Source organism: Streptococcus parasanguinis, assembly GCF_023109675.1.
In the GTDB taxonomy this organism is placed as follows: domain Bacteria; phylum Bacillota; class Bacilli; order Lactobacillales; family Streptococcaceae; genus Streptococcus; species Streptococcus parasanguinis_I.
The window spans coordinates 10,804-68,474 of sequence record NZ_JALDUR010000008.1 but is presented as its reverse complement, the minus strand read 5'-3'; the positions used below and the strand labels follow the sequence as shown (position 1 = coordinate 68,474).

Here is a 57,671-nt window from a genome sequence, read left to right as displayed (position 1 = left end):
GGGCTTGATTAAAAACCAATATACCCAACGGACCTTTATCCAACCAACACAAGAACTACGGGAGCAAGGGGTTCGGATGAAGCTCTCTGCCGTATCCGGTGTCGTGAAAGGCAAACGGGTTGTCATGATTGATGATTCTATCGTACGTGGGACAACATCACGTCGAATTGTGAAGTTATTGAAAGAAGCAGGAGCTACAGAGGTCCACGTAGCAATCGGTAGCCCAGCCCTTGCCTACCCATGTTTCTACGGGATCGATATTCAAACACGTAAGGAATTGATTGCTGCCAATCATACAGTAGAGGAAACACGCGATATCATTGGTGCAGATAGCTTGACGTATTTGTCAATCGATGGCTTGATTGATTCTATTGGAATCGATACAGATGCCCCAAATGGCGGTCTTTGTGTGGCTTACTTTGATGGAAAATATCCAACACCTTTGTATGACTACGAAGAACGCTATGTGGAAAGTTTGAAAGAACATACTTCTTTCTATTAAGATTAGTGCAGAAGAAAAAAGAGGAAAAAATTATGTCTAAAAATGCTTATGCCCAATCGGGTGTGGACGTTGAAGCAGGTTATGAAGTTGTTGAACGGATCAAAAAACACGTGGCTCGTACGGAACGTGCAGGTGTTATGGGAGCTCTCGGTGGCTTCGGTGGTATGTTCGATCTTTCAAAAACAGGTGTCAAAGAGCCTGTTTTGATCTCAGGTACAGATGGTGTCGGTACTAAACTCATGCTTGCTATTAAGTACGACAAACACGATACCATCGGTCAAGATTGTGTCGCTATGTGTGTTAACGATATCATCGCCGCAGGTGCGGAGCCCCTTTACTTCCTTGACTATATTGCAACTGGTAAAAATGAACCTGCTAAATTGGAACAGGTCGTTGCTGGTGTTGCTGAAGGTTGTGTGCAGGCTGGTGCAGCTCTCATTGGTGGTGAAACTGCTGAAATGCCTGGTATGTATGGTGAAGACGACTATGATTTGGCAGGTTTTGCTGTCGGTGTTGCAGAAAAATCTCAAATCATCGACGGTTCAAAAGTAGCTGAAGGGGATGTGATTCTTGGACTTGCTTCAAGCGGTATCCACTCAAATGGTTACTCACTTGTTCGTCGTGTCTTTGCGGATTACACAGGTGAAGAAGTTCTCCCAGAATTGGAAGGGAAGAAACTTAAAGACGTTCTTTTGGAACCAACTCGTATCTACGTCAAAGCAGCATTGCCACTCATCAAAGAAGAATTGGTCAACGGAATTGCCCACATCACAGGTGGTGGTTTCATCGAAAATGTACCACGTATGTTCTCAGATGACTTGGCTGCTGAAATTGACGAAAGCAAAGTGCCAGTTCTTCCAATTTTCAAAGCCCTTGAAAAATATGGCCAAATCAAACATGAAGAGATGTTTGAAATCTTCAACATGGGGATTGGTCTCATGCTTGCGGTGAAGCCAGAAAATGTTGAACGTGTCAAAGAACTTCTTAACGAACCTGTTTATGAAATCGGTCGGATTGTGAAGAAAGATGGCGCAAGTGTGGTGATTAAATAATGGTGCTATCACCATTTTATACGGAGAAATTGTAGAAAGGAATGTTTAGTTAGCAAGCCTAACTGAACACGGGACTCATTTTCTAGGAAAAAAGAGAAATCATTCTGTGGGTAAGCACCCAGCAATGATTTCCTATTTTTCTACGAAACTGTTCGGCTAGCCGAAACGTCCCTTTGTATCGAATATGAAAATCGCTGTTTTTGCTTCCGGGAATGGTTCAAACTTTCAGGTGATTGCGGAACAATTTCCAGTAGAATTTGTCTTTTCAGATCACCGTGATGCCTATGTCATAGAACGTGCCAAAAACCTAGGCGTGGTGAGCCATGCCTTTGAACTCAAGGAATTTGATAATAAAGCAGCTTATGAAGAAGCTGTCGTCAAACTCTTGGATGAACACCAGATTGATTTGGTTTGTTTGGCCGGTTATATGAAAATCGTTGGCCCAACCTTGCTAGCAGCTTATGAAGGCCGTATCATCAATATTCACCCGGCTTATCTCCCTGAATTTCCAGGTGCTCATGGTATTGAAGATGCTTGGAATGCAGGTGTTGCTGAGAGCGGTGTGACCATTCACTGGGTGGATTCTGGTGTTGATACCGGTAAGGTTATCAAACAAGTCCGTGTGCCACGTCTTGAAGGGGATACCCTTGATACTTTCGAGACGCGCATCCACGAAACAGAGTACAAGCTCTATCCAGAAGTCTTGGAACGTTTGGGAGTAGAGAGAAGGTAAGAAGGAAATCAAGTTTTGATTGTGTAATCTTGGTAGGAGAAAAATGATTAATCTGAAATTAGTAGATGAGAGCAGTTTTCAGGCAGTGCTGGATTTGAAAATATCTGAAGCTGATGAACGAGCACGTTTTGTAGCTCCCAATGTGCGTTCTTTAGCTGACGCATGGCTCTACCGAGAGAATGGGGATGTGTTTCCAATGGCAATCTATTGGAATGAGCTAGTAGTTGGTTTTCTACTGTTGGAAATAGATAAGGATGAGGCAGAATACTTTATCTGGCGGATAATGATTGGCCAGCAGTACCAAGGAAAAGGTTATGGACGAAAAGCCTTGGAAGCTCTGATCAAAGAGGCTCAGATGGATAGAGCTTGCAATCATATTATCGCAGATTATGTAGTTGGAAATGAAAAAATGAAGTACCTGCTGACTAGTTTGGGTTTTCAGGAAACAGGATTTATAGAAGAAAATAACGAAGTCGCTATGCGGTTGGATCTAAAGAAAGAGGAATAGAATGACTAAACGCGCACTAATTAGTGTTTCAGACAAAGCGGGCATTGTTGAATTTGCCCAAGAACTCAAAAAACTCGGTTGGGACATCATCTCGACAGGTGGGACTAAAGTTGCCCTTGATAATGCTGGAGTAGACACCATTGCTATCGATGATGTGACTGGTTTTCCAGAAATGATGGACGGTCGTGTGAAGACTCTCCACCCAAATATCCACGGTGGTCTCCTCGCTCGTCGTGATCTCGATAGCCACCTGGAGGCTGCTAAGGATAACAAGATTGAGTTGATCGACCTTGTTGTGGTCAACCTTTACCCGTTCAAGGAAACGATTCTCAAACCAGACGTAACTTACGCTGACGCAGTTGAAAATATCGATATCGGTGGTCCATCAATGCTTCGATCAGCAGCTAAAAACCATGCTAGCGTAACAGTTGTGGTAGACCCTTCTGACTATGCTGTTGTTCTTGACGAGTTGGCAGCCAACGGCGAAACCTCTTACGAAACTCGCCAACGTCTGGCAGCAAAAGTCTTCCGCCACACAGCAGCCTATGATGCTTTAATCGCAGAATACTTCACAGCTCAAGTGGGTGAAAGTAAACCTGAAAAACTTACTTTGACTTATGATCTCAAGCAAGCCATGCGTTACGGGGAAAACCCTCAACAAGACGCAGACTTCTACCAAAAGGCCTTGCCAACGGATTACTCCATTGCATCCGCTAAACAGCTGAACGGGAAAGAATTATCCTTCAACAATATCCGTGACGCTGATGCCGCTATCCGGATCATCCGTGATTTCAAAGACCGTCCAACCGTTGTGGCTCTGAAACACATGAATCCATGTGGGATCGGTCAAGCAGATGACATCGAGACTGCTTGGGACTATGCGTATGAGTCTGATCCAGTATCCATCTTTGGTGGAATCGTGGTTCTCAACCGTGAAGTAGACGCTGCGACAGCTCAAAAAATGCACGGTGTCTTCCTTGAAATCATCATTGCACCAAGCTATACAGATGAAGCGCTTGAAATCTTGACTACTAAGAAGAAAAACTTGCGAATTCTTGAGCTACCGTTTGATGCTCAAGATGCCAGTGAAGCAGAAGCAGAATACACAGGTGTTGTCGGTGGACTCCTCGTTCAAAACCAAGACGTCGTCAAAGAAAGTCCCGCTGACTGGCAAGTGGTTACCAAACGCCAACCAACTGAGACAGAAGCGACAGCTCTTGAGTTTGCTTGGAAAGCGATCAAGTATGTGAAATCAAATGGTATTATCGTGACCAACGACCACATGACACTTGGTGTTGGCCCAGGTCAAACTAACCGTGTGGCTTCCGTCCGCATCGCTATTGACCAAGCTAAAGACCGTCTTGACGGCGCTGTTCTTGCTTCAGATGCCTTCTTCCCATTTGCGGATAATGTGGAAGAAATCGCCAAAGCAGGGATTAAAGCGATCATCCAACCGGGTGGATCCGTCCGTGATCAAGAGTCAATCGAAGCGGCTGATAAACATGGTTTGACAATGATCTTTACAGGCGTGAGACATTTTAGACATTAATCAAAAAAGGCACTCATTCAACGATGAGTGTCTTTTATGCTGATTAAGAAGACCTTAATCTGGGTAGATATAGGTGACGGTTCCCCAGATGGGGTTGGTTGGATCGAACCAACCGCGGAAGTTGTCGATATAGCGATGGCCGTTGTAGTTCGCCTCTTGGATCTGAATTTTTTGGTCATGTTCGACGTCTGTAACCAAGGCAACATGGCCATATCCCCCATTGTCCCAACAGGCGATGGCACCGACCTCTGGAGTGTCTCCTGTCCGGAATCCCGCAGCGCGTGCGCTAGCTGCCCACATGCCGCCATTTCCCCACCAGTTGTGGGCCCAAGGGGCTAATTCTTTGGCTCCCCAGGTGCACTCACCAATGGGGTAGGTGTTTCCCGGATGTGTCGCGAGTGGAGTGAGCTTTGGCTTTGCCTTTTCTACTTGAAATGTAGTGGGGAATAGCCCTTTTAGTTGTCCCTGGCTTTTCTGATAGACATGTAGGTGAAATAGCCCGCTTCCCTTGTGTTTTTGAGCTCGAAAGCGCAGTTGGAAATGTCCAGGTGCGACCTTCTTTGCTGGATACCAGACCAGATCATCTTGCCCATTTTCTTCAGACCAGATGGGGAAGACAATCTCGTCAACGTCTTCGAACAACTTTAGGTCTACCTCAAATTCTTGTGAGGAGATGGGTGTGATCGTAATCTTGGGTTGGGAGGAAGCCAGGTCTTTTTGCTGGACGCCGGTCGTGAGAGGGTAAAGGCCGGTTAGCTGTTCATTTGCCTCCACCCCATAGACATGGACATGATAAAGTCCGGCTTGATCAGAATGATTGGTCAATGGCACTTGTAGGTCAAATCCCTTGTCACTGCGTTCTACAGGATACCAAATCAGGTCATCTTGGCCATTTTGGTCAGACCAGACGGGAACTTGGATCTTTTGATACTTATCCGGGACGTTTCCAAGATGAATCATCAGCTGCCCTTTTTCGGCATAGATAGCATTGGTCGCTTGATCTGCATGGGCAATAGAGGCTTGCATCCCCCATGTCGCACAAGTCAGCACGACAAATTTTTTGATTGTTTGCATAATACTCCTTTTCGTCAATTAGTAGGTCTCACCTATACTATTCGGAAAAAAATGAGAAATAGGAGAAAATAGCAAAAAATGTTTGGGTTCTACTGGAAATAGGAGACTTTTGCTGAAATCATTAGAATAAAACGAACGATTATGATATAATTTAATAAAATAATTCGCAAAAGAGGTTCGAGATGAAACTTTTGGTTGTTGGATCTGGCGGTCGTGAGCATGCGATTGCTAAGAAATTGTTGGAGTCTAAAGACGTTGAGCAGGTTTTTGTGGCTCCTGGTAATGACGGGATGCGATTAGACGGTCTGGATTTGATCAATATCGGAATTTCCGAACATTCTAAGCTGATTGACTTCGCAAAAGCGAACGATATTGCTTGGACCTTTATCGGTCCAGATGATGCCCTTGCAGCTGGTATCGTGGATGATTTCAATGCGGCTGGACTCAAAGCCTTTGGTCCGACCAAGGCTGCGGCTGAGCTTGAGTGGTCTAAGGATTTTGCAAAGGAAATCATGGTCAAATACGACGTTCCGACAGCAGCCTATGGCACATTTTCAGACTTCGAGGAAGCCAAGGCCTACATTGAAGAAAAAGGTGCTCCAATCGTCGTTAAGGCAGACGGCTTGGCCCTTGGAAAAGGTGTCGTCGTTGCGGAGACGGTTGAGCAAGCCGTCGAAGCCGCTCACGAGATGCTGTTGGACAATAAATTCGGTGATTCAGGTGCGCGTGTGGTCATCGAGAAATTCCTTGACGGAGAAGAGTTCTCTCTCTTTGCCTTTGTCAATGGGGACAAGTTCTACATCATGCCAACGGCTCAGGATCACAAACGTGCTTACGACGGCGACAAGGGCCCTAACACTGGTGGGATGGGTGCCTATGCGCCAGTTCCTCACTTGCCACAGATCGTGGTTGACACAGCTGTTGACACCATTGTCAAGCCAGTCCTTGAAGGGATGATCAAAGAAGGTCGTCCGTATCTTGGTGTCCTTTACGCGGGTCTTATCTTGACAGTTGATGGACCTAAGGTTATCGAGTTCAATGCTCGTTTTGGAGATCCCGAAACTCAGATTATCTTGCCTCGTTTGACATCTGATTTTGCGCAAAATATCACAGATATTTTGGAAGGTAAAGAACCAGCCATTACGTGGACGGCCAAGGGTGTGACTCTTGGTGTGGTTGTCGCATCCAAGGGCTACCCGTTAGACTATGAAAAAGGTGTCAAGTTGCCAGCCAAGACCGAGGGCGACATCATCACTTACTATGCTGGGGCTAAGTTTGCGGAAAATAGCAGAGCACTGCTGTCAAATGGCGGTCGAGTATACATGCTGGTCACCACAGCAGATACTGTCTCAGCTGCGCAGGAAAAAATCTACGACCAACTAAAAAAACAAGACACAACAGGTCTTTTTTATAGGCATGATATTGGTGGTAAGGCTTTGTAAATCAAATCTATGAAACTTTTAGCCGTGAGACTTAAAAATAGACTTCAGGTGTTTGAAAAATGAAAAATAGATTGCTATTTTTAGAAGGTTCAAGCTTGACCTCACGAGAAACTTTGACAGTTTTGTTGAAAGAAAGCTATAAAATTGATGTGTTATCTCCTAGAAGATTTTCCATTGCATACTTCAGTCGTCTAACCCATAGAGTTCCGATAGTTGATGTGAATCGTTTTCCTGTAGATTATCTGAGACAGGTTAGTCAGTTGCTTCATAAAACCAATTACAAGGCCATTTTGCCAACACATGAAGAAGGCTGGTTATTGGCAAATGGGAAACAATTTTTGCCTCAATCGCTACCAATCGCCCTTGCTGATAAAGAGCAGTTTAAAATGTTGGCTGGAAAGATTGCTTTTGCTGAAACTGCGGATTTATTAGGACTTCCCACACCTAAGTGGGAGTACGTGAAAGATGCAGACTCTATACTGTTAGACTATCCTTATTGGCTGAAAGCAGATTATGGTACTGCCGGTCGCTCGGTTTATAAGATTTCAAGTAAGAAAGATTTGGCTGAAGTGACGAGCAAATTAACAGCGAGTGATGAGGAATGGATGGTTCAGCAAGACATAGTTGGAGACTATGGTCAGGTTCAAGCAGTGTTTGATCATGGAGAATTACTCGCAGTACATTCTAGCGTAAAAGTAGGTTCTGGCGCGGGTGGTTCGGCTGCGGCAAGATTAAGCATAGAATCTAAAAGAACGAGAGAGCATGTTGAAAAATTAGGACAATATATACAATGGCATGGTTGCCTAACCCTAGATTTTATACGTAGGGGAGATCAATTTTACTATATAGAGTGTAACCCTAGAATGGTAGAGCCTGCTAACGCTTATAAAGCAGGAGTTAATTTTCCAAAAATCATGATAGAACTAGCCAGTCATAGCTACGCTAAATCTGAGGTCATTCTTGGTCAAGCAGGCGTTGAGACGCATAGTCTGATGGCTTTGATTATTGGAACAGCTGAGAAGACGAAAAGTAGAAGAAAAATATTGCAGACAATAAAGTACTGGCTTTTAAGATGTGATAGTGAAGAAGTGTTGACACCTGTATGGAAGGATTTGCCGAGCATTATACCTCTTGTGACAATTATACTTCGTTTATTGATAAAACCTAAGAGCGTTGAAAATCTGGTTAATCAGACTGTTCAACATTATAGTGTTGAATCAGCTACTGTAAAAAATATTGAGCAAAAGAATTAGTTTATTCAGAGGAGAAAATATGAAACCAATTATTTCCATCATCATGGGCTCAAAATCCGACTGGGCAACCATGCAAAAAACTGCCGAAGTCCTAGACCGTTTCGGTGTAGCCTACGAAAAGAAGGTTGTCTCTGCCCACCGTACACCAGACCTCATGTTCAGACATGCCGAAGAAGCTCGTAGCCGTGGCATCAAGGTCATTATCGCAGGTGCTGGTGGCGCAGCCCATTTACCAGGCATGGTAGCTGCCAAAACGACCCTTCCAGTCATTGGTGTACCAGTCAAATCACGTGCTCTTAGTGGCGTGGACTCGCTCTACTCTATCGTACAGATGCCGGGTGGCGTGCCTGTTGCGACAATGGCTATTGGTGAAGCAGGTGCGACCAATGCGGCCCTCTTTGCCCTCCGTCTCCTGTCAGTAGAGGATCAGGCCATCGCGACAGCATTGGCAGATTTCGCAGAAGAGCAAGGAAAAATCGCAGAGGAGTCTACAAATGAGCTCATCTAAAACAATCGGAATTATCGGTGGCGGTCAGCTTGGTCAGATGATGGCCATTTCTGCTATCTACATGGGGGACAAGGTCATCGCGCTGGATCCTGCGGCGGATTGCCCAGCCTCTCGTGTGGCGGAAATCATCGTGGCACCTTATAACGATGTGGACGCTCTCCGTCAGTTGGCTGAGCGATGTGATGTCCTCACTTATGAATTTGAAAATGTCGATGCTGACGGTCTGGATGCTGTCATTAAGGATGGACAACTCCCTCAAGGAACAGATCTGCTCCGCATTTCTCAAAATCGTATTTTTGAAAAGGACTTCCTCTCAAACAAGGCTCAAGTTACCGTAGCGCCTTATAAGGTTGTAACTTCTAGCCAAGATTTGGCGGATATCGACCTGTCGAAAAACTATGTTCTTAAGACTGCGACTGGTGGCTACGATGGGCATGGACAAAAAGTCATTCGCTCAGAAGCAGACTTGGAAGAAGCCCGTGCACTAGCCGACTCAGCAGACTGCGTTTTGGAAGAATTCGTCAACTTTGACCTTGAAATTTCTGTCATTGTATCAGGGAATGGCAAGGATGTGACGGTTTTCCCCGTTCAGGAAAATATCCATCGCAATAACATCCTGTCCAAGACCATTGTGCCAGCTCGCGTTTCAGAAAGTCTAGCAGAAAAAGCAAAAGCAATGGCAGTGCGAATCGCTGAACAACTGAACTTATCTGGAACTCTTTGCGTGGAAATGTTTGCGACCGCTGATGACATCATTGTCAATGAAATTGCTCCGCGCCCACACAACTCTGGGCACTATTCTATCGAAGCCTGCGACTTCTCGCAGTTTGATACCCATATTCTCGGCGTTCTGGGAGCACCATTGCCAGCTATCCACCTGCATGCGCCAGCCGTCATGCTCAACGTGCTCGGCCAGCATGTCGGGGCTGCTGAAAAATATGTCACAGAAAATCCAAGCGCCCACCTCCATATGTATGGTAAAATAGAAGCGAAGCACAACCGCAAAATGGGACACGTGACTTTGTTTAGTGAAGTGCCGGATGAGGTTGAGGAATTTGGGAAAGGGATTGATTTTTAGGTGAGAATAGCAATTTTAGGTCTTGGGGTTATCGGGACCATTTATGCCTATGCTTTTCAAAAAGCAGGTCATCAGGTAGATCACGTGCTGAGAGAAAGTAAGAAAAGTACAGCACCAAACGTTTTGACAGTTGATTTGCTAGATGGCCGTCATGTTTCCAAAGGTGAAAATAAACAGGATACCTATGCGGTTCATGTGGCGGAAGCTCATGCGGAATATGATTTTATTTTTATCAGTGTGCGTCATGGTTTTGTAAAAGAAGCCGTGGAAACCTTGCGAGAAAATCAGATTAAAGGAACTCTCGTTTTCTTCTGTAATTTCTGGAATACGCGAGAGGAAGTAGAGAAATGGGCAGGGGAGTATGACTATATTCTCGCATTTCCGACAGCTGGTGGTCATATGAATAAGGACCATTTGGATGGCGTCTTGTTCGACCATTTAATGTTAGAAGGGGAGAAAAAAGCACACATCCCCAATTATGCTGATTTGACGGATTTGCTGATTTCAGCAGATTTGAAGTGGGAGGTTCCCCATGATATGGTCGAGTGGATTTGGATTCACATGGCGATTAATGCGGGTGTCACCTCGACAGCTGCACGCTCGGGAAATCTAGAAAATCCAGAAAAATTGGCTTTGAACTTGATGAACAGTTCTTCGGAATTATCATTAGCCATCAAGGCCATTCGAGAGGCTTTGAAAGTCGTAGAAGCGCGTGGTGTGAATTTGAAACTTTACAAAGCAGAACTCTTGCCTTATAAAATTCCCGCTTGGATTGCAGGGAAGGCCATGAAAGCTATGTTTGCGAAAAATGAGCTAACCCGAAAAATCATGACCTTGCATAATGATAAACAGGACATCTTTTATTGTTGTCAAAGTGTCTATCTGACAGGTCTGGAGTTGGGTGTTGAGATGCCTATTCTGGAAGCCAATATGAAGGGGGCTTCTGTCTAGAGTATTCTGGTTGTGCAATGGTTTTATTGAACAAGATAAGACTGTGGAGCAGTCGTCTAGGTCTTGTATACTAGTGGCAATCACGAAAAGGTGAAAGACAAGTATGAAGAGCTAGTAGCTCAGCACCCAGAAAACTATTTAGCTATCTATGATTTGCCACTGGATACTAATCTCTATATTTTATCATGTTGCTTATTGTGTCTATTGGAAGAGAGGAGCTTAATTAGCTATGAAAACTATCGGTCTGATTGGCGGTATGAGTTGGGAAAGTACTACATCTTACTACCAAATCATCAACGAAACCATCAAAAAAGAGCTGGGTGGTTTGCATTCGGCTAAGATTCTGCTTTACAGTGTTGATTTTGCAGAGGTTGAGCATTATCAGGCAGTAGGAGACTGGGAGAAAAGCGGTCAACTTTTGGCAGATGTTGCTAAGCGCTTGGAGCAAGCAGGTGCAGATTTCATCGTTATTTGCACAAATACCATGCATAAAGTTGCCCCACAAATACAAGAAAAAATTACAATTCCAGTCTTGCATATTGCAGTTGCAACTGCTCAGGCCTTGTTGGCTGATGGTATTCAAAAAGTCGGTCTGCTAGGAACTAAGTACACCATGACCCAAGATTTTTACAAAGAGAAATTGATAGAGTCTGGATTAGAAGTGCTGATTCCAGACCAAGCTGGAATTACAGAGGTCAATCGAATCATTTATGACGAGCTCTGTCTAGGTGATATCAAAGAAAGTTCAAAGCAGACTTATCTTGCCGTTATAGATGATTTGAAAAAAGCAGGCGCTGAAGCTGTTATCTTGGGTTGCACCGAGATTGGTCTCCTGGTCAAACAATTCGACACTGACCTGTCCCTCTATGACACAACGGTGATTCACGCAGAGAAAGCGGCGGAGTTGAGTATAGAGTAAGATGTTGAAATGAACAGTGTTATTAAATTTAGATTCACTTTAAAGGGGGAATATAATGATACCTGAGTTATTAAAGAGCGTTGAGAGTAAATATACGATTGAAACTGATGGATTAACAATAAAAAATAATGCAATTATCACTAGAAATAATAGTATTCAAATATCAAATTTATCCATGTTAAGTAAAAGTGAATTTAAATCACCAGTCACGCTACGAGATATATTTATTCTGATAATTCTATTTATGATTGGATTGATCCCACCATTTTTAGGATTAATATTATTTGGTTTATATGCATGGTACGTTTATAATAAACACCAAAATCATTTGAAGTCAAAATATTATATAGTATTTAATTTGGGATCAAGTCAAAATTATTTATTGTATTTCGAAGACGCTAAATTTAGAGATACTGTTTTTAATATTATTACGGAATCTTTTAGTAATAAAGCGGAAAATATATACATTGATATAAAAAATCAAAATATAGAGAATTATGATAGTAAAAATATCTATGAAAAGGAAGTATCTCAAACAACTGTATCAGGTAATGATAATGTAGTTGGAAATGATTTTGGTTCAGGTAATAATGTCACACTTAATGGGGACAACAATGTTAACTCAAATATTGTTACAGATTCTATTTTAGAAAAATCTAATATGAATGTTGAGTTTCCGTGGTCGGAACTTTCTAAACAACTTCAACAGATTGTTAACAATGCTTCTGTTCTATCTGAGCAATCTATCGAAATTTTAAAGGATTTACTTGCTGCAACTGACAAAAATAGCGAGTCTGAATTTACTGTAATTGTTAAAGAGAATGCTTCATTTTTCAATCAACAATTTATTAAAGATATAATATCAGGAACTTTAGGCGGAGTTATTTCATCATTACTATCAGGCAAATAAAATTATAGGAGAAACATCATGATCAACCGTTACTCTCGCCCTGAGATGGCGAACATTTGGAGTGAAGAAAATAAATACCGTGCTTGGCTTGAGGTGGAAATCTTGGCTGATGAGGCATGGGCTGAGTTGGGGGAAATCCCTAAGGAAGATGTGGTTTTGATTCGCGAGAAGGCGGACTTTGACATCGACCGTATTTTGGAGATTGAGCAGCAAACTCGTCACGATGTGGTTGCCTTCACACGTGCGGTTTCTGAAACTCTTGGTGAAGAGCGCAAGTGGGTCCACTATGGGTTGACTTCTACTGACGTGGTGGATACGGCCTACGGTTACCTTTACAAGCAGGCCAACGACATCATCCGTCGAGACCTTGAAAACTTCACTAACATCATCGCTGATAAGGCTAAAGAGCACAAGTTCACTATCATGATGGGGCGTACCCACGGTGTGCACGCTGAGCCGACAACTTTTGGTCTTAAATTGGCAACTTGGTACAGCGAAATGAAACGTAACATCGAGCGTTTCGAGCATGCAGCAGCTGGCGTAGAAGCTGGTAAGATTTCGGGTGCGGTTGGTAACTTTGCCAACATCCCACCATTCGTTGAAAAATACGTCTGCGACAAACTTGGTATCCGTGCTCAAGAAATCTCTACACAGGTCCTTCCTCGTGACCTTCACGCTGAGTACTTTGCAGTTCTTGCGAGCATCGCAACTTCTATCGAGCGTATGGCAACTGAGATCCGTGGTCTTCAAAAATCTGAACAACGTGAAGTGGAAGAGTTCTTTGCTAAAGGTCAAAAAGGCTCTTCAGCCATGCCTCACAAGCGCAACCCGATCGGTTCTGAAAACATGACAGGTCTGGCGCGTGTTATCCGTGGTCACATGGTAACAGCTTATGAGAACGTAGCCCTTTGGCACGAGCGTGATATCTCTCACTCATCAGCTGAGCGGATCATCGCACCAGACACAACTATCTTGATTGACTACATGCTTAACCGTTTTGGAAACATTGTTAAGAACTTGACAGTCTTCCCAGAAAACATGATCCGCAACATGAACTCTACATTCGGTCTAATCTTTAGCCAACGTGCCATGTTGACTTTGATTGAAAAAGGCATGACGCGTGAGCAAGCTTATGACTTGGTGCAACCAAAAACAGCTCAATCATGGGATAATCAAGTAGATTTCAAACCACTTCTTGAAGCAGATCCAGAGGTGACATCACGCCTGACTCAAGAAGAAATCGACGAAATCTTCAATCCAACTTACTACACCAAACGGGTGGATGAGATCTTCGAACGCATCGGTTTGGGAGACTAGGCGCAACTAAAAACGGGAATTTGAAAAAAAGACGAAAGAGGCCGGGACAAAAGTCCTAGCCTCTTAATTGTTCTTGGATTGTCGAGCAAGACGCAGTGGTTGAGTGGGCTCTACTACGCTGATTTCATCAGCTTTTACAGCCCTACTCAACTGTGCAGAGGTGGGACGACGAAATCGAATTCTAACGAATTACCGATTTCTGTCCCACTCTCTTTTTAAACTTTTTATAGCTAAACTATCACTAATTATATATATTTTTAAAGAGGTCTTTAGAAATCGTTTTTAACATGCTATACTGGACCTATAAAAAAGACCGAGATGTCTCAGTCTTTTTGGTTCTTAGTGATCGCGGTCACAGGAGATGAACTTGATCTTGTAGTAGTCCCCGCGTTTATAGGTTTCCGTGTATTCAAGGATTTGGCCAGTCGCTTCTAGCTTGGTCGTCTTCACTTGTTTAACCGTTGGGAAATTTTCGTCGATCTTCAATACTTTAGCAATCTTGCTTGGTGTAGGAAAGACGATTTCGTTGACTTCTTCGAAGTGTTCATCATTCATATGAATGTGGTAGTCTTCTTTGAAGCGATCATAGATAGAGCTATAGTATTCCAAATTTGGATAGTTTGGATTGATGTATTGTTCAGGAATATAGGTTTGGTGGAAGATATAGGTATCATCCCCTGTCTGGCGAGTCCGTTCGATCTTATAGTAGAATTGCGTTGGGTTGAGGCCTAGTTTGTCTAGGATGCTTAAGGTATTTCCACGTTTAATAGAGAGAACTTTGACTTTGGCCTTTTGGATTGGGAAGGTTTCAACATCTGAAAATTCAACCAGTTTGTGTTTTCGAGCACGAGAAACAAAGGTTCCTTTTCCTTGCTGGCGGACAATGTAGCCATCAGCAGCGAGGTCGTTCAAAGCACGGACAACGGTGATAGAGCTGACATCATAAATTTTAATGAGTTCAGCTTCAGTATAAAATTTATCTCCATTTTCAAATTTTCCGGAGATAATTTGCTGCTTCAATTCATCTTTGATGTGTTGGTACTTTGGAATTGCCATAGTGCTACCTCTCTTTAGATTTCTCTTATTTAACCCTATTTTAACATATTTTTTATAAAAGTGTTGACATTTTTTAAATAATTTATTATATTAATAAATGAAAAGGGTTACATATAAGAAAGGGGGGGCGTTTATGGGAGTTTTTGAGATTCGCGATGCTTTCTATTTAAAAGATCAACCCTTCAAGATTTTATCCGGAGCGATCCATTATTTCCGAATTGACCCAGCAGACTGGTATCATTCCTTGTATAATCTAAAGGCTTTGGGGTTTAACACGGTTGAGACCTATGTCCCTTGGAATGCGCATGAACCCCGCAAAGGACAGTTTGACTTTAGTGGTCGATTGGATTTAGAGCGTTTCATTCAAACAGCCCAGTCCCTAGGACTTTACATGATTGTAAGGCCGTCGCCCTTTATCTGTGCAGAGTGGGAATTTGGTGGATTACCAGCCTGGCTCTTAGAAGAAGACCTGCGAATCCGCTCATCAGACCCAGCCTTTATCGAAGCAGTGGATCGTTATTATGATCGCTTGCTTGGGTTGTTAACACCCTACCAAGTGGATCAGGGTGGTCCAATCCTCATGATGCAGGTGGAAAATGAGTACGGCTCTTATGGAGAAGACAAGGATTATCTTCGTGCCATTCGGGATTTGATGAAGGAAAAAGGCGTGACCTGTCCTCTCTTTACATCAGATGGTCCATGGCGAGCAACTCTAAGAGCAGGAACCTTGATCGAAGAAGACCTCTTCGTGACAGGAAACTTCGGTTCCAAAGCAGCCTATAACTTTGGTCAAATGAAAGAATTCTTTGACGAATACGGCAAGAGATGGCCCTTGATGTGTATGGAATTCTGGGATGGCTGGTTTACCCGCTGGAAAGAACCTGTGATTCAAAGGGACCCAGAGGAGTTGGCTGAAGCTGTCCATGAGGTCTTGGAGCTTGGCTCCATTAATCTCTACATGTTTCATGGCGGAACCAATTTTGGCTTCATGAATGGTTGTTCAGCTCGGGGGACGCTTGATTTGCCACAGGTGACGTCCTATGACTATGGGGCTTTGCTCAATGAGCAGGGCAATCCGACGGAGAAGTATTATGCCATTCAAAAGATGATGGCGACCTATTATTCGGAATACCCACAGCAAGAACCACTTATCAAAGAGTGTTTACCAGAACAAACCTTGCAATTGGCGGCCAAGACTAGTCTTTTTGGGAATCTGGATAATTTGGCTCAAGTCGAGACCAGCCTTTATCCCGAAAAGATGGAAGAGTTGGGGCAAACCACAGGTTATCTCCTATATGAGACAGACCTTGAGTTGGATGCGGAAGAAGAAAGACTGCGCATCATTGATGGTCGGGATCGGGTACAGATTTACCTGGATGATCAACATGTAGCAACGCAATACCAAACAGAGATCGGTGAAGATCTTTTCATCAAAGGAAAAAAGAAAGCGGTTACGAATTTAAAAATCTTGCTTGAGAATATGGGTCGTGTCAACTACGGGCACAAGCTCTTAGCTGATAGCCAGCGCAAGGGCATTCGCACAGGTGTCTGTGTGGATTTGCATTTCCACCTTCATTGGAAGCAGTACCCACTGGATTTACAAGATCTCAGTCAGCTCGATTTTTCAAAGGAATGGCAGGCAGGTGCTCCAGCCTTTTACCGATATGATTTTCAGCTGGACCACACCCTTGATACCTATCTAGATATGACAGGATTTGGGAAAGGGGTTGTCTTTGTCAACGGCCACAACCTTGGTCGCTTCTGGAAGGTTGGACCGACCACTTCACTTTACGTGCCTCATGGTTTCCTCAAAGAAGGAGCCAATAGCCTGATCGTCTTTGAGACAGAAGGGCGTTACCAAGAGACACTTCAACTTGTTCAACAACCTACATTCAAAGAAGTAAAGGGGGAAAACTTATGACTATTGTAGGATGCCGTATCGATGGACGTTTGATCCACGGGCAGGTAGCCAATCTTTGGACTACCAAACTAAATGTTTCACGTATCATGGTGATCGATGATGAAGTCGCTCAAAATGATATCGAAAAAAGTGGCTTGAAACTAGCGACACCACCTGGTGTTAAGCTTAGTATCTTGCCAGTCGCAAAGGCTGCGGAAAATATCTTGGCTGGAAAATATGATAGCCAACGACTCTTTATCGTAGCTCGCAAACCAGATCGTTTCCTTCGTTTGATCGAAGCAGGCGTTCAGCTTGAAACGCTGAATGTCGGCAATATGTCTCAATCTGATGAGACACGTGCGATTACCCGCTCGATCAATGTGGTGGACGCGGACGTGGAAGACTTCAACAAGATCCACGAAAAAGGTGTGAAAATTACGTCTCAGATGGTGCCAAACGACACTGCAGAAGACTTTATGAAGTTATTAAAGTAAAAGAAAATTTTTAGGAGGAAATTGTCATGATACAATGGTGGCAAATTTTACTACTTACTTTGTACTCAGCTTATCAAATCTGTGATGAGTTGACGATTGTTTCATCAGCAGGATCACCAGTCTTTGCTGGTTTCATTACAGGACTTGTCATGGGGGATTTAAAGACAGGTCTATTTATCGGAGCTTCTCTTCAATTGACAGTGCTCGGTGTAGGTACTTTCGGTGGAGCTTCTCGTATTGACGCAACATCTGGTGCCGTTCTTGCGACTGCCTTCTCAGTAGCAAAAGGGATTGATCCAGAGATTGCTATTGCTACAATCGCTGTGCCGGTAGCAACTTTGTTGACCTACTTTGATATTCTTGGTCGTATGACTACAACTTACTTCGCTCACCGTGTAGATGCTGCGATCGAACGTTACGACTATAAAGGAATTGAACGCAACTACCTTCTTGGTGCTGTTCCTTGGGCTCTTTCTCGTGCCCTTCCAGTCTTCTTCGCGCTTGCCTTTGGTGGTTCTTTCGTAGAAACTGTTGTTACAGGTCTTGCTAATGTACAATGGTTGGCAAACGGTCTGAAACTTGCAGGTCAAATGCTTCCAGGTCTTGGATTTGCGATCTTGCTTCGTTACCTTCCTGTTCGTCGTAACCTTCACTACTTAGCACTTGGCTTTGGCTTAACAGCAATGTTGACAGTGCTTTATAGCAATGTTCAAAGCCTTGGTGCTGCAGTGTCTAGCATTGTTGGTTCTGATGTGTTCGCTAAACTTCCAAAAGAACAAGCTATTACTTTTGTTAACAACTTCAAGAGTGTATCTATGATTGGTATTGCCATTATCGGTATCTTCCTTGCAGTACAACACTTCAAAAACAGTCAACGTACAGTCGTAGCTGCTCCAGCAAGCAATGTAGAAAGCGGGGAAATTGAAGATGACGAATTCTAATTACAAACTAACAAAAGAAGATTTTAAACAAATCAACAAACGTAGCCTCTTCACCTTCCAATTGGGTTGGAACTACGAACGGATGCAGGCTTCTGGTTACCTTTATATGCTTTTACCTCAGTTGCGTAAAATGTATGGTGATGGCACTCCAGAATTGAAAGAAATGATGAAATTGCATACGCAATTCTTCAATACTTCACCATTCTTCCACACCATTATCACTGGTTTTGACCTTGCTCTGGAAGAAAAAGATGGTGTCAAATCAAAAGATGCGGTGAACGGGATCAAGACAGGTCTCATGGGACCATTCGCTCCTCTTGGGGACTCAATCTTTGGATCATTGGTACCAGCTATTATGGGTTCAATCGCAGCAACTTTGGCTATTGCAGGAAACCCAGCCGGTATCTTCTTGTGGATCGCTGTGGCAGTTGCTTATGACATTTTCCGTTGGAAACAGTTGGAATTTGCCTATAAAGAAGGGGTTAACCTCATCAACAATATGCAAAGTACCTTGACAGCTTTGATCGACGCAGCTGCCGTTCTGGGTATCTTCATGGTTGGTGCCTTGATTGCCAGCATGATTGGTGTTGAAGTTTCTTGGACTCCACACATTGGGGACAAAGCGATTGAAATTCAAGATATGCTCAACCTTATCTTCCCACGTTTGGTACCAGCTATCATCACAGGTGTAATCTACTGGTTGCTTGGACGTAAGGGTATGAACTCTACAAAAGCTATCTTGCTCATCATCCTTGCAGCAATCGCATTCTCAGCATTTGGCCACTTCTTCTTTGGAATGGAATAATGGAGTAAGGTATGGCAAAAGAGTTAGTATTGGTCAGCCATGGTCGCTTTTGTGAAGAGCTCAAAGCGAGCACAGAGATGATTATGGGGCCACAAGAATCCATCCATACGGTTGCACTCTTACCAGAAGAAGGGCCAGAAGACTTTACCGCTAAATTTGAAGCAACAGTCCAAGGTCTAGAAGACTATATTGTATTTGCCGATCTCTTGGGAGGAACTCCTTGCAACACTGTGAGTCGCTTGATCCTTGAAGGACGTGCGATTGACTTATACGCAGGGATGAATCTTCCGATGGTCATCGAATTCATCAATAGTAGCCTGACTGGTAATGAAGGGGACTACCCTGAACGTGCAAAAGAAAGTATTGTCAAGGTCAATGACCTCTTGTCAAACCTTGATGATGATGAAGATGAGTAGGTTGGTATGGGAGTCTGGGAGCATCATCTCAGGCTCCTTTCCCATTTATCAACGTTAGATTGTAGAAAGGAACAACAGGTTCTATGTTAGACTATACAAAAGAAGACTTGCAGGAGCTAGGAGCAGAGATCACAACACGTGAAATCTACCAACAACCGACGGTTTGGAAAGAAACAGCTCGCTTGTATCAAGAAAGAAAAGCGGAAATAAAAGCTTTCTTAGAAAAAATTGGGCAAGAGCATGACTATATCAAGGTCATCTTGACAGGGGCTGGGACCTCAGCCTATGTGGGAGATACCTTGGTTCCATATTTGCAGGAAGTACACGATGAACGCCACTGGAATTTTCAATCCATTGCGACGACGGATATCGTAGCTCATCCTCAAACCTATTTGAAAAAAGAGGTTCCGACTGTTTTAGTATCTTTTGCCCGGAGTGGCAATTCGCCAGAAAGTGTCGCCACCGTGCAGTTGGCTCAAGACTTGGTTGATGAGCTCTATCAGATCACCATTACCTGTGCCGAAGAAGGAAAACTGGCCCAGCAAGCCCACGGAGATGAGCGCAATCTCTTGCTTCTCCAACCTAAAGAAACCAATGATGCCGGCTTTGCGATGACCTCTAGCTTTACCTCTATGCTTTTGACAGCTCTCTTGGTTTTTGATCCAAGTGAGGAAGAGATCAAGGAAAAACGAGTAGCAGAGCTGGTTGATCTATCTGAGCAAATCTTGGAGAAGGACCGTGCGGTCAAGGAAGTGGTCGATCTAGACTTTGAGCGCGTGATCTATCTGGGAGCAGGACCTTTCTTTGGCCTAGCCCATGAAGCCCAGCTCAAGATTTTGGAATTAACGGCAGGCAAAATCGCAACCATGTATGAGAGTCCTGTCGGATTCCGTCACGGTCCAAAATCCCTCATCAATGATCAGACCCTCGTCTTGGTCTTTGGAGCCATTGATCCTTATACCCGTCAGTATGATCTGGACTTGGTTCGAGAAGTTGCAGGGGATCGGATTGCCCGTCAAGTTGTCCTCTTGACCGATCAAGCTGCAGGGATCGAGCATGTACGGGAAGTGTTGGTGAAAGCATCAGCAGACTCCCTAGATATCTACCGTGCCTTCCCATACATTATCTACGGTCAGTTGATTTCTCTCTTGACTTCGCTCAAGGTGCAAAATCGCCCAGACACGCCATCACCAACTGGTACTGTCAATCGGGTTGTTCAAGGGGTGATCATTCATCCATTTCATAAAGAATAGCCACTAATTTTCTATAAAAAGTGGAGTGTTTCTTCTTGTGAAACTGATACAATGGAGAAAAACAGTGAGAGGAGAAGGTTTGTGAAACAGTATCAAGAAAGCGTGTTTGGGGAATGGCAGAATCAAGAGGTTCGGGCTTATCGCCTCGAAAATGACAAGGGTTACCAATTATCTGTCATGACCTATGGGGCGACGATCTTAGAATATGTGACGCCTGATAAAGAAGACCAGTTTACGAATATTATTCTAGGCTTTGATCGCTTTGAGGACTATGTGGGCAATAGCCCTAAATATGGGGCTAGTATTGGCCCGGTAGCTGGCCGGATTGCAGGAGCTAGCTTTGAACTCAATGGTCAAACCTATCACTTGGAAGCTAATAATGGTACCAACTGCAACCACAGTGGACCGACGGGTTGGGATAGCGCTTTGTTTAGCGTGGAGTCGGTAACGGATCAGGAAATCACTCTCTATACAGAACGGGCGGATGGAACCGGTGGTTTCCCTGGAAGTCTCAAGATCTGGGTAACCTATGGTTTGACGGAAGATGGTGAACTCGAGATTGCTTATCGGGTAGAAACGGATCAAGATACTCTAGTTAACCCGACCAACCACAGCTATTTCAACCTATCTGGGAACTTCACCCAACCGATCAATGACCATGTCTTTCAGATCAACCATCAAGGGCTTTACCCTATCCATCCAGACGGTGTTCCTCTTCAGACCGTGGATAGAGAAAGTCCGGTTGTTCAGCATCTCTACCAAGCTATGCTCTTGGAGGATCTTTTTAAGGACTCTGATCCGCAAATCCGTTTGGTAGAAGGATTAGACCATCCATTCGCTCTTCCAGAAGGGCATGAAAATGCTGGCTTCCTTTACCATCAGCCATCTGGACGTTTCTTGACCTTCAAGTCAGAAGCCCCAGCCTTGGTGGTGTATTCAGCCAATTTCGTAGACGAAACGGTTCATCTGCAAGGCCAACCAATGGTTCAGCACAATGGCTTGGCTCTAGAATTCCAAACAGTGCCAGATGCCATTCACAGTGACCAGGCTGCAAAGGTCATCTTGAGAGCAGGTCAAGTCTTTACCAGCAAGACTAGCTACCATGCCATCGCTAAGAAATAAGGAGGAAAGGGGTGACCCAAACAAGGATGTGAAATCCTTGCTTGGGACCTCCTCTTTTTCTCGAAAAAAATTTTTTAGAAAAACTATAAGAAAAGTTTAAGCTTCCTATCGTATACTAATACCATCATCAAAGACCTCCTAACTTTGAATGATAAAACTCCTAAAACTTTTTCATAATAATCTCCCTATAAGAGCCACCAAAACCGGTGGCTTTTTCTATGTACCTTAGCGAACGTTAGTGAGCTTAGGTACATTGATGCAGTTTGAGCGGAGCGAAAACTACGTTCCTTATTCTTTACGAGCATTAGCGAGTTTAGGTACATTGATGCAGTTCGAACGCAAGTGAGAACTACGATCTTTAAAAAATTAATGAGGTGAACTCAGAGAGTTCAACCGAACCAAAGGTACCGAAGTATTTTAATAGAGCGTAAGCTCTTTATTTTTTTGCACAGAAAAAAGCTCCTTGAGAAAATCTCAAGGAGCAGTGGAATGACTACTTGCCCGTTGCATCAGACACTTTTTTGAATTTTGCTGAAATAATCGTATTTAGATTATTCCGTCCATCGCGTTGCTCAATCGTCAACGTTAAAATATCTCCATCAATAGAGTATTTATACGTAGTTTCTTTAGCGACAGGTCCAATGGACATGGTTGCAAGTTGCACAATATTGATAGCTTCTGGGAAGATAATCGTTTGGTTTGCTGTATCTAATTTACCGTTCTTCAAGACAGAATGAATTTTAGCATTACCTTTATCAAATTCATAAGTTGTATTGGGCAAGTCCTTAGCGCCATCCTGTAGATTGACTGATAATTTGGTAAATTGATCTTTAATATATTCGTCTTTCGTTTGAGTCACTTTAGATGCATCTTTTTGTTTTAAGTAATCGTAGAACCTTCCAAAACCATCTGCTAGAGATACAGTATAGTCGAATTCAACAGATGTATCTGTAATGTTCAACGTTGGTTTTAAATCTTTCCATGCCTCAGGATAGATCAGCTTGATAGCCGAATCATCATTGTCAAAATCTTTAAAGGCTAAGCTACGTTCAAGAGCTGGTCGGAAGTCGATGGCTTGCCATTTTCCTTCAATTGGAACGGGGTCTTTTTGAGTAGTGCTTCCTTTACGTTTGAAGTGTAGTTCATAGTGAACTGGAAGATTATTTTTCTTCGCTTTTCCGTCAATCGTGACATAAAGCATGTCGTCTTTTAATTTGTAGTGATATGTGTTTGGCGAAACGCGATTTTCACCGAATGAGAAGAAGAATAAGTTTGCTACGGAAAGTCCTTCATCAAAGGTCATTGTTTTGGCACCTTGATCAATAGAACCCGTTGCTTCGTAGCTAAACACGCCAGTATCTTTATTCATGCTGACTTTGTATTTCTTAAAGTCGCTTGCAAATCCTTCATGAGAGTCATACATGATTTTTTTGAATTCTTCTTCAGTCTTGCCTCTAGCTTCTGTTGTGACAGTGGAGAAAGCTTTAATAAAGTTATCAATGTTATAGTCGTATTTAATGGTTGCCGTGTTGTTTTCAATCTTCATGTCCATTTTGAAGTCTTTAACAGATTCAAGCAAGTGTGCAAAGTGGATTCCATGGAGGGTATAGGCTCCGATGGATTCCGTTAAAGCATCGAGAGTATCGACTAATTCCCATTCGCCATCAATCGTTTCGACTTTTGGTGTTTCTGATTTAGCGGCATTTTTAGAGCCACTTTGTTTTTGAGAACAAGAAGCTAGTAGGAAGACTGAGAGCAGAGCAACGAATGCTAAAAATAATTTTTTATAACGTCTAATCATCGCTAGACCTCCTTAAAATAGATGATTGTATTACGCTTATATTATACGTGCAACACAATTGTTTTGCAAGGGCTTTCAAACGAATCACAATTTTGTTTTGTAACTTGACCGATTATTCAACATAAGAAACGTAAAAATTGTATGTAGCAGAGTACCCAATAGATGAGATTCTCAAGGTTTCCTAAATTATTTTTTTGAACAGAAAAAAGCTCCTTGAGAAAATCTCAAGGGGCAGGGAGTTATTTAATTAGTTTTAGGATCTGAAACTTTCTTGAATTTCATCGGATAAACGAGATGTGCTCCTGTTTCTTCGAATGTTTTTTCAGCGTAAATTGTAAGGATGTCACCATTCAATTCGTAGTGATAAGTAATTGGTACGTCTGTAGAATTAATATAAAGAGGTAGAACTCCAAAGATGTTTGGAACTTCAGGGAATACGATCGTTTTTGCTTTCTCGTTTAAAACCCCATCATTTAACGTTGCAGTTAACACTTTTGTATTGTTATCAAACGTTCCAGTTTGATGTTTAAAGCTTTCAAATTTCTTTTCTCTTACGCCTAGAAGGATGGCAGTAGCTTCTTCTTTTGTAGGATATTTATCTTTATTCTGTTCAGCATAAAAATCAATATACTTATTCATATCTGCACTATAAGAATAAGTTACATCTGTTCCTGTAATTTTTAGAGTCGGAACGATATCTTGGAAGGCTTCAGTAACCTTTAATCGACTATTAGCATCACCATAATAAATTAAGAAAGTACGTTCCACTGTATCTCTAAAATCTACAGCTTTCCAGTCTCCTTCGAGTGAGACTGGGGTCGGTGCTACTGTGGTAGTTTCTGCAACTGTTGTAGTCTCAGCGGTTGTTTGTTGCTGCTGTTGTTGTTTCTGTTGTTGTTGCCCACATCCTGATACAAATAGAAGAGCAAGAAGGGAAAACATCCATAGGGAACTTTTTTTCATATTGTTCATGATTGATCACTCCTTCTAATGATTGTCTCCTACGTAATTGAAACGAAGACGTATTACTCTAAAATGACTTTGTTCATCTTTACCTTCAGCATAAAGTGTTAGTTGGTTACCTTCAACAGTGTAAGTATAAGTAATTGGTACAAGCGAGTTATACGTGGTTCCCATAACAATTCTACTTAAAAATGTAGGTGTTTCAGGGAACGTAATAGTATGTTTCTGCGTATCGATTTCGCCAGTTAGAGAGTAATCATAGGCATCATTAGGTTCGTCAAGAGTAATCTTTGTATGTTTCAAATTTGGAATATAATTCTTAAATTCAGCAGTTTTATTTTTTAAATACGATTCATAATTCGCTTTGTTCTCTCCTGTTGCAAATGCTTGATCCTCATACAATTCTCTGTAATCAAAATGGTACTTCAATTCAACGGTTTTATCTTTAATGGTCATCGTCATTTTAACCTTATCGAAGTCATCAAGCATTAGTACAGCGGCAAGTTTTTTGATATTAGAAGCTAGGAATACTTTCTGAATGGTCATTTGTTGGTCAGTCCATTCCCAAGTTCCTTGTTGATCCTTTGTAAGATCTTGTGGTGCTTTTATTGTTTGAGGAGATTTATCTGTTTGAGAAGACTTATTTGTTTTAGAAGACTGCGATGGAGAAGACTGACATCCCGCAATAAGGAGCACTGCAAAGAATGCCAAGAAACCGAAAAGGATCTTCTTTGTTTTAGTAAACATAAATTTACCTCCTAAACGTTGTTGCTTTAATTTTATCATTAAAGGAAATAATTATAAAGTGAAATGGTGAGCGAGATATGAAGAAGAAGGGACCGTATAATAAAAAGAAAGGTTGACGATGAGGGCAACTGTTCAACTTTTTCTAACGAACGACGGTGTGAACTAGGATCTTTAAAAAACACATTCTATTTATGGTACCGAAGGTATCATTTTTTGCTATAATAGACTGTATGAGTAGAATTTTAGACAATGAAATCATGGGCGATGAAGAGGCCGTTGAACGGACGCTACGCCCGCAATATTTACATGAATATATTGGTCAAGATAAGGTCAAGGACCAGCTGAAAATCTTTATTGAGGCGGCGAAGCTTCGGGATGAGGCGCTGGATCATGTCCTTCTTTTTGGTCCTCCAGGCCTTGGGAAAACCACCATGGCTTTTGTCATTGCCAATGAACTGGGCGTCAATCTCAAGCAGACTTCTGGTCCTGTCATTGAAAAGGCTGGTGACTTGGTAGCCATCCTCAATGATCTAGAGCCGGGGGATGTCCTCTTTATCGATGAGATCCACCGTCTGCCTATGTCAGTCGAAGAAGTGCTTTACAGCGCCATGGAAGATTTTTACATCGACATTATGATTGGCGCTGGGGAGAGCAGCCGGAGTGTCCATCTGGACCTTCCTCCTTTCACTTTGATTGGGGCGACAACGCGAGCTGGGATGCTGTCCAATCCCTTACGCGCTCGCTTCGGAATTACGGGGCACATGGAATACTATGAGCAAGATGATTTGACAGAGATTGTCGAGCGGACCGCCGAGATCTTTGAGATGGAAATTACCCACGAAGCTGCCGAAGAGCTTTCTCTTCGTAGTCGTGGGACCCCTCGGATTGCCAATCGCTTGCTGAAACGGGTGCGCGATTTTGCCCAGATCATGGGCGATGGCTTAATTGACGATACTATTACAGACAAGGCTCTCTCTATGCTGGATGTGGACCATGAAGGGCTGGACTATGTCGATCAAAAGATCCTGCGTACCATGATTGAGATGTACGGCGGTGGCCCGGTCGGCCTTGGGACTCTATCGGTCAATATTGCCGAAGAGCGCGAGACCGTAGAAGATATGTATGAGCCTTACTTGATTCAAAAAGGCTTTATCATGCGGACCCGGACAGGGCGCGTGGCGACCCGTAAGGCCTATGAACACCTCGGCTATCCCTACAATGGAGACTAGAAGAAGATGCTGACGGAAGAAGCAATCGTAGAACAGATCCAAGCGGATCCGGAGATGATGAAAGTCTTGGCTATTATTCGGGATCTCAACTTGGCAGATGCCTGGTTAGCAGCGGGTGCGGTGCGCAATTTCATCTGGAACAAGCTCTCTGGAAAACCAGGGTTTGACGCGACAACCGATATGGATCTGGTCTTTTATGACCCTGCGATCAGTTATGAGGAGACTCTCCAGATCGAGCAGGAATTAAAGAAGACTATCCCCAGTACGCTTGGGAAGTGAAGAATCAAGTCTATATGCACCAGCATAGTCCTGGGACGGCTCCTTATCGCAGTGCCTGTGATGCGGTTTCCAAATACCCCGAGCAGTGTACGGCACTTGCAGTTCGCTTAAGGAAAGAGGATCAGCTAGAGCTCTTTCTCCCTTATGGGACAAAGGATATCGAAGACTTCATCGTTCAGCCGACTCCGCATTTTTTAGCCAGTCCAGAGCGTTTAGCGGTTTATACAGAGCGGATGAAAAAGAAAAATTGGCAGAGTAAATGGCCTCCATTAGAGGTTCGTTTTCCAAAATAGAGAAACAGATCAGATTTGAAAAAGGAATCTGATTTTTCTTTAAAATGATGGAGTCCCTTTGTCATCTTTCTGTCACATTTTTGTTATAATAGTAATAGTATGCTGGTTTTCCATAGTGGAAAGCCAAGAGCTCAGCTAGGTTGGGCAGTCCGAACAAGGAGTTAGGTGGAATCATGAAAAAAATCGTCTTTGTCTGCTTAGGAAATATTTGTCGGAGCCCCATGGCGGAGTTTGTCATGAAGGACTTGACGGATCAGTATGAGATTGAAAGTCGGGCAACCTCTAGCTGGGAACATGGCAATCCCATCCATCGGGGAACCCAGAAAATCTTTCAACAACACCAGGTCCCGTATGATCCAGCTAAGACTTCCTTACAGATCAAGGAAGAGGATTTTTACAACTTTGATTTGATCCTAGGGATGGACGAAAACAATGTAGCAGATCTGAAGCGAATAGCTCCTGCAGGGACAGAGCACAAGATTCATCTTTTTGCTGCTGAAAGTGTGCCAGATCCATGGTACACAGGAGATTTCGAAGAGACCTATTCCAGAGTCCTGAGCGGCTGTAAGGCTTGGTTAGATCAGTTAGCAACTTCCTAAGAGTTTGATATGTGAGAGAATACAGAATATGAAAGAATTTTATGAGACTTATAAGGTCTATCTAACACGAAAAAATTTAGAAATAGCAGCATTAGTCGTGATTATTCTATCTGCTTTGATGGTTTTCTTTTCAGCCATTCCAGGTCAGGGCGTCTTGACCCTGGATAAGGGGGCGATCCGTTACGACGGAAGTTTGGTCCGTGGCAAGATGAATGGCAAGGGAACCGTCACCTTTAAAAATGGGGATACCTATACAGGTAACCTCGTCAACGGCTCTTTTAGTGGCTATGGTAAGTTTAAGTCCAAGGATGGCTGGACCTATGAAGGGCAGTTTGTTAATGGCCAGCCGGAGGGCAAAGGCACCTTAACCACAGAAGCCAACGTCGTATACAAAGGAACATTCAAGCAGGGGATTTATCAAAATGCGCATTAAATGGTTTTCACTAGTCCGTGTTACAGGACTCTTATTGGTATTGCTTTACCATTTCTTCCAAAAAGCCTTTCCTGGAGGCTTCATTGGGGTAGATATTTTCTTCACCTTCTCAGGATTTTTGATTACAGCGCTCTTGATCGATGAATTTGCGCGCAAGCAAGGAATCGACTACCTGGCATTCTTGAAACGGCGCTTTTACCGGATCGTACCACCCCTTGTCTTTATGGCCTTGGTCGTGATGCCCTTTACCTTTATGGTCCAACGGGACTACGTGGCTGGTATTGGGACTCAGATTGCGGCGGTCTTCGGTTTTGTGACCAATTTCTTTGAGATGGCAACGGGTGGTAGTTACGAAAGCAACTTCATTCCGCATCTCTTCCTTCATACCTGGAGTTTGGCCCTAGAAGTGCATTACTATGTGCTCTGGGCACTTTTGGCATGGTTCTTGGCTAAGCGGGCTAAGACGGTTGGAAAGTACCGAGGCATGCTCTTCTTAGCATCCAGCGGGCTCTTTCTCTTTACCTTCTTGTCCATGTTCATCCGCGCCTTTCTGACAGCTAACTTCTCCACTATCTATTTCTCTAGTTTTACTCACATCTTCCCCTTCTTTGCGGGATCGTGCCTAGCAACGGTAACAGGGATTGCTAATGTCAGCCCGAACTTTACAAAGCTGGTGCAGTCTTGGAGTATGAAAAAGACTTTGTCGGTCTTGGGTGGAAGCTTTGCCTTCTTGTTTGTGCTCAGTCTTTTCTTGCCGTTTGATAGCTTGTGGACCTATCTATTTGGCTTTTTAGCAGCGACAATCGCAGCTTGTGCCATGATTCTGTCGGCCCGCATTCTCCATGAAAAGACTCCAGATAAAAAAGAACCAGCCATCCTCAATTTCTTGGCAGATACCAGTTATGGTGTCTACCTTTTCCACTGGCCTTTCTTTATCATCTTCTCTCAACATTTGGGAAATATGATGGCAGCCCTTGTGACGACGATCGTTTCCTTGATTTTAACGGCTCTGTCTTTCTATATTTTGGAGCCAACCATTGCAGGCAAAGAGCCTCGTGTCTTTGGTATGAAGATGGATCTCAGTTTTTTGACCAAACCGATCTTTTACCTCATGATTCCTCTGGCTCTCTTGATGATTGGAATCTCTGCCTTTGCACCAACCGTCGGAGCTTTTGATGAGAGTTTGGTAGTGAGTGGGCTCAATCAAGCAGACAGCAAAATGCAGGTCACACGGACGCAAGTGGACAATGCGACTGCAACAGACTATAACGTCTCAAATGGTGTGACCATGATCGGTGATTCGGTTAACTTGCGAGCGCAGGACTACCTAACCAAAGCGATCCCGGGCATCCAGATCGATGCAGTGGTGAGCCGTCAGTTGGAAAATGGAATGAAGGTCTTTGAGACCGATATCTCCAATAAAGTTCTCCTAAAAAATGTGGTCATTGCCCTAGGAACCAATACTGTAAGCAACTACAAAGAATTGCTGGATCAGTATGTTGAGAAACTTCCAAAAGGCCGTCGCTTGATCCTTGTGACACCATATGATGGGCGCTATGCCAACGATCAGTCCAGTGAATCGGTTCAAACGCGTCTTTATGAGTTGGAACTAGCTAAGAAATACGACTTTATCACCATTGCGGACTGGTACCAAGTAGCAATTGAAAATCCAAACATTTGGGTGGGAACAGACTCTGTTCACTTCAATATGGAAACCAATGGTGGGGAACTCTATGCTCAAACAGTCAAAGAAGCCCTTGATAAGGCCGAAAAGGGTCCGGTCAAGAAGTAACAATGCTTCTCTGAAACTGAAACAAAACAAATCCTAACAAAATAAAACAAAAAGCAACTTTTTACTTGTAAAAAGCTGCTTTTTTTAGTAAGATTAAGAAAACGCTTACAAAAATCAATTGAAAATATCACTTTGTGAAGAAAAAAATTTTTTAATTATTTCTTCACAATTTTGCTAAAGAATTGCTTTCACAGCAATACGATTGATAAAGTTTTCACAAACTTCGAAAAATTCTTTGTGAAAGTTGCTTGGAAGTGTTTACAAAAATCTCAAAATAGAGTACAATTATATTGTGAAATAATTAACAAATCGAAATTTCTTACACTATTCTTGAAAATTTCCGAAAACATGAAAAAGTTCTAGAAAAGGATAAGGGTTTCAAACATTGGAGGAAAGCATCAAATGGCTGATAAAAAAACTCTCTCACCTGAAGAAAAGAAACTCGCTGCTGAAAAACACGTAGACGAGTTGGTGCAAAAAGCGCTGGTGGCGCTTGAAGAGATGCGCAAATTGAATCAGGAGCAAGTGGACTACATTGTGGCGAAAGCATCTGTAGCGGCTCTTGACGCTCACGGTGAGCTCGCTCTTCATGCTTATGAAGAAACTGGTCGTGGAGTCTTTGAAGACAAGGCGACGAAGAACTTGTTCGCTTGTGAACACGTAGTAAATAACATGCGTCACACCAAGACAGTTGGGGTCATTTCAGAAGATGACGTCACTGGTTTGACCCTTATTGCTGAGCCAGTCGGTGTTGTCTGCGGGATCACTCCTACAACCAACCCTACTTCAACAGCAATCTTTAAAGCATTGATTTCCTTGAAGACACGGAACCCTATCGTCTTTGCCTTCCACCCATCTGCTCAAGAATCATCAGCTCATGCGGCACAAATCGTACGCGATGCGGCAATTGCAGCTGGAGCACCTGAGAACTGTGTGCAATGGATTACCCAACCTTCTATGGAAGCAACTAGTGCCCTGATGAACCATGAAGGAGTTGCTACGATCCTTGCGACCGGTGGTAACGCCATGGTGAAAGCGGCTTATTCTTGTGGAAAACCAGCTCTTGGGGTAGGTGCCGGAAACGTACCTGCTTATGTTGAAAAATCAGCTAATATCCGCCAAGCAGCACACGATATCGTCATGTCTAAATCATTTGACAACGGAATGGTTTGTGCGTCTGAACAAGCGGTCATCATCGATAAAGAAATCTACGATGAGTTTGTTGAAGAATTCAAATCTTACCACACTTACTTTGTTAACAAAAAAGAAAAAGCCCTTCTTGAAGAGTTCTGCTTCGGCGTAAAAGCTAACAGCAAAAACTGTGCGGGTGCGAAATTGAATGCGGACATCGTTGGGAAACCAGCAGCATGGATCGCTGAACAAGCTGGCTTCTCAGTCCCAGAAGGAACCAATATCCTTGCTGCAGAATGTAAAGAAGTTGGTGAAAAAGAGCCTTTGACTCGTGAAAAATTGTCACCAGTCATCGCTGTTTTGAAATCTGAAAGCCGTGAAGACGGAATTAACAAAGCTCGCCAAATGGTTGAATTCAACGGTCTTGGTCACTCAGCAGCCATCCATACTGCTGATGAAGAATTGACCAAAGAATTTGGTAAAGCAGTTAAAGCTATTCGTGTGATCTGCAACTCTCCTTCGACTTTCGGTGGTATCGGGGATGTTTACAATGCCTTCTTGCCATCATTAACACTTGGATGTGGTTCTTACGGACGCAACTCTGTTGGGGACAACGTTAGTGCCATCAACCTCTTGAATATCAAAAAAGTCGGACGCCGGAGAAATAACATGCAATGGATGAAACTTCCTTCAAAAACATACTTTGAACGTGATTCAATTGAATACCTACAAAAATGTCGTGACGTTGAACGTGTCATGATCGTTACAGACCACGCTATGGTAGAGCTTGGTTTCCTTGATCGTATCATCGAACAGCTTGACCTTCGTCGCAACAAGGTGGTTTACCAAATCTTTGCAGACGTAGAACCAGATCCAGATATCACAACTGTTGAACGTGGTACAGAGATCATGCGTGCCTTCAAACCAGATACGATCATTGCTCTCGGTGGTGGATCACCAATGGATGCGGCCAAAGTTATGTGGCTCTTCTACGAACAACCAGAAGTGGACTTCCGTGACTTGGTACAAAAATTCATGGATATCCGTAAACGTGCCTTCAAATTTCCATTACTTGGTAAGAAGACCAAATTCATCGCTATCCCAACAACATCTGGTACAGGATCTGAAGTAACTCCATTTGCCGTTATCTCTGATAAAGCCAACAACCGTAAATACCCAATCGCAGACTACTCATTGACTCCAACAGTTGCCATCGTAGACCCTGCCTTGGTATTGACAGTTCCAGGATCTGTTGCAGCAGACACTGGTATGGACGTCTTGACGCACGCGACAGAAGCTTACGTATCACAAATGGCTAGCGACTTCACAGATGGTCTTGCTCTTCAAGCTATTAAACTTGTCTTTGAAAACTTGGAAAGCTCAGTCAAGAATGCGGACTTCCATTCACGCGAAAAGATGCACAATGCGTCAACCATCGCAGGTATGGCCTTCGCCAATGCCTTCCTCGGTATTTCTCACTCAATGGCCCACAAGATCGGTGCGCAATTCCACACCATCCACGGACGGACCAATGCCATCTTGCTTCCATACGTTATCCGCTACAACGGTACACGCCCAGCTAAGACAGCTACATGGCCTAAGTACAACTACTACCGTGCAGATGAAAAATACCAAGATATCGCTCGTATGCTAGGACTTCCATGCTCTACTCCAGAAGAAGCCGTTGAAGCTTACGCAAAAGCTGTATACGAACTCGGTGAACGCTGTGGTATCGAAATGAACTTCAAAGCACAAGGCATCGATGAAAAAGAATGGAAGAAACATTCTCGTGAATTGGCCTTCCTTGCTTATGAAGATCAATGTTCACCAGCTAACCCACGTCTTCCAATGGTAGACCATATGCAAGAAATCATCGAAGATGCTTACTATGGTTACAAGGAACGTCCAGGACGTCGTAAATAAGACGCCAAGGAACAACTGATGTTTATCAGCTACCCCCACTCGAAAGAGCGGGGGATTTTTGCTATTTGGGTCCAAAACTCGTTTTTTCATAAAAAATTAGACTTTTTTTCAGAAATTGTGTTATTTTTATAGCATTCCGAGCTATTTTATGTTACCCTATAGTGTGTGAATCTGCCTGTAGCTGAAGGGTTATGATCCTTTTTCAGTTATAGGAAACGAAAAAATAAATCCAAGAAAGGAGGCCATCTCAAATGGAGTTAGAAGGTGACGTGCAAGGAAGACAAGATCAGGCACAGAAAATTATTGAAATGCCCCAACGCGATCGGGAAGCTTCCACTTCAGAAAATCAGCCATCATCTGCTTCGGTGGTCTCCATGTATGGGCAGGAAAAGCCAAGCATTTCTAGCCTCCATCAGCAACTAGCGAGCGCGTCTGGGACCCAGACCATTCAATTGCGGGAGGAATTGGTGCTAGCGGTAGCGCAGAATGCTTCAGCGCAAGCAACTGCCTTTGAGGCAGAAGTCAAGGATAAGCTGGAAGAGGCCAAGGAGACGGTTTCCCATAAGGTCGCTGAGGTGTCACAAATGGCCCACAGCATGGCCCAATTTTTAACAGATGCAGAAGTGGAGCAACTATTAGGAGAGTTCTCCATGGATACTTGTTGGGACCAAGCGGTAGAGGCGGAGAACCTCGCCCAAGCAAAGGCCTACTCTACTCGCTTGTCAGATTTGGCAGGTCAGCTGGAGGCTGCTTCAGCTCAATTGGTGGACTTGGACAAGGGACAAGCGACGGCCTTTGATTTTTCATAAGTAGGAGAAAAAGATGTTAGAGATCCTGGGAGAGGACAGAGAACGAATTGAGGAGCTCCATCGAGAGATTAAAAAGGAGCAAGAGCGGATTGCGATCAGAAGTTTGATTGCAACGCAAAAAGCCTTGATGATGTTGGAAGGGATGAGTTTGCAGGTAACCTTGGGCGGTCAATCTGAAAAGATGCGCTCTTTTGCTACAACGACCCTAGTTAGTGATTTGAAAGATGGATTTACAGGAGGAGCAGCGGACGCGGTAGAAACAGCACTGAAATCAGTGAAGAAACCGATTTTATTGAGTCCGATTAAAGGAGGTATGTGATGTACCATTCAGGAAATAGTGAATTAGAACAACTAGAAGATCGACATTACCGCTTCAATCAAAAGCTTAGCGAGTTGGAGTGGGATTATGCGGATATGCGTATGGATGTCCGCCAACATACAGAAAATTTAGTGGACTGGCTGAGTGCCTTGCATTTTCAAGCGCCAAGTGCGGAGGCCCAAAGTGGCTTGGAGCGTTTATTTGCCTTGCAAGAAGAGTTTGAGGCAGAACTCAAGCGCTATGAAGAGCGTTTAGAAGAAGAGCGTGAGCGCGAGCAGCAAGAGTACTATAAGCAGCGTCAACAATTAGAACAAGGTGATTGAAACATTCCTCTGGTAGAGATAAGAGGAATGTTTTTGTTTGCTCAAAAACTTTTAAAAATGTGCTCATAAATTCTTGCAAGTGCTTACTTAGTATGTTATAATATTCACAAAGAAACGAAAATAAAATGGTTTTATCAAACCAACAAAAAAGGAGTCGCTTATGAAAGCTGCAACTTATGTATCTGCAGGCAATCTGCAACTGATTGACCAACCAAAACCAGTGATCAAAAATCCAACGGATGCCATTGTGCGTGTCTTGAAGACAACCATCTGTGGGACAGACCTTCACATCCTAGGAGGAGATGTTCCGGCTTGTAAAGAAGGCACGATTTTAGGCCACGAAGGAATCGGGATCGTCGAAGAAGTCGGCGATGCAGTGAATAACTTCAAGGTGGGCGACAAGGTTATCATCTCTTGTGTCACAGCTTGTAATACCTGCTACTACTGTAAACGTAGTTTGCCTTCTCACTGTGAAGATGGTGGTTGGATTTTGGGTCACTTGATCAACGGAACCCAAGCAGAGTATGTCCACATTCCACATGCGGATGGTAGCCTTTATCATGCGCCTGAAACGGTGGATGACGAAGCCTTGGTTATGCTCTCAGATATTCTCCCAACCTCTTATGAAATTGGGGTGCTTCCATCTCATGTAAAACCAGGTGATAATGTCTGTATCGTTGGAGCTGGTCCGATCGGTCTTGCAGCTCTCTTGACTGTGCAGTTCTTCTCACCAGCTACGATTATCATGGTGGACTTGTCTGAATCTCGTCTTGAAGCAGCTAAGAAATTTGGAGCAACTCACACCATCTGCTCCAGCGATATCGCTGAAATCAAGGCCTTTATCAATGAAGTGACCGAAGGCCGCGGTGTCGATATCTCCATGGAATGTGTGGGCTATCCTGCTACTTTTGATGTCTGCCAAAACGTCATCTCTGTCGGTGGACACATCGCCAATGTCGGTGTCCACGGAAAACCGGTTAGCTTCAATTTGGACGAATTGTGGATCAAGAACATTACCCTCAACACCGGTCTTGTCAATGCCAATACCACTGAAATGTTGCTCAATGTCTTGAAATCAGGCAAGATCGATGCGACTAAGCTCATCACCCACCACTTCAAACTCTCAGAAGTCGAAAAGGCCTATGATGTCTTTAAACATGCGGGTGAAAACCATGCTCTCAAGGTGATTATCGAAAATGATATCAGTGAATGAAGTGGCAACTAATATTTGTTCATAGTTTTTTTAGACGGACCAGAGATATTCTGGTCCTATTTTCAACCCCAAAAAGCCAATGATTCCTTGCAAAATAAATTTGTTGTCTTATAATAGAAGTACAGAAAACGATTACATAAAGAGAAAGGTGTGATCTTATGAAACGGTTTTGTTATCATCGTGAATTCTGGATGGACTTCCATTTCTGGATCTTGGTCTTGCTTTTAGCGGCTGTAGCTTTGACGATGCGGGCTCCGCTTTCGGTAGCTAGCCTGGCTTATCTTGCTTTTGTCGGGATTTTGATCCTTCTTCAGGTCTTTCAACCGGCTGTATCGACACGTCAGTATCCAGAAGGTAGCTACCATTTCAATTGGACCTTTTATCGTGATACCCGACTGTATATCAATCTCTTTTTATTAGCAGGTCTCTTGGCAGGCCCAATGGCTTCATCGGATATGGTCTATTGGATTTTGCTTGGAGCCGTCGTCGGCTCTATCGGCTTTGTATTTGTCGTAAAGGAAAAAGCGACTCAAAAGATGGCCTAAGGAATCACCATGTCCTAGATCTCTGAAACTAGTTTCAGAGATCTTTTTATTTTCCCCTAAAATGTGAAACTATAATCCAATTGCACGATTAATATTGTAAGCGCTTTAAAAATAGATTATAATCAATTTACAAGTACTCGAGTTGCCTTATTATCAAAGGAGAAGGAGTTATGTCAAAGATTACAAAAGATGAACTGATTGAACAAATCAAAGACGGCATCATTGTTTCTTGTCAAGCCCTCCCTCATGAACCGCTCTATACAGAAGCAGGAGGAGTCATTCCTCTCTTGGTCAAAGCGGCTGAGCAGGGTGGAGCTGTCGGGATCCGAGCCAATAGTGTCCGGGATATCAAGGAAATAAAGGAAGTGACCAAGTTACCGATCATTGGGATTATCAAGCGTGACTATCCACCGGAAGAACCCTTTATCACGGCTACTATGAAAGAAGTCGATGAGTTGGCAGCTTTGGATATCGCGGTCATTGCGCTTGATTGTACAAAACGGCCGCGTCATGATGGGCTTTCGATTAGTGACTTTATCCATCAAGTCAAAGAGAAATATCCAGACCAACTCTTGATGGCTGATATCTCGACTCTGGAAGAAGGATTGACAGCTGTCGAAGCGGGAGTGGACTTTGTCGGAACGACCCTTTCGGGCTATACGGACTACAGTCCAAAGGTTGATGGTCCAGATTTTGAACTGATCCATCGTCTCTGCCAAGCAGGAGTAGATGTCATCGCAGAAGGCAAGATCCACTACCCTGATCAGGCCAAGAAAATCCATGATCTCGGGGTTCGCGGTATCGTCGTAGGTGGTGCCATTACCCGACCAAAAGAGATTACAGAGCGCTTCGTCGCAGCCTTAAAATGAGAAAACAAAACAGTAGATTGAAGGAGGAGGAGACCGAATAGAGAGTAGTCGAATCTGAAACATGAACAAGAATAGGCGTCCTCATTGAGGATAACCCCCTGTAAGAGTAATCTTACCGCAATCGTGAGGAGAAATCACATGAAAATGAAAAAAGTATTGTGCTCGTTGGTAGCTGGTGCAGCTCTTCTAGCACTCGCAGCCTGTGGCTCTGGCGGAGGATCAAAATCAGAATCTTCTGGAGGAAATTCTGGTAAAACAGAAATTACCTGGTGGGCATTCCCAGTCTTTACTCAAGAAAAAGCAGATGATGGTGTCGGAACCTACGAAAAATCAATTATTGCAGCTTTTGAAAAAGCGAATCCAGATATCCACGTGAATTTGGAAACGATTGACTTCAAGTCAGGTCCTGAAAAGATCACAACGGCTATTGAAGCAGGAACTGCTCCGGATGTACTCTTTGATGCACCTGGACGGATCATTCAGTATGGTAAAAATGGAAAATTGGCTGATTTGAACGATCTCTTTACCGAAGATTTTGTCAAAGATGTCAATAATGAAAATATCATTCAAGCCAGCAAGGCAGGTGACACAGCTTACATGTATCCAATTAGTTCAGCACCATTCTACATGGCGATGAATAAGAAGATGCTCAAAGATGCAGGCGTGTTGGATCTTGTCAAAGAAGGCTGGACAACAGACGACTTTGAAAAAGTCTTGAAAGCCTTGAAAGACAAAGGCTACACACCAGGATCACTCTTCAGTAATGGTCAAGGTGGAGACCAAGGAACTCGTGCCTTCATTGCCAACCTTTATGGCGGTTCTGTTACTGATGAAAAAGTAACCAAGTATACAACAGATGATCCAAAATTTGTCAAAGGTTTGGAAAAAGCTTCTAAATGGATCGATGACGGCTTGATGATGAATGGTTCTCAATTCGATGGTGGAGCAGACATCCAAAACTTTGCGAATGGTCAAACTTCTTACACTATCTTGTGGGCACCTTCACAAAACGGTATCCAAGCTAAATTGTTGGATGCAAGTAAGGTTGAAGTAGTAGAAGTGCCATTCCCATCTGACTCAGGCAAGCCAAAATTGGAATACCTTGTCAATGGATTTGCAGTCTTCAATAATAAAGATGAAAAGAAAATTGCTGCTGCTAAGAAATTTGTACAGTTCATCGCAGACGACAAAGAATGGGGTCCAAAAGATGTTGTGCGTACAGGAGCCTTCCCAGTTCGTAGTTCATTTGGTAAGTTGTACGATGACAAACGGATGGAAACCATCAGCACTTGGACAAAATACTACTCACCATACTACAACACGATCAACGGTTTTGCAGAAATGCGGACCCTATGGTTCCCAATGTTGCAATCTGTTTCAAACGGGGATGAAAAAGCAGAACCAGCTTTGAAGACCTTTACTGAAAAAGCAAACGAAACCATTACGAAAAAATAATCAGTCTATGAAGCGGACCTAAGTCTTTCATAGAAACGAGAATTTGCAGGCCCCTTCGAATCCGTATCTCTCTTTTTGGAATGGAACGAAGGGGTCTTCATTCTTTCTGGATCTTCTTTTCTTAAGTCGTAAGATATGTTTAGAAAAGAAAATAGAAAAAGAACACTAGGAGGTGCCTTACTGTGAAGGTAAACAAAATCCGAATGAGGGAGACGCTCGTTTCCTACGCATTCCTAGCACCCATTTTAATCTTCTTTACGGTCTTTGTCCTAGCCCCCATGATCATGGGCTTTGTGACAAGTTTCTTCAACTATTCTATGACATCCTTTAAGTTTGTCGGCTTAGAAAATTATTCCCGCATGTTTGCGGATAAGGTCTTTGTCAAGTCCTTGATCAATACCGTTATTATCGTTATCGGATCCGTTCCGATCGTGGTATTGTTCTCCTTGTTTGTGGCTTCTCAGACCTACCATCAAAATGCCATTGCGCGTTCTTTCTACCGTTTCGTCTTCTTCCTTCCTGTTGTTACAGGGAGTGTAGCGGTAACGGTTGTGTGGAAATGGATCTATGATCCGCTATCAGGGATTTTGAACTTTGTATTGAAATCTGGACATGTCATCAACCAAAACATTTCTTGGTTGGGGGACAAACACTGGGCTTTGATGGCCATCATCATTATTTTGTTGACCACTTCAGTTGGTCAACCGATCATCCTCTACATTGCGGCCATGGGAAATATTGACAATTCACTTGTAGAAGCCGCGCGTGTGGATGGTGCGACAGAATTTCAAGTTTTCTGGAAAATCAAATGGCCAAGTCTATTGCCAACAACCTTGTACATTGCGATCATTACGACCATTAACTCTTTCCAATGTTTCGCCTTGATCCAATTGTTGACATCCGGTGGTCCGAACTACTCAACGAGTACCCTTATGTACTACCTCTATGAAAAAGCCTTTAAACTCTCTGAATACGGTTATGCCAACACCATGGGTGTCTTCCTTGCGGTGATGATTGCCATTATCAGTTTTGCGCAATTCAAGATCCTCGGAAACGACGTAGAATACTAAAGAAAGGAGCCTCAGATGAAACCAACACAAAAGAAACCCATCACTGCCTTTACAGTGATTTCAACGATCATTTTGCTCCTTTTGACAGTCTTGTTCATTTTCCCATTTTATTGGATTTTGACAGGGGCCTTTAAGTCTCAGCCAGATACCATTATGATCCCACCTCAGTGGTGGCCAAAGACACCAACCATGGAAAACTTCCAACAGTTGATGGTACAAAACCCAGCCCTACAATGGTTGTGGAATAGTGTCTTCATCTCCCTTGCAACCATGCTTTTGGTGTGTATGACCTCTTCCTTGGCAGGTTATGTCTTGGCTAAGAAACGCTTCTATGGGCAACGAATTCTCTTTGCTATCTTCATTGCAGCCATGGCCCTTCCGAAACAAGTTGTCTTAGTTCCATTGGTACGGATTATCAACTTTATGGGGATTCATGATACCCTTGCAGCGGTTATTCTACCATTGGTTGGATGGCCATTCGGGGTCTTCTTGATGAAGCAATTTAGTGAAAACATCCCAACAGAACTCTTAGAATCTGCTAAGATCGATGGTTGTGGAGAGTTGCGAACTTTCTGGAGCGTTGCCTTCCCAATTGTCAAACCGGGATTTGCAGCCCTTGCCATCTTTACCTTTATCAACACCTGGAACGACTACTTTATGCAATTGGTAATGCTGACCTCTCGGCAAAACTTGACCATTTCCTTAGGGGTAGCAACCATGCAGGCCGAAATGGCCACCAACTATGGCTTGATCATGGCTGGGGCAGCCCTAGCTGCAGTGCCAATCGTTACGGTCTTCCTCGTGTTCCAAAAATCCTTTACACAAGGGATTACCATGGGAGCGGTCAAAGGATAAGTCGTTTGCTTGGACAAACGATAGTTGTGTACAGATCGGTTTTCTAGGCTGAGAAGTATCGAAAGGATGAGAATATGATATTTGATGATTTAAAAAACATCACCTTTTACAAAGGAATCCACCCCAATCTGGATCAGGCCATTGACTTTCTCTATGAGCATCGGAAGGATTCTTTTGAATTGGGGAGATACGATATTGATGGGGATAAGGTCTTTCTCGTCGTTCAAGAAAATACCCTCAACAAAGCAGAAAATGATCGCTTTGAACACCACAAAAGATATGCCGATTTGCATCTATTAGTAGAAGGGCATGAGTTTTCGAGTTATGGATCTCGTGTGACAGGTGAGGCTATCGCATTTGATGAAGCATCGGACATCGGTTTTGTCCATTGCCAGGAGTCTTATCCGCTTCATCTAGGCTATCATAATTTTGCGATTTTCTTTCCAGGGGAGCCTCACCAACCCAATGGCTATGCAGGGCAAGAAGATATAGTGAAAAAATATCTATTTAAAATTGCGATCGATTGATCACGTTAGAAAGGAGTGCCTATGTCATCTAAGGGAGCAGGATTGATCAAAACCGTTTTTAACACGGACAATGTAGTGATGCGTATCAGTGAGAAGGTCCTCGACTTAGTAACTGTTAATCTTTTATTTGTGCTAAGTTGTTTACCAGTTCTCACACTTGGAATTGCGAAAATTAGTTTGTATCAGACCTTATTTGCCATTAAGCACCAGCGTCGAGTTCCGGTGATTCGTAGTTATGCGAAGGCTTTTCGGGACAATTGGAAAATAGGCTTGCAACTAGGAAGTTTAGAACTGATTGTTGCAGGTATTTGTCTCTTTGATTTATTCTTATTTTGGGGGCAAACTTCCCTAGCTTTCCAAGCTTTGAAAACCATTTGTTTAGGCCTCTTTCTCTTTCTTGTGTTGATCTTATTGGCTGCTTATCCGATTGCGGCTCGCTACCAGTTGGATTGGAAAGAGTGTTTGCAAAAAGCTATGATTGTGACAGGCTTACATTTTCCTTGGTTCTTTGTCATGGGAAGTGCTCTCTTGCTTCTATGTATGGCTCTTGCAAGCTCAGTTTTAGCTTTCCTATTGGGGCTCATGATCTTTTTCTTGTTCGGCTTTTCAAGCTTGGCTTTTGCACAAGTTGGATTAATGGAAAAGATTTTCGCCCAGTACCAAGAATAAAATGAATTTATTAGTGACAAAAGGAGAAAAAATGTCAGATTTAAAAAAATATGAAGGAGTCATCCCCGCTTTTTACGCCTGCTATGATGACCAAGGAGAAATTAGCCCGGAGCGGGTACGTGCGCTGGTAGAATATTTTATCGCGAAAGGTGTGCAGGGCTTGTATGTCAACGGATCCTCTGGCGAATGCATTTACCAGAGCGTGGCCGATCGCAAGCTGATCTTGGAAGAAGTGATGGCAGTAGCTAAAGGGAAATTGACCATCATTGCTCACGTAGCCTGCAACAACACCAAGGATAGCGTGGAATTGGCACGACATGCGGAAGAATTAGGAGTGGATGCCATTGCGGCCATTCCACCGATCTATTTCCGCTTGCCAGAATACAGTGTGGCCCACTACTGGAATGAAATCAGTGCAGCCGCACCCAATACAGACTTTGTCATCTACAATATCCCGCAATTGGCAGGGGTCGCTTTGACACCGAGCCTTTACAAGGAAATGTTGAAAAATCCACGGGTGATTGGTGTCAAGAATTCTTCGATGCCTGTTCAGGACATTCAAACCTTTGCTTCTTTAGGAGGCGATGACCATATCGTCTTTAATGGTCCAGATGAACAATTCTTAGGTGGCCGTCTCATGGGAGCGCATGCTGGGATCGGTGGCACCTATGGTGCGATGCCAGAACTTTTCTTGAAGCTCAATCAGCTGATTGCTGAGAAAGATTTAGAGACTGCGCGTGCCTTGCAGTTTGCCATCAATGACATTATCGGAGTCTTGACGTCTGCTCATGGCAATATGTATGCGGTCATCAAAGCGGTTTTGCGCATCAATGAAGGTTTGGACTTGGGATCTGTTCGCTCCCCTTTGACGCCAGTAGTAGAAGCGGATCAAGAAGTGATTCAACGTGCTGCTCAACTCATTCAGGACACAAAAGCCAGATTCCTTTGATCAAAGGAGGTCTAGATGAATCCATATGTTGTAATTGATATCGGAGGGACCAGTATCAAGTATGGTCTAGCCGATGCAAAAGGGCAACTCCTAGAGACCCATGAAATGCCAACGGAGGCCCAAAAAGGAGGACCTCACATTCTTAACACAACAAAGGAAATCGTAGCCAGTTATTTGAAGAAGCATCCCTTGGCAGGGGTTGCGATTTCTTCGGCCGGAATGGTAGATCCTGATAAGGGAGAAATCTTTTATGCTGGACCGCAAATTCCCAACTATGCAGGCACCCAATTCAAAAAAGAAATCGAAGAGACCTTTCAGATCCCTTGCGAGATTGAAAATGATGTCAACTGTGCCGGTCTTGCAGAAGTCACAACAGGTCATGCAAAAGGATCGAACAATGCTGTTTGCTTGACGATTGGGACAGGGATCGGTGGTTGCCTCTTGCTTGATGGTCAGGTCTTTCATGGCTTTAGTAATTCAGCTTGTGAGGTTGGCTATCTTCATTTGCCAGATGGTGCCTTTCAGGATCTAGCTTCAACGACGGCTTTGGTCGAGTATGTGGCAGAACATCATGGAGATCCTGTGGAACAGTGGAATGGCCGCCGGATCTTCAAGCAGGCAACTGAAGGAGATAAAATCTGTATGGCTGGAATTGATCGAATGGTGACCTACCTTGGCAAAGGACTGGCCAATATCGCCTATGTGGTCAATCCAGAGGTCATCGTTCTTGGAGGGGGAATTATGGCCCAGGAAGCCATCCTCAAGCCTAAAATCTATCAAGCCCTGTGTGCCGAACTGGTTCCTAGCCTAGCAGATAAGATCCGTTTGGAATTTGCCCACCATCAAAACGCCGCAGGTATGTTGGGGGCCTACTATCACTTTAGACAAAAACATGGAACATAAAACAAGTCGCGTTGGCGACTTGTTTTTGATTCATCAAAAAAAGCATGAAAGATGAAGAAAATCTGATCTTTCATGCTTTTTAAATAGGGAGCCCATATTAAGATTTTCGAGAACGTTGACTAGAAAGCTTTTTGTTTTCCCAGTAGCTATTAAAGACAATTTCCTTTTGTTCTCGGCTTTTATTAAGGAAATGAGCATAGATCAAATCGACTACAATGAGGAGTGGTAAAATAGCAGAGATTCGATCGATATAAGTACTACTAGGAAGAGGTGCGGCCGGTAACACTTCTGTGAATCCTTGGTGGATGGCCGCCGGGTTAGCGGTCACAAGAACAGTTTTAGCCCCTTTTTCTTTGGCGTCCAGGAGACTATCTGTAATGGAGTTGGTGCCTCCTGACAATGAGAAACCGATGACTAAACAAGAGGAATCGAGAATACTGGTCGTCCAAGCAAAGCCGTCTTGATCAGTCAGGGCTTCACAAACGACGCCCAATCGCATAAAGCGCAATTTCATTTCTCGAGCGACTAATCCGGAACTACCGATCCCGAAGAAATAGACTCGGTCTACTTGATCGATTAGTTCAGCTACCCGATCTAATTGGGAATCTTTTACCAGACTTTCAGTGACGTTACTGATATGGTGGTAGCGTTGCAAGACGCTGAGAGTGAGTTCGTCATGCTCTTGCACTTGTTTTTGATTCTTTGTTTCCTCATTAAAATGATAGACAAACTCCCGATAGCCGGAAAAACCACATTTTTGAGAGAAACGCGTTAAAGCTGCCTTTGAGACATGGAGTAACTCCGTTACACGAGAAGAGGACAGGGAGTGCTGTCGTGCTTCGGATGATAAAAAATATTGGGCAATGTCGCGTTCCATATCTGTTAACTCAGCTTCATGGCTGGCGATAATGGCGCGTAAATCTTGGTCTTGTTTCACAGCAATCCTCCTTTCTCACGAGATGAAATAACAGGATACTCCTATAATATATTACACATTATAACATGGGTAACCGCTTTATTCAAGTAAAAGAAATCAAGAAATACTGAAACTAGGAACAGGATAGGAGAAAAGAAGAGAACGCTACCAATCTTGGCAGTAGGGGCTTGTTGCTTGTCCACAATTTTCTGAAAATTGCTGGTTGAGCCTGAACAAACGATATGAATTGTGGTATAATTTAAGATAATTGTACTGTTGTTGGAAGAACAATAGTTGAATAAGGAGGTGTGACGATGTCGAATGCAACACTCGAGATGATGCAAGAGATCGAGCAAGCTGCTCAGGGCGTGATCGTAGGCTATGAAGCTCAAGTTGAACAAATCCGAACGGATTCACGCGATCGCCTTGCAACAGTGGCCCAGCATTACGATGAGGAAACCAAGCAATTGGTCACAGAGGCAGAAAAAAACGCCCAGGAAAGACTCGTCCGTTTAACGAAAGATCTGGAAGAAACGGTTGCGCGCAATGATGCCAAGGTACAAGAGGCGATGACCGACAAGCGAGCTGGGTTAGTTGAAGCCATTGTAGAAAAGGTGGTAGCAAGCTATGGCCGTTAGTCAGATGCAAAAACTGTCCCTCATCTTACCCAAAGATGACTTGGACAGTCTCCTACTAGCGCTACAGTCTGAGGCAAAAATCCAGATTTATGACCTCAGTGAGCATGAAGAATGGCAGGCTGCCTTTGAGGCAAATACCTTGTCTCAACCCTTGACAGAGGACAATCGTCAAGCCTTGGTAGAGCTACAAAAACGTCAAGAACAAGTCGAAAAAATGATTCAGACTCTAGAGCCCTACATGCCTGAGAAAAAGGCCCTGCAAGCTCTGAAGGAAGAACCTTTAAGTTTGTCTTTTGATGATCTGCAGGCCCACGGGATGATTCGAGACGAGGATCTTCTATTGACCAAGTTGAAACGCCAAATGCGCGTGTTAGACAAGGCTCGCCAGAAGATTGCAGATGCAAAGGGAGAGATCGAACGCTTAGAAAAATGGCGACCGTTAGAGGTGACACCAACAGCCCTTGCTACCTTTCACTATGTGCATGGTTTGATTGGGACCATCCCTAATAGCGATACAGACGCTGTTCGTTCTTCTTTAAAAGCTCATCCTGAGCTGGAGTTAGAAGAAGTCTTTACGTCTGAAACCGAACACGGCTATGTCATCTTGTATCGTTCGGGAGATCGTGTAGCTGTTCAGGAGCTTCTGGAAGAACATGGGTTCAAAGAATTGGACTATGAAGAAGAGCAAGTCCCAGCCGCTTACTTAGATCGCCTAGAAGGGGAAATCAAAGAGCAGGAAGCTGTCGTTGCAGCAACCCTAGCAGAGTTACAAAACTCCCAGAAGGAGTTGGACCAACTCAAGTATCAGATGGATTACTTGTTGAGCTTGGGAGCTCGTGAGGAAGTCAAGTCACTGCTAGCCAGCACGCAAAGTTTGGTAGCCTTAGAGGGTTGGATTGAAACATCCCAAGTGGCCTCGTTACGAGCCTTCTTGCAAGAAGGCTTTGGATCTCGGATCCTACTAGAGACGCGCGATGTAACGGAAAAAGATTGGGATGACGTTCCGATCCAGTTGCGAAATAGTGCCTTGGTAGAGCCTTTTGAATTAGTGACAGAGATGTATGCCTTGCCTAAGTATTACGAGAAAGATCCGACTCCGATCGTTTCTCTCTTCTACTTTGTTTTCTTTGGCATGATGGTCGCAGATATCGGTTATGGACTGTTGCTAACGGTAGCGACAGGGTTTGCCCTCAAAGCCTTCAAACTCAAGCCTGGGACAGCCAAGAATCTTCGATTCTTCAGTCTTCTCGGAATTTCAGTGGCCCTTTGGGGTGTGGTCTATGGCTCTTTCTTTGGATTTGAGATGCCTTTTGCCCTGATCAGTACGACCAGCAACGCTATGACCATCCTGATCCTCTCAGTGGTCTTTGGTTTTGTCACTGTCTTAGTGGGACTGTTCCTAGGGGGGATGAAAAATGTCCGCCTCAAAGACTACACGGAAGCCTATAATGCGGGCTTTGCTTGGGTTTTGATCCTACTTGGCTTAATGCTTCTAGCAGTAGGCAATATCTTGCCAGGGATGAGCGTCCTAGTTCCGATTGGCAAGTGGCTAGCTATTTTGAATGCCATTGGGATCTTGATTGTTTCCATTGTCAGTGCAAAGAAGCTATCCGGTTTAGCATCTGGTCTCTTTAACCTCTACAATGTCAGTGGCTATGTCGGAGACTTGGTCAGCTTCACCCGTTTGATGGCTTTGGGCTTGTCTGGAGCGAGTATCGGTTCAGCCTTTAACCTTATTGTCAATCTCTTCCCACCGCTTGGACGGTTTACGGTAGGGCTTGTGCTCTTTATCGTCCTACATGCCATTAACATGTTCCTGTCCTTCTTGTCAGGTTATGTGCATGGAGCCCGTTTGATCTTTGTGGAGTTCTTCGGTAAGTTCTACGAAGGAGGAGGCAAGCCATTTCGTCCTCTTAAACCTTCTGAACGCTATATTAAAACAAAAAAATAAGTATTATCTTTTATAAATAGGAGTATATTCATGGAATCTTTAGCATCATATTTTTCAGCCCATGGGGGCGCCTTCTTTGCAGCATTTGGTGTGGCGATCGCCGTTGCACTTAGTGGGATGGGATCTGCCCTTGGGGTTGGTAAAACGGGTCAAGCAGCAGCAGCGCTCTTGAAAGAACAACCTGAAAAATTTGCCCAAGCCTTGATTTTGCAATTGTTGCCAGGTACACAAGGTTTGTACGGTTTCGTTATCGGGATCTTGATCTGGTTGCAAATTAAGCCAGATATGCCACTTGAAACAGGGGTTGCTTACTTCTTTACAGCTCTTCCAGTTGCGATCGTTGGTTATTTCTCAGCCAAACACCAAGGAAATGTTGCGACAGCAGGTATGCAAATCTTGGCCAAACGCCCTGAAGACATGATGAAAGGGGTTATCCTTGCGGCCATGGTTGAAACTTACGCCATCTTGGCCTTCGTTGTGTCCTTCCTATTGACCCTACGCGTCGGCTAAGAGCTAGCTTTGATGGATTCGCCTCGCGAGGCGAAAAACACAAGACGCATGCAATAGGAGAAAAAACGATATGGATGAACAAACCCAATTAAAGGATTCGATCTTGGCCCAAGCCCATGAAAAAGGGCGTAAACTCTTAGAAGAGGCCAAGGAAACCATCCTAAAAGAAGAGACTGCACAAGAAGAGCGTTTGATCCAAGACAAACTCAATCAACGCTCCGAGCAGCTCAAGCGGATTCAACGTCAATTGCAACGTGAAACCCAACAAATCGAAAATAAAAAACGCCAATCAACCCTTGTCACCAAGCAACGAGTCTTAAAGGATCTCTTTGCAGATGCTTATGAAGCAATGGCGGCTTGGCCCCTTGAAAAGGAAATGCAGTTTGTAGATGCGATTTTAGACCGCTATCATGGACAAGTTGTGACCCTGACCTTTGGGGCGGTGAGTGCTAGCAAATTTGATTCAGCAGCTCTCGAGAGATTGAAGCAGACACATCAGAATGTGACAGTTGCAGATGCGACGATCCCAGCTCAAGCAGGCTTTGTCTTGTCGGTTGGGAAGATTGATAACAACTATCTCTACCGTGATTTGGTGGATTCCATTTGGGAGCAAGAAAGCTACCAGATGGCAGCCAGCATTTTCACAGATGAAGAGAACTAGGAGGTTGCAATGAGCGAACGGACCTATTCTCAAGTCAATACAGGAATCAGCGTACGTGAGGCTAGTTTTGTCAGTCCCAGTCAGTTCGAGCAGTTGCTTGCAAGTCCCTCAAGCGAGAGCCGAGAAGGCTTGCTACAAGGGACGCCTTATGCTCTAGATAGCAAAGAGATCAAGGATTTAGCAGCCCTTGAAGCCCGCCTGATGACAGCCTTGTTGGCAGAATACCAATGGGCTTTTGAGGTAAGCCCTCAGTCAGACCTGGTTAGCCTGTTTACCTTGAAATACACCTATCATAATCTCAAGGTTTATCTAAAACACAAGGCGACAGAGCGCAAGTTGGGGCACTTATTGATCCCTATCGGTCCTTATTCTCTCGATGTGCTCGAGCATTTGGTGGCGACCTTTTCTGCAGAGCATTGCCCAGCCTTTATGGCGGAAGAAGTGGCTGCAACCTGGCAAGAATTCCAAGACTATCAGGACTTGCGGGTCCTCGAAATTGGGATGGACTTAGCTTATTTTAAACACCTGAGATACTTAGGGGACAGCCTAGATCATCCGATTCTGAAGCAGTTGGTGGACGTGACCATTGACTTTTACAATGCGATTACAGTTAAGCGGGCCTTGGATCAGCAAAAACCGCATAGCTTTATGCACCAATTACTTTCAGATGAAGGGAGCCTCAGTGCCCATCAGGTGATCGACCTGCTAGAATCCGGTCAGTGGTTGACCTGGTTTTATCAAGTCAATCCGCTGGAGTACGATCTCGCCTTAGAGACTTATGAAGAAAAGATGCGCACCGGTCAACTAAAGACCGTAGAGTTGGAGTATTTAGAAAGCTTGGTGAAATTCAGTCTTCTAGACGCTGGCCGTTTTGAAGTCGATGGACCACTCCCTCTTGTTCGTTATCTTTACGGAAAAGAGTTAGAGGTGACCAACCTTCGTTTGGTCCTCTCTGGTTTGGACAATGGTTTTCCGCTAGCAGAAATCAAAGAAAGGATGAGACCGATTTATGGACAAACAGACCTATAAGATCGCAGTTGTGGGCAATCGGGACGCCATCCTTCCTTTTCGCCTGATTGGCTTTCAAACCTATCCGGTCACAGAGCCACAAGAAGCGATCAATACCCTGCGAAAACTCAGTCGGGAAAACTTCGGGATTATCTACCTGACAGAGGATATTGCTCAGGCTATTCCAGATACAGTGGCTTTTTACGACCAGCAGCTGACACCGGCTCTGATTCTTATCCCGACCCATAGAGGGACTACAGGACTGGGCCAACAGCGGATTCGTGATAATGTCGAAAAAGCAGTAGGACAGGATATTTTATGAGAACAAATGAATTTGGCCAAGCGATTGGCGATGCACTGCCGGATTTTACACCGGGGCGTCTGCCAGCTATTGAGCGGATCGAAGGTCGCTATACCGTGATCGAGCGCCTCTCAAAAGAAAAACATGGAGCAGATCTTTATCAGGTCTACGGGCCGGACTCTCCAGCAGCGATGTGGACCTTTCTATTCAAAGACCCTGCCCGCAATGAGGAGGAGTGGGACCGCTTATTAGATGATCTCATGACAGCCCAAGGTCGCTTTTACTATGCGATTGTAGACAAAGATTCAGGCAAGGCTTTGGGAACTTTCTCTCTCATGCGGATCGATCAAGCCAACCGGGTGATCGAAGTCGGAGCAGTGACCTATTCACCAGCGCTCCAAAAGACACGCATGGCTACGGAAGCCCAGTATCTGTTAGCGCGCTACGTGTTTGAAGATTTAGGCTACCGCCGCTATGAGTGGAAATGCGATGCCTTAAACCAAGCATCTCGCAAAGCAGCTGAGCGCTTAGGGTTCACCTATGAAGGCTGTTTCCGTCAGGCTGTTGTTTATAAAGGTCGTACCCGCGATACAGACTGGTTGTCTATCATTGACCAAGAATGGCCAGCTATCAAACAGCGACTAGAAGCCTGGTTGGATCCAAGCAATTTCGATGCCAATGGCCAACAAAAGCAATCTCTAAGAGAGATAGCACAAAAGTAAAACAAAGAAACAAAGGATTCCCAGGAGGAATACATGACTCAAGGAAAAATTATCAAAGTTTCCGGTCCCTTGGTGGTTGCATCAGGGATGCAGGAAGCCAATATTCAAGACATTTGCCGGGTCGGCGATCTTGGTTTGATTGGCGAAATTATTGAGATGCGGCGGGACGAAGCCTCTATCCAAGTATATGAAGAAACGTCTGGAGTCGGTCCAGGAGAACCAGTGGTCACAACCGGAGCTCCCCTTTCTGTTGAATTGGGACCAGGCTTGATCTATCAGATGTTTGACGGGATCCAACGCCCCTTGGAACGCTTCCAAGAAGTGACTGCCAGTGACTTTTTGGTTCGCGGGGTGCAAGTTCCAAATCTAGATCGGGACACCAAATGGGCCTTCGAGCCAAGCGTGACTGAAGGGACAGAAGTGGTCGCTGGAGACATCGTCGGTACGGTTCAGGAGACCAATATGGTGGAACACCGCATCATGGTGCCTTTTGGTGTGAGTGGACGTGTGACCAAGATCGCAGCAGGTTCTTACACAGTGGAAGAGCCAGTCTATGAGATCGAGCAGGCAGATGGCAGTCTCTTTACTGGAACCCTGATGCAAAAATGGCCGGTTCGTCGAGGCCGTCCCTTTGCACAAAAACTCATTCCAGTAGAGCCTTTGGTCACCGGTCAACGGGTCATCGATACCTTCTTCCCTGTGACTAAAGGTGGAGCTGCAGCAGTTCCTGGTCCTTTCGGAGCTGGGAAAACAGTTGTGCAACACCAGGTGGCTAAGTTTGCCAATGTAGACATCGTAATTTACGTGGGTTGTGGGGAACGTGGAAATGAAATGACGGACGTTCTGAATGAATTTCCAGAATTGATCGATCCAACGACTGGTCAATCCATCATGCAACGGACTGTTCTGATCGCCAACACTTCGAACATGCCAGTAGCGGCGCGGGAAGCTTCCATCTACACAGGGATTACCATTGCCGAATACTTCCGCGATATGGGCTACTCCGTTGCCATCATGGCGGACTCTACTTCTCGTTGGGCAGAAGCTCTTCGTGAAATGTCTGGTCGTCTAGAAGAAATGCCAGGGGATGAAGGCTACCCAGCCTATCTTGGTAGCCGGATCGCCGAATACTACGAGCGGGCAGGTCGGGTCAAGACACTTGGAACCACTGCGCGCGAAGGTTCGATTACCGCTATCGGTGCCGTTTCCCCTCCAGGTGGAGACATTTCAGAGCCGGTAACGCAAAATACCTTGCGAATTGTTAAGGTCTTCTGGGGCTTAGATGCTCAATTGGCGCAACGTCGTCACTTCCCAGCCATCAACTGGTTGAGTTCTTATTCGCTTTACCAAGATGAAGTCGGTCGCTATATCGATCTACATGAACAAATCAGCTGGTCTGAAAAAGTGACCCGTGCTATGAATTTGCTTCAAAAGGAAAGTGAATTGCAAGAAATCGTCCGCTTGGTTGGTCTAGATTCCTTGTCTGAAAAAGACCGCTTGACCATGAATGCGGCCAAGATGATCCGTGAAGACTACCTGCAACAAAACGCCTTTGATGAGGTCGATACCTATACCTCTTTCAGCAAGCAGGTGGCCTTGTTGACCAACATTTTGACCTTTGATCAAGAAAGTCAAAAAGCACTAGAATTGGGAGCTTACTTCACAGAAATCATGGAAGGAACCGTAGCTCTTCGAGACCGTATTGCCCGGAGCAAGTTCATCCATGAGGATCAGTTGGCAACCATTCAAGCCCTGAAAGAAGAAATCGTAGAAACCCTACACCAAATCGTCGCAAAAGGAGGAGTAGACAATGATCGTGATTAAAGAATACCGTACTGTCAGCGAAGTTGTTGGCCCCTTGATGATTGTCGATCAGGTCGAAGGGGTTCACTACAATGAGCTAGTTGAAATCAAGCTTCATGATGGAACGACCCGTCAGGGACAAGTTCTCGAAGTCCAAGAAGATAAAGCCATGGTCCAGCTCTTTGAAGGATCTAGCGGGATCAATTTGGAAAAAGCCAAAGTCCGCTTTACCGGACGTCCCCTAGAACTTCCTGTGTCTGAAGACATGGTCGGACGCATCTTTAACGGGATGGGCAAACCCATCGATGGCGGTCCAGAGATTATCCCAGAGAAATACTTGGACATTGATGGACAAGCCATCAACCCTGTTTCACGGGACTATCCAGATGAATTTATCCAGACAGGGATCTCAGCCATTGACCATTTGAATACCTTGGTTCGGGGCCAAAAGCTCCCAGTATTCTCAGGTTCTGGTCTTCCTCACAAGGAGTTGGCGGCTCAAATCGCCCGTCAAGCAACGGTTCTTAATTCTGAAGAAAACTTCGCCGTGGTCTTTGCGGCTATGGGAATCACCTTTGAAGAAGCCGAGTTCTTTATGAACGACCTTCGGGAGACAGGTGCGATTGACCGCTCGGTCCTCTTTATCAACTTAGCTAATGACCCCGCTATCGAGCGGATTGCCACTCCTCGGATCGCCTTGACAGCTGCCGAATATTTGGCCTATGAAAAAGACATGCACGTCTTGGTTATTATGACCGATATGACCAACTACTGTGAAGCCCTTCGGGAAGTATCCGCTGCCCGCCGGGAAGTTCCAGGTCGTCGGGGTTATCCAGGTTATCTCTATACCAACCTCTCAACCCTCTACGAACGTGCAGGACGCTTGGTTGGAAAGAAAGGATCTGTGACCCAAATTCCGATCCTCTCTATGCCAGAAGATGACATCACCCACCCCATCCCTGACTTGACAGGCTACATCACCGAAGGTCAGATTATTCTGTCCCGCGATCTCTACAATAGTGGTTACCGCCCACCGATCAATGTTCTTCCATCCCTTTCTCGTTTGAAGGACAAGGGTTCTGGTGAAGGCAAGACTCGGGAAGACCATGCGGCGACCATGAACCAGCTCTTTGCGGCCTACGCCCAAGGAAAACAAGCCAAAGAACTGGCTGTAGTGCTTGGGGAATCTGCCTTGTCAGATACCGACAAGCTCTATGTTAAATTTACAGACCGCTTTGAGCAAGAATACATCAACCAAGGTTTCACTACCAATCGGACGATTGAGGAAAGTTTGGATCTCGGTTGGGAACTCTTATCCATCCTTCCACGAACAGAGCTTAAACGGATCAAGGATGAGATGATTGACAAGTATCTGCCAAACAAAGAGGATTAGCCTATGGCACGATTAAATGTAAAACCAACTCGGATGGAGCTCAATATTCTCAAAGAGCGCCTCAAGACAGCAACCCGGGGGCACAAGTTGCTCAAGGATAAGCGGGATGAACTCATGCGTCGCTTTATTGAAGCTGTGCGAGAGAATAATCGTCTGCGCCAAAAGGTGGAGGCAGCGCTGGTGGGCAATATGCAAGATTTCGTGATGGCCAAGTCCTTGGAGAGTGACCTCATGGTAGAAGAAATCTTTGCCGTTCCCACTCGAGAAGTGATGCTACACATCGAGGAAGAAAATGTCATGAGTGTGCGCGTGCCCAAGCTCCATGCCCGTATCGATAATCCATACGGAGATGATGAAGGGGACGTGGTTTATAGCTACCTCGCCTCCAACAGTCAAATGGATAGCACGATCCAAGAAATGGGGGATCTACTCCCTGATTTGCTCAAGTTAGCGGAAATCGAAAAAAGCTGCCAACTCATGGCAGATGAAATCGAGAAAACCCGCCGTCGAGTGAACGGACTCGAGTATGCGACCATCCCAGACCTCAAAGAGACTATCTATTATATCGAAATGAAACTCGAAGAAGCCGAACGCGCCAACCTCGTCAGAATCATGAAGGTAAAATAAGATACATCAAGATACAAAGCCCGTAAAAAGCAAAGTGAAAATAGGGAGCAGGACAGAAGCACTGTTGTATAGAATGCTTCGTTGTCCTGCCCCCACAAGGCTGATTAGGATTTTTCCGAGCTCTTAAAGCGAGAGAAAAATCCAATCAGCTACTGTGTCTTTGAAGTTAGTACTATTACAGTTTGCGTTTATCACACAGCATTTAGGGCGTGTTCAGTTATAAGATACAAAGCCGTAAAAAGCTATGTTCAATTACTTAAAAAATACAAGAACCTCATCGAGGAACCGCTCCTTGATGAGGCTTTTTTTGCGCCCTCGAACTCTTCTTCCAGGACCCTAATTTTATGTTACTAGTTTGTAACAATGTGACAAGAAAGACGAAATGTTACAAGAAAAATACAGTTTTGTTAAATAGCCAAAAAGGCCTTTTATTATTTTTAAATTGTGATAAGATAGTATGGTAGTTAATTTGTCCAAGAAAATCTTGAGCAAAAAAACAAAGAAAAAAGAGGATAAAAGATGAAATTAAAAGTTAATACGAAAGCCTTGATCGCTTCAACAGTAGCTCTTGCAGTGATTCCATTTACAAAAGCCACTGCAGAAACACTTGAAGATTGGGTAGCTCGCTCAGTAGATGAAATCAAACATGATATCCAACAAAGCGGTGAAAACCAACAAACTTATACCATCAAATATGGTGATACATTGAGTTCGATCGCAGAAGCGCTTGGAATCGATGTTCATGTGTTGGCAAACTTAAACAACATCAGCAACATGGATTTGATCTACCCAGGTACTGTATTGAAAACAACAGTAAATGATCAAAAAGAAGTAACTTCAGTTGAAATCCAAACTCCTCAAGCAGGTGCGACAGATGCAACCGTTGCAAGTGCTGACTTGACAACAAACCAAGTGACAGTTGATGACCAAACAGTCGCTGTCAACGATTTGTCTAAACCAGTAAACGAAGATAACAAAGCTGTTCCAGTTGCTCCAGCAGCGGAAACTCAAGAAGCCCCAGCGGAAGCTCCTGTAGTTGAAGTACCAGCAGCAGAAACACCGGCACAACCAGCTGTTCCAGAAACACCTAACTACGGTGCTCCAGCTGTCAATGTTGAAGTACAAAATCAAGAAGTAGCGCCAGCTGCTCCTCAATCTGCTCCAGCAGCGGAAGCAGCTCCAGCAGAAGCTCCTGCTGAAACACCAGCTTCTGCTCCTGAAGCTCCAGCAGCACAACCAGCAGTAGAAACTGCTGCAGCACCTGAAGTGCAACCAGTAGCATCAACTCCAACAAGCGGAAATACTATTCCAACTGATCCAAATCTTCAACCTCAAGCGGAAGCTTTCCGTCAAGAAATTGCAGCGAAATTCGGTATCACAAACATCGGTGGTTACCGTGAAGGGGATCCAGAAGACCATGGTAAAGGACTTGCAGTAGACGTGATGGTTCCAACAAATTCAGAGCTTGGAGATCAAGTTGCACAGTATGCGATTGATAACATGGACCGTGCAGGTATCTCATATATTATCTGGAAACAACAATTCTACATGCCAGTAAATAACATTTACGGACCAGCTAATACATGGAATCAAATGCCGGACCGTGGTGGAGATACAGCAAACCACAACGACCACGTACATATCTCATTTAACGGATAATAAAACTTTGAACTAGGACAAGTGCCTAGTTCTTTTTTGTATGCACAAAAAAGGCCGGAAGACGAATCTTTCAGCCAGACGATGGTTATAAAATATGATCGACTTTTTCCACCTGATAAAGGGCAATCGCCATGATAATGGTTAAGACCAGTAGCATAAGAATGGCAGGTGTCCAAGAGTGGAAGAGAGATTTACTGTAGCCGAAGAGGATAGGACCAAAGGCTGCAAAGACGTAGCCTCCTGTTTGGGCAAGTCCAGAAAGTTGGGCTGTTTTTTCAGGTGTGCTGGATTTCATGGAGAAAGCGACCATGAGGTAAGGGAAGAGCGAACTAACGGAACTTCCAATCAGGGCATTTAATACCAACCAGTAGAAGAAGTTGCTGGTCGGGATTAAGAGCATGGCTACCCCCAGAATCCCTGCTCCGACAACAATCGCAAGCATCAAGTGTCGATTGCGATCGGATAACCGTGTCGTTAAACTTGGGATCGTCAAGGAGAACGGGAGACTGATCAGGGTGAAGACGGAGGCCAGTAGTCCAGATTCAACCTTTGAAAGGCCAGCTTGAACAGCCATGGTCGGAAGCCAGGTCATACTTGTGTAGAAAAGCAGTGACTGCAAGCCTCCGAAAATCATGATAGCCCAGACATATTTATTGGTATACCACTTGCTACTAGATTCCGTAGTAGCAGCCTTTTTGAGTCGGTGGTTGTAGCGAAGGTTAGGAATCCAGATGACCAAAGCAAGAGCACACAAGGCTGTCAAGATGTTGACCAAACCTTGCCAAGAAGTGGCTTTGGTGATCGGAACGGCCACAGAAGAGGCGATCGCTGTGGACATCCCCATAGAAGTGATGTACAAAGTGGTCAGAATGCCTAGTTGGCGGGGTCTGTTCGCTTGAATCAGGCTTGGAAGCAGCACATTGAGAAAGGCGATGCCAGCTCCAATCAAGATGGTTCCCAGATAGAGGAAGGGGAGGTTGATAATCCGAATGGCAGATCCGATCGTAATCGCGATCAAAACTAGGAAAAAGAGGCGCTCAATCCCCAACCTTTTAGCAAATTGAATCGCAAAAGGTGAGAAAATGGCAAAGGTGAGAAGTGGCAAGCTAGTCAATAGTCCCAGAGAGCTCACATCAACCCCCAAACCAGCTGCGATGTCAGACAAGACCGTCGGAAGCGTAGTAAATGGTGTTCGTAAAACAATCCCAAGCATAATGATGCCCGGGATGAATAGCTTAGAATGTGTTTTTTTCATAAATCCTCCTCAGACAAAAATTCTCTTCATTATAACACAGATTGAGCATAAATTGGAGTATTGATACAAATGAAGGAGAAGGAACGTAGTTCTCACTACCGTTCGAACTGCATCAACGTACCTAAGCTCGCTGATGTTCGCTAAGGGAATAAGGATCGTAGTTCTCACTGTCGTTCGAACTGCGTCAACGTACCTAAGTTCGTCTACGCCCCTATTGGACTTGACTCACTATGAATCGTAAGGAACGTAGCGTTCGAACTGCGTCAACATAACTAAGCTCATTAACGTTTGCTAAGGTACGTAGAAAAAGCCACCGGTTTTGGTGGCTCTTATAGGGAGATTATTATGAAAAAGTTTAGGATTTTCTATCAAACAAAGTTAGGAGGTCTTTATTTGATGGTTTTATTATAAGGCGGTTTGCTTAAAGAAAACTTAAGAAAAGGCGCTGTGTATGAGAATCGGTCTTAAGTCCGATAAAATGTATTAGCTAGCATCACAAATAAGCTGTGTTTTTATTTATAATAACTTTTTCTTTTTAAAGGATGTAGTTTCCGCTCTGCTTAAACTGCATCAATGTACCTAAGTTCACTAATGTTCGCTAAGGTAATAAGGAACGTAGTTTTCGCTTCGCTCAAACTGCGTCAACGTACCTAAACTCGCTGATGCTCGTAAAGGTACGTAGAAAAAGCCACCGGTTTTGGTGGCTCTTATAGGGAGATTATTATGAAAAAGTTTAGGATTTTCTATC

The 57,671-nt window shown here is 44.1% G+C and carries 56 protein-coding genes and 2 pseudogenes (1 of these 58 running past the window's edge); 51 read left to right on the top strand and 7 right to left on the bottom strand.

Annotated elements, in window-relative coordinates; genetic code table 11:
* The 5 genes from purF to purH form a co-directional block, all read left to right on the top strand.
* A protein-coding gene (purF, locus tag M1G14_RS07065; protein WP_031574113.1) for an amidophosphoribosyltransferase crosses the window boundary here: on the top strand, positions 1–502 show its end. Its footprint begins 938 nt before the window's first position; only the last 502 of its 1,440 coding nucleotides appear in the window; its start codon lies off the left edge, out of view; its stop codon occupies positions 500–502.
* 29 nt (positions 503–531) lie between these two features.
* A complete protein-coding gene (gene purM / locus M1G14_RS07060; RefSeq protein ID WP_247926455.1) occupies positions 532–1,554 on the top strand; it encodes a phosphoribosylformylglycinamidine cyclo-ligase in 1,023 nt (340 codons plus the stop codon).
* Positions 1,555–1,738: 184 nt separating this feature from the next.
* Positions 1,739–2,287 carry a phosphoribosylglycinamide formyltransferase gene (purN, locus tag M1G14_RS07055; RefSeq protein WP_247926447.1) on the top strand — a complete coding sequence of 183 codons (549 nt, stop codon included), beginning with the start codon at positions 1,739–1,741 and terminating at the stop codon, positions 2,285–2,287.
* A gap of 43 nt (positions 2,288–2,330) precedes the next feature.
* Positions 2,331–2,795, top strand: coding sequence for a GNAT family N-acetyltransferase (locus M1G14_RS07050; RefSeq protein ID WP_049486264.1), 465 nt, complete (start codon positions 2,331–2,333; stop codon positions 2,793–2,795).
* Position 2,796: 1 nt separating this feature from the next.
* The gene (gene purH / locus M1G14_RS07045) at positions 2,797–4,344 is read left to right on the top strand and encodes a bifunctional phosphoribosylaminoimidazolecarboxamide formyltransferase/IMP cyclohydrolase (RefSeq protein ID WP_247926446.1); all 1,548 of its coding nucleotides are present in this window, start codon (positions 2,797–2,799) and stop codon (positions 4,342–4,344) included.
* A gap of 54 nt (positions 4,345–4,398) precedes the next feature.
* Here the strand turns inward: purH and M1G14_RS07040 are convergent, their stop codons facing one another.
* Positions 4,399–5,418, bottom strand: coding sequence for a GBS Bsp-like repeat-containing protein (locus M1G14_RS07040; protein WP_247926445.1), 1,020 nt, complete (start codon positions 5,416–5,418; stop codon positions 4,399–4,401).
* A 182-nt stretch (positions 5,419–5,600) separates the two neighbouring features.
* On the opposite strand from M1G14_RS07040, the gene purD reads away from it, so the two are divergent.
* From purD to purB, 9 genes and pseudogenes are all read left to right on the top strand, one after another.
* Positions 5,601–6,860: a phosphoribosylamine--glycine ligase gene (purD, locus tag M1G14_RS07035; RefSeq protein WP_247926444.1), complete on the top strand. Its 1,260-nt coding sequence runs from the start codon at positions 5,601–5,603 to the stop codon at positions 6,858–6,860.
* Positions 6,861–6,919: 59 nt separating this feature from the next.
* Positions 6,920–8,113, top strand: a complete 1,194-nt coding sequence (locus M1G14_RS07030; RefSeq protein WP_000797338.1) for an ATP-grasp domain-containing protein — start codon at positions 6,920–6,922, stop codon at positions 8,111–8,113.
* A 19-nt stretch (positions 8,114–8,132) separates the two neighbouring features.
* Complete coding sequence (gene purE, locus M1G14_RS07025; RefSeq protein WP_033605793.1) at positions 8,133–8,621, top strand: 5-(carboxyamino)imidazole ribonucleotide mutase; 489 nt, start codon at positions 8,133–8,135, stop codon at positions 8,619–8,621.
* The gene (gene purK / locus M1G14_RS07020; protein ID WP_247926443.1) at positions 8,608–9,699 is read left to right on the top strand and encodes a 5-(carboxyamino)imidazole ribonucleotide synthase; all 1,092 of its coding nucleotides are present in this window, start codon (positions 8,608–8,610) and stop codon (positions 9,697–9,699) included. Before purE ends, purK begins: the two co-directional genes overlap by 14 nt.
* Positions 9,700–10,650, top strand: coding sequence for a ketopantoate reductase family protein (locus M1G14_RS07015; RefSeq protein WP_033605791.1), 951 nt, complete (start codon positions 9,700–9,702; stop codon positions 10,648–10,650).
* A 10-nt stretch (positions 10,651–10,660) separates the two neighbouring features.
* Positions 10,661–10,824: pseudogene (locus M1G14_RS10955) on the top strand (phosphoribosylaminoimidazole carboxylase); the annotation flags it as partial.
* Positions 10,825–10,879: 55 nt separating this feature from the next.
* Positions 10,880–11,569 carry an aspartate/glutamate racemase family protein gene (locus tag M1G14_RS07010; protein WP_247926442.1) on the top strand — a complete coding sequence of 230 codons (690 nt, stop codon included), beginning with the start codon at positions 10,880–10,882 and terminating at the stop codon, positions 11,567–11,569.
* Positions 11,570–11,624: 55 nt separating this feature from the next.
* Entirely contained in the window at positions 11,625–12,479 is an 855-nt protein-coding gene (locus tag M1G14_RS07005) for a hypothetical protein (protein WP_247926441.1), read from the top strand.
* An 18-nt stretch (positions 12,480–12,497) separates the two neighbouring features.
* Complete coding sequence (purB, locus tag M1G14_RS07000) at positions 12,498–13,796, top strand: adenylosuccinate lyase (RefSeq protein WP_247926440.1); 1,299 nt, start codon at positions 12,498–12,500, stop codon at positions 13,794–13,796.
* Between the two features lie 339 nt (positions 13,797–14,135).
* Here the strand turns inward: purB and M1G14_RS06995 are convergent, their stop codons facing one another.
* Complete coding sequence (locus M1G14_RS06995) at positions 14,136–14,852, bottom strand: GntR family transcriptional regulator (protein ID WP_049475225.1); 717 nt, start codon at positions 14,850–14,852, stop codon at positions 14,136–14,138.
* Positions 14,853–14,985: 133 nt separating this feature from the next.
* Between M1G14_RS06995 and M1G14_RS06990 the strand changes: the two genes are divergently transcribed.
* The 7 genes from M1G14_RS06990 (at position 14,986) to M1G14_RS06960 (ending at position 21,783) form a co-directional block, all read left to right on the top strand.
* The gene (locus tag M1G14_RS06990; RefSeq protein WP_247926439.1) at positions 14,986–16,773 is read left to right on the top strand and encodes a glycoside hydrolase family 35 protein; all 1,788 of its coding nucleotides are present in this window, start codon (positions 14,986–14,988) and stop codon (positions 16,771–16,773) included.
* Complete coding sequence (locus M1G14_RS06985; RefSeq protein ID WP_003009322.1) at positions 16,770–17,246, top strand: PTS sugar transporter subunit IIB; 477 nt, start codon at positions 16,770–16,772, stop codon at positions 17,244–17,246. The genes M1G14_RS06990 and M1G14_RS06985 overlap by 4 nt, the downstream gene beginning before the upstream one ends.
* A gap of 26 nt (positions 17,247–17,272) precedes the next feature.
* Positions 17,273–18,187: a PTS mannose/fructose/sorbose/N-acetylgalactosamine transporter subunit IIC gene (locus tag M1G14_RS06980; protein WP_049483971.1), complete on the top strand. Its 915-nt coding sequence runs from the start codon at positions 17,273–17,275 to the stop codon at positions 18,185–18,187.
* On the top strand, positions 18,174–18,992 hold the full coding sequence (locus M1G14_RS06975) for a PTS system mannose/fructose/sorbose family transporter subunit IID (protein WP_247926438.1): 819 nt from the start codon (positions 18,174–18,176) through the stop codon (positions 18,990–18,992). The genes M1G14_RS06980 and M1G14_RS06975 overlap by 14 nt, the downstream gene beginning before the upstream one ends.
* Before the next feature lie 11 nt (positions 18,993–19,003).
* A complete protein-coding gene (locus M1G14_RS06970; protein WP_003002366.1) occupies positions 19,004–19,408 on the top strand; it encodes a PTS sugar transporter subunit IIA in 405 nt (134 codons plus the stop codon).
* A gap of 83 nt (positions 19,409–19,491) precedes the next feature.
* Positions 19,492–20,661, top strand: coding sequence for an SIS domain-containing protein (locus tag M1G14_RS06965; RefSeq protein ID WP_049475228.1), 1,170 nt, complete (start codon positions 19,492–19,494; stop codon positions 20,659–20,661).
* 81 nt (positions 20,662–20,742) lie between these two features.
* Positions 20,743–21,783 (top strand): aldose epimerase family protein, encoded by a 1,041-nt coding sequence (locus tag M1G14_RS06960; RefSeq protein WP_247926437.1) that lies wholly within the window; start codon positions 20,743–20,745, stop codon positions 21,781–21,783.
* 493 nt (positions 21,784–22,276) lie between these two features.
* Here the strand turns inward: M1G14_RS06960 and M1G14_RS06955 are convergent, their stop codons facing one another.
* The 3 genes from M1G14_RS06955 to M1G14_RS06945 all read right to left on the bottom strand — a co-directional run bounded on the left by M1G14_RS06955 (position 22,277) and on the right by M1G14_RS06945 (position 25,294).
* Positions 22,277–23,584, bottom strand: a complete 1,308-nt coding sequence (locus tag M1G14_RS06955; RefSeq protein ID WP_247926436.1) for a hypothetical protein — start codon at positions 23,582–23,584, stop codon at positions 22,277–22,279.
* 243 nt (positions 23,585–23,827) lie between these two features.
* Entirely contained in the window at positions 23,828–24,556 is a 729-nt protein-coding gene (locus M1G14_RS06950) for a hypothetical protein (RefSeq protein ID WP_247926435.1), read from the bottom strand.
* Positions 24,557–24,571: 15 nt separating this feature from the next.
* Entirely contained in the window at positions 24,572–25,294 is a 723-nt protein-coding gene (locus M1G14_RS06945) for a hypothetical protein (RefSeq protein WP_247926434.1), read from the bottom strand.
* Positions 25,295–25,524: 230 nt separating this feature from the next.
* Between M1G14_RS06945 and ruvB the strand changes: the two genes are divergently transcribed.
* The 19 genes and pseudogenes from ruvB to M1G14_RS06850 all read left to right on the top strand — a co-directional run bounded on the left by ruvB (position 25,525) and on the right by M1G14_RS06850 (position 43,479).
* Positions 25,525–26,523 carry a Holliday junction branch migration DNA helicase RuvB gene (gene ruvB / locus M1G14_RS06940; protein WP_021154208.1) on the top strand — a complete coding sequence of 333 codons (999 nt, stop codon included), beginning with the start codon at positions 25,525–25,527 and terminating at the stop codon, positions 26,521–26,523.
* 6 nt (positions 26,524–26,529) lie between these two features.
* Positions 26,530–27,095 (top strand): annotated as a pseudogene (locus M1G14_RS06935) (nucleotidyltransferase family protein).
* A 173-nt stretch (positions 27,096–27,268) separates the two neighbouring features.
* The gene (locus M1G14_RS06930; RefSeq protein ID WP_247926433.1) at positions 27,269–27,694 is read left to right on the top strand and encodes a low molecular weight protein-tyrosine-phosphatase; all 426 of its coding nucleotides are present in this window, start codon (positions 27,269–27,271) and stop codon (positions 27,692–27,694) included.
* Positions 27,695–27,722: 28 nt separating this feature from the next.
* Complete coding sequence (locus tag M1G14_RS06925; protein WP_049485592.1) at positions 27,723–28,127, top strand: MORN repeat-containing protein; 405 nt, start codon at positions 27,723–27,725, stop codon at positions 28,125–28,127.
* A complete protein-coding gene (locus M1G14_RS06920; RefSeq protein WP_247926432.1) occupies positions 28,117–29,919 on the top strand; it encodes an acyltransferase family protein in 1,803 nt (600 codons plus the stop codon). Before M1G14_RS06925 ends, M1G14_RS06920 begins: the two co-directional genes overlap by 11 nt.
* Positions 29,920–30,321: 402 nt before the next feature.
* Positions 30,322–32,973, top strand: a complete 2,652-nt coding sequence (gene adhE, locus M1G14_RS06915) for a bifunctional acetaldehyde-CoA/alcohol dehydrogenase (RefSeq protein WP_021154214.1) — start codon at positions 30,322–30,324, stop codon at positions 32,971–32,973.
* 251 nt (positions 32,974–33,224) lie between these two features.
* The gene (locus M1G14_RS06910) at positions 33,225–33,782 is read left to right on the top strand and encodes a hypothetical protein (RefSeq protein ID WP_061590919.1); all 558 of its coding nucleotides are present in this window, start codon (positions 33,225–33,227) and stop codon (positions 33,780–33,782) included.
* A gap of 13 nt (positions 33,783–33,795) precedes the next feature.
* A complete protein-coding gene (locus M1G14_RS06905; RefSeq protein WP_003002376.1) occupies positions 33,796–34,101 on the top strand; it encodes a hypothetical protein in 306 nt (101 codons plus the stop codon).
* Positions 34,101–34,424, top strand: a complete 324-nt coding sequence (locus tag M1G14_RS06900) for a hypothetical protein (RefSeq protein ID WP_003009394.1) — start codon at positions 34,101–34,103, stop codon at positions 34,422–34,424. Before M1G14_RS06905 ends, M1G14_RS06900 begins: the two co-directional genes overlap by 1 nt.
* 160 nt (positions 34,425–34,584) lie before the next feature.
* Positions 34,585–35,637 (top strand): zinc-dependent alcohol dehydrogenase family protein, encoded by a 1,053-nt coding sequence (locus M1G14_RS06895; protein ID WP_247913814.1) that lies wholly within the window; start codon positions 34,585–34,587, stop codon positions 35,635–35,637.
* 158 nt (positions 35,638–35,795) lie between these two features.
* Entirely contained in the window at positions 35,796–36,182 is a 387-nt protein-coding gene (locus M1G14_RS06890) for an ABC transporter permease (protein WP_247926431.1), read from the top strand.
* Positions 36,183–36,352: 170 nt separating this feature from the next.
* Positions 36,353–37,051 carry an N-acetylmannosamine-6-phosphate 2-epimerase gene (locus tag M1G14_RS06885; RefSeq protein ID WP_003015341.1) on the top strand — a complete coding sequence of 233 codons (699 nt, stop codon included), beginning with the start codon at positions 36,353–36,355 and terminating at the stop codon, positions 37,049–37,051.
* 138 nt (positions 37,052–37,189) lie between these two features.
* On the top strand, positions 37,190–38,506 hold the full coding sequence (locus M1G14_RS06880; protein WP_003009408.1) for an extracellular solute-binding protein: 1,317 nt from the start codon (positions 37,190–37,192) through the stop codon (positions 38,504–38,506).
* Positions 38,507–38,688: 182 nt separating this feature from the next.
* On the top strand, positions 38,689–39,576 hold the full coding sequence (locus tag M1G14_RS06875; protein WP_003009412.1) for a carbohydrate ABC transporter permease: 888 nt from the start codon (positions 38,689–38,691) through the stop codon (positions 39,574–39,576).
* A 15-nt stretch (positions 39,577–39,591) separates the two neighbouring features.
* Positions 39,592–40,431, top strand: coding sequence for a carbohydrate ABC transporter permease (locus M1G14_RS06870; RefSeq protein WP_003002334.1), 840 nt, complete (start codon positions 39,592–39,594; stop codon positions 40,429–40,431).
* A gap of 74 nt (positions 40,432–40,505) precedes the next feature.
* The gene (locus M1G14_RS06865; RefSeq protein ID WP_003015325.1) at positions 40,506–40,958 is read left to right on the top strand and encodes a NanQ anomerase/TabA/YiaL family protein; all 453 of its coding nucleotides are present in this window, start codon (positions 40,506–40,508) and stop codon (positions 40,956–40,958) included.
* A gap of 21 nt (positions 40,959–40,979) precedes the next feature.
* Positions 40,980–41,627, top strand: coding sequence for a DUF624 domain-containing protein (locus M1G14_RS06860; RefSeq protein WP_247926430.1), 648 nt, complete (start codon positions 40,980–40,982; stop codon positions 41,625–41,627).
* Between the two features lie 31 nt (positions 41,628–41,658).
* Positions 41,659–42,576, top strand: coding sequence for a dihydrodipicolinate synthase family protein (locus tag M1G14_RS06855; RefSeq protein WP_037608222.1), 918 nt, complete (start codon positions 41,659–41,661; stop codon positions 42,574–42,576).
* A gap of 15 nt (positions 42,577–42,591) precedes the next feature.
* Positions 42,592–43,479, top strand: coding sequence for an ROK family protein (locus M1G14_RS06850; protein WP_247926429.1), 888 nt, complete (start codon positions 42,592–42,594; stop codon positions 43,477–43,479).
* A gap of 97 nt (positions 43,480–43,576) precedes the next feature.
* Here the strand turns inward: M1G14_RS06850 and M1G14_RS06845 are convergent, their stop codons facing one another.
* The gene (locus M1G14_RS06845; RefSeq protein WP_070586617.1) at positions 43,577–44,416 is read right to left on the bottom strand and encodes a MurR/RpiR family transcriptional regulator; all 840 of its coding nucleotides are present in this window, start codon (positions 44,414–44,416) and stop codon (positions 43,577–43,579) included.
* 293 nt (positions 44,417–44,709) lie between these two features.
* On the opposite strand from M1G14_RS06845, the gene M1G14_RS06840 reads away from it, so the two are divergent.
* The 11 genes from M1G14_RS06840 (at position 44,710) to M1G14_RS06790 (ending at position 55,668) form a co-directional block, all read left to right on the top strand.
* The gene (locus tag M1G14_RS06840; RefSeq protein WP_003015405.1) at positions 44,710–45,033 is read left to right on the top strand and encodes a hypothetical protein; all 324 of its coding nucleotides are present in this window, start codon (positions 44,710–44,712) and stop codon (positions 45,031–45,033) included.
* Positions 45,023–46,984: a V-type ATP synthase subunit I gene (locus M1G14_RS06835; RefSeq protein ID WP_247926428.1), complete on the top strand. Its 1,962-nt coding sequence runs from the start codon at positions 45,023–45,025 to the stop codon at positions 46,982–46,984. Before M1G14_RS06840 ends, M1G14_RS06835 begins: the two co-directional genes overlap by 11 nt.
* A 30-nt stretch (positions 46,985–47,014) precedes the next feature.
* Positions 47,015–47,494 (top strand): V-type ATP synthase subunit K, encoded by a 480-nt coding sequence (locus M1G14_RS06830; protein WP_003009435.1) that lies wholly within the window; start codon positions 47,015–47,017, stop codon positions 47,492–47,494.
* Positions 47,495–47,564: 70 nt separating this feature from the next.
* Positions 47,565–48,155, top strand: coding sequence for a V-type ATP synthase subunit E family protein (locus M1G14_RS06825; RefSeq protein WP_049507260.1), 591 nt, complete (start codon positions 47,565–47,567; stop codon positions 48,153–48,155).
* 9 nt (positions 48,156–48,164) lie between these two features.
* Positions 48,165–49,184: a V-type ATPase subunit gene (locus M1G14_RS06820; RefSeq protein WP_125826851.1), complete on the top strand. Its 1,020-nt coding sequence runs from the start codon at positions 48,165–48,167 to the stop codon at positions 49,182–49,184.
* Positions 49,165–49,485, top strand: coding sequence for a V-type ATP synthase subunit F (locus tag M1G14_RS06815; protein ID WP_003009443.1), 321 nt, complete (start codon positions 49,165–49,167; stop codon positions 49,483–49,485). The genes M1G14_RS06820 and M1G14_RS06815 overlap by 20 nt, the downstream gene beginning before the upstream one ends.
* Positions 49,482–50,186 (top strand): GNAT family N-acetyltransferase, encoded by a 705-nt coding sequence (locus M1G14_RS06810; RefSeq protein WP_049507257.1) that lies wholly within the window; start codon positions 49,482–49,484, stop codon positions 50,184–50,186. The genes M1G14_RS06815 and M1G14_RS06810 overlap by 4 nt, the downstream gene beginning before the upstream one ends.
* A gap of 33 nt (positions 50,187–50,219) precedes the next feature.
* Positions 50,220–52,010, top strand: coding sequence for a V-type ATP synthase subunit A (locus tag M1G14_RS06805; protein ID WP_247926427.1), 1,791 nt, complete (start codon positions 50,220–50,222; stop codon positions 52,008–52,010).
* The gene (locus M1G14_RS06800; protein ID WP_049485579.1) at positions 51,997–53,382 is read left to right on the top strand and encodes a V-type ATP synthase subunit B; all 1,386 of its coding nucleotides are present in this window, start codon (positions 51,997–51,999) and stop codon (positions 53,380–53,382) included. Before M1G14_RS06805 ends, M1G14_RS06800 begins: the two co-directional genes overlap by 14 nt.
* A gap of 3 nt (positions 53,383–53,385) precedes the next feature.
* Positions 53,386–54,009, top strand: a complete 624-nt coding sequence (locus tag M1G14_RS06795; protein WP_003002380.1) for a V-type ATP synthase subunit D — start codon at positions 53,386–53,388, stop codon at positions 54,007–54,009.
* A gap of 519 nt (positions 54,010–54,528) precedes the next feature.
* Entirely contained in the window at positions 54,529–55,668 is a 1,140-nt protein-coding gene (locus M1G14_RS06790; protein ID WP_049523820.1) for a LysM peptidoglycan-binding domain-containing protein, read from the top strand.
* Positions 55,669–55,753: 85 nt separating this feature from the next.
* Here M1G14_RS06790 and M1G14_RS06785 read toward each other — a convergent pair whose 3' ends face one another.
* A complete protein-coding gene (locus M1G14_RS06785) occupies positions 55,754–56,923 on the bottom strand; it encodes a CynX/NimT family MFS transporter (protein ID WP_049523822.1) in 1,170 nt (389 codons plus the stop codon).
* Positions 56,924–57,671: the final 748 nt, after the last annotated feature.

Bases quoted from the DNA above. Each gene is read 5' to 3' on its own strand.
- M1G14_RS06795 (WP_003002380.1), top strand. From the start codon at position 53,386: ATGGCACGATTAAATGTAAAACCAACTCGGATGGAGCTCAATATTCTC.
- M1G14_RS06900 (WP_003009394.1), top strand. From the start codon at position 34,101: ATGTACCATTCAGGAAATAGTGAATTAGAACAACTAGAAGATCGACAT.
- M1G14_RS07040 (WP_247926445.1), bottom strand. From the start codon at position 5,418: ATGCAAACAATCAAAAAATTTGTCGTGCTGACTTGTGCGACATGGGGG.
- ruvB (WP_021154208.1), top strand. From the start codon at position 25,525: ATGAGTAGAATTTTAGACAATGAAATCATGGGCGATGAAGAGGCCGTT.
- M1G14_RS06990 (WP_247926439.1), top strand. From the start codon at position 14,986: ATGGGAGTTTTTGAGATTCGCGATGCTTTCTATTTAAAAGATCAACCC.
- M1G14_RS06870 (WP_003002334.1), top strand. From the start codon at position 39,592: ATGAAACCAACACAAAAGAAACCCATCACTGCCTTTACAGTGATTTCA.
- M1G14_RS06970 (WP_003002366.1), top strand. From the start codon at position 19,004: ATGGCAAAAGAGTTAGTATTGGTCAGCCATGGTCGCTTTTGTGAAGAG.
- M1G14_RS07010 (WP_247926442.1), top strand. From the start codon at position 10,880: ATGAAAACTATCGGTCTGATTGGCGGTATGAGTTGGGAAAGTACTACA.
- M1G14_RS06815 (WP_003009443.1), top strand. From the start codon at position 49,165: ATGGACAAACAGACCTATAAGATCGCAGTTGTGGGCAATCGGGACGCC.
- M1G14_RS06825 (WP_049507260.1), top strand. From the start codon at position 47,565: ATGGATGAACAAACCCAATTAAAGGATTCGATCTTGGCCCAAGCCCAT.
- M1G14_RS06965 (WP_049475228.1), top strand. From the start codon at position 19,492: ATGTTAGACTATACAAAAGAAGACTTGCAGGAGCTAGGAGCAGAGATC.
- M1G14_RS06785 (WP_049523822.1), bottom strand. From the start codon at position 56,923: ATGAAAAAAACACATTCTAAGCTATTCATCCCGGGCATCATTATGCTT.
- M1G14_RS06980 (WP_049483971.1), top strand. From the start codon at position 17,273: ATGATACAATGGTGGCAAATTTTACTACTTACTTTGTACTCAGCTTAT.
- M1G14_RS06865 (WP_003015325.1), top strand. From the start codon at position 40,506: ATGATATTTGATGATTTAAAAAACATCACCTTTTACAAAGGAATCCAC.
- M1G14_RS06820 (WP_125826851.1), top strand. From the start codon at position 48,165: ATGAGCGAACGGACCTATTCTCAAGTCAATACAGGAATCAGCGTACGT.
- purB (WP_247926440.1), top strand. From the start codon at position 12,498: ATGATCAACCGTTACTCTCGCCCTGAGATGGCGAACATTTGGAGTGAA.
- M1G14_RS06790 (WP_049523820.1), top strand. From the start codon at position 54,529: ATGAAATTAAAAGTTAATACGAAAGCCTTGATCGCTTCAACAGTAGCT.
- M1G14_RS06880 (WP_003009408.1), top strand. From the start codon at position 37,190: ATGAAAATGAAAAAAGTATTGTGCTCGTTGGTAGCTGGTGCAGCTCTT.
- M1G14_RS06810 (WP_049507257.1), top strand. From the start codon at position 49,482: ATGAGAACAAATGAATTTGGCCAAGCGATTGGCGATGCACTGCCGGAT.
- M1G14_RS06930 (WP_247926433.1), top strand. From the start codon at position 27,269: ATGAAAAAAATCGTCTTTGTCTGCTTAGGAAATATTTGTCGGAGCCCC.
- purD (WP_247926444.1), top strand. From the start codon at position 5,601: ATGAAACTTTTGGTTGTTGGATCTGGCGGTCGTGAGCATGCGATTGCT.
- M1G14_RS06905 (WP_003002376.1), top strand. From the start codon at position 33,796: ATGTTAGAGATCCTGGGAGAGGACAGAGAACGAATTGAGGAGCTCCAT.
- M1G14_RS06835 (WP_247926428.1), top strand. From the start codon at position 45,023: ATGGCCGTTAGTCAGATGCAAAAACTGTCCCTCATCTTACCCAAAGAT.
- M1G14_RS06895 (WP_247913814.1), top strand. From the start codon at position 34,585: ATGAAAGCTGCAACTTATGTATCTGCAGGCAATCTGCAACTGATTGAC.
- M1G14_RS06840 (WP_003015405.1), top strand. From the start codon at position 44,710: ATGTCGAATGCAACACTCGAGATGATGCAAGAGATCGAGCAAGCTGCT.
- purK (WP_247926443.1), top strand. From the start codon at position 8,608: ATGAGCTCATCTAAAACAATCGGAATTATCGGTGGCGGTCAGCTTGGT.
- M1G14_RS06850 (WP_247926429.1), top strand. From the start codon at position 42,592: ATGAATCCATATGTTGTAATTGATATCGGAGGGACCAGTATCAAGTAT.
- M1G14_RS06945 (WP_247926434.1), bottom strand. From the start codon at position 25,294: ATGTTTACTAAAACAAAGAAGATCCTTTTCGGTTTCTTGGCATTCTTT.
- M1G14_RS06985 (WP_003009322.1), top strand. From the start codon at position 16,770: ATGACTATTGTAGGATGCCGTATCGATGGACGTTTGATCCACGGGCAG.
- M1G14_RS06955 (WP_247926436.1), bottom strand. From the start codon at position 23,584: ATGATTAGACGTTATAAAAAATTATTTTTAGCATTCGTTGCTCTGCTC.
- M1G14_RS06805 (WP_247926427.1), top strand. From the start codon at position 50,220: ATGACTCAAGGAAAAATTATCAAAGTTTCCGGTCCCTTGGTGGTTGCA.
- M1G14_RS06860 (WP_247926430.1), top strand. From the start codon at position 40,980: ATGTCATCTAAGGGAGCAGGATTGATCAAAACCGTTTTTAACACGGAC.
- M1G14_RS06995 (WP_049475225.1), bottom strand. From the start codon at position 14,852: ATGGCAATTCCAAAGTACCAACACATCAAAGATGAATTGAAGCAGCAA.
- M1G14_RS07030 (WP_000797338.1), top strand. From the start codon at position 6,920: ATGAAAAATAGATTGCTATTTTTAGAAGGTTCAAGCTTGACCTCACGA.
- M1G14_RS06910 (WP_061590919.1), top strand. From the start codon at position 33,225: ATGGAGTTAGAAGGTGACGTGCAAGGAAGACAAGATCAGGCACAGAAA.
- M1G14_RS06920 (WP_247926432.1), top strand. From the start codon at position 28,117: ATGCGCATTAAATGGTTTTCACTAGTCCGTGTTACAGGACTCTTATTG.
- M1G14_RS06975 (WP_247926438.1), top strand. From the start codon at position 18,174: ATGACGAATTCTAATTACAAACTAACAAAAGAAGATTTTAAACAAATC.
- purH (WP_247926446.1), top strand. From the start codon at position 2,797: ATGACTAAACGCGCACTAATTAGTGTTTCAGACAAAGCGGGCATTGTT.
- M1G14_RS06830 (WP_003009435.1), top strand. From the start codon at position 47,015: ATGGAATCTTTAGCATCATATTTTTCAGCCCATGGGGGCGCCTTCTTT.
- M1G14_RS06925 (WP_049485592.1), top strand. From the start codon at position 27,723: ATGAAAGAATTTTATGAGACTTATAAGGTCTATCTAACACGAAAAAAT.
- purN (WP_247926447.1), top strand. From the start codon at position 1,739: ATGAAAATCGCTGTTTTTGCTTCCGGGAATGGTTCAAACTTTCAGGTG.
- adhE (WP_021154214.1), top strand. From the start codon at position 30,322: ATGGCTGATAAAAAAACTCTCTCACCTGAAGAAAAGAAACTCGCTGCT.
- M1G14_RS06855 (WP_037608222.1), top strand. From the start codon at position 41,659: ATGTCAGATTTAAAAAAATATGAAGGAGTCATCCCCGCTTTTTACGCC.
- M1G14_RS07050 (WP_049486264.1), top strand. From the start codon at position 2,331: ATGATTAATCTGAAATTAGTAGATGAGAGCAGTTTTCAGGCAGTGCTG.
- M1G14_RS06950 (WP_247926435.1), bottom strand. From the start codon at position 24,556: ATGAACAATATGAAAAAAAGTTCCCTATGGATGTTTTCCCTTCTTGCT.
- M1G14_RS07005 (WP_247926441.1), top strand. From the start codon at position 11,625: ATGATACCTGAGTTATTAAAGAGCGTTGAGAGTAAATATACGATTGAA.
- purE (WP_033605793.1), top strand. From the start codon at position 8,133: ATGAAACCAATTATTTCCATCATCATGGGCTCAAAATCCGACTGGGCA.
- M1G14_RS06800 (WP_049485579.1), top strand. From the start codon at position 51,997: ATGATCGTGATTAAAGAATACCGTACTGTCAGCGAAGTTGTTGGCCCC.
- M1G14_RS06885 (WP_003015341.1), top strand. From the start codon at position 36,353: ATGTCAAAGATTACAAAAGATGAACTGATTGAACAAATCAAAGACGGC.
- M1G14_RS06890 (WP_247926431.1), top strand. From the start codon at position 35,796: ATGAAACGGTTTTGTTATCATCGTGAATTCTGGATGGACTTCCATTTC.